This window comes from Ruegeria sp. G5, assembly GCF_056533365.1.
Genome location: NZ_JBQFOK010000008.1, coordinates 113,258 through 167,507, shown reverse-complemented (window position 1 = coordinate 167,507; position 54,250 = coordinate 113,258). Strand labels below are relative to the sequence as shown.

General features: G+C 57.1%; 65 protein-coding genes (1 of these 65 only partly in view). 36 read left to right on the top strand and 29 right to left on the bottom strand.

Going from position 1 to position 54,250, the window contains the following annotated elements; all coding sequences use genetic code 11:
• On the top strand, window positions 1–621 hold the 3' portion of the coding sequence (locus ACR0BD_RS14860; RefSeq protein ID WP_480831593.1) for a glutathione S-transferase family protein. It extends 369 nt beyond the left edge of the window; the window shows 621 of its 990 coding nt (coding positions 370–990); its start codon lies off the left edge, out of view; the stop codon is at window positions 619–621.
• Here the strand turns inward: ACR0BD_RS14860 and ACR0BD_RS14855 are convergent.
• Window positions 603–965, bottom strand: a complete 363-nt coding sequence (locus tag ACR0BD_RS14855) for a response regulator transcription factor (protein ID WP_480698608.1) — start codon at window positions 963–965, stop codon at window positions 603–605. The genes ACR0BD_RS14860 and ACR0BD_RS14855 overlap by 19 nt on opposite strands.
• Window positions 966–1,147: 182 nt before the next feature.
• On the opposite strand from ACR0BD_RS14855, the gene ACR0BD_RS14850 reads away from it, so the two are divergent.
• The 3 genes from ACR0BD_RS14850 to ACR0BD_RS14840 are packed head-to-tail and all read left to right on the top strand — an operon-like array spanning window position 1,148 to window position 4,205.
• Entirely contained in the window at window positions 1,148–2,113 is a 966-nt protein-coding gene (locus tag ACR0BD_RS14850; protein WP_480831591.1) for a threonine-phosphate decarboxylase, read from the top strand.
• Window positions 2,110–3,030, top strand: a complete 921-nt coding sequence (gene cbiB, locus ACR0BD_RS14845; protein ID WP_480831588.1) for an adenosylcobinamide-phosphate synthase CbiB — start codon at window positions 2,110–2,112, stop codon at window positions 3,028–3,030. The genes ACR0BD_RS14850 and cbiB overlap by 4 nt, the downstream gene beginning before the upstream one ends.
• 11 nt (window positions 3,031–3,041) lie before the next feature.
• Window positions 3,042–4,205, top strand: a complete 1,164-nt coding sequence (locus ACR0BD_RS14840; RefSeq protein ID WP_480831586.1) for a lytic murein transglycosylase — start codon at window positions 3,042–3,044, stop codon at window positions 4,203–4,205.
• Window positions 4,206–4,208: 3 nt separating this feature from the next.
• On the opposite strand, the gene ACR0BD_RS14835 is transcribed toward ACR0BD_RS14840, so the two are convergent.
• The 5 genes from ACR0BD_RS14835 to ACR0BD_RS14815 form a co-directional block, all read right to left on the bottom strand.
• On the bottom strand, window positions 4,209–5,327 hold the full coding sequence (locus ACR0BD_RS14835; protein WP_480831584.1) for an aminotransferase: 1,119 nt from the start codon (window positions 5,325–5,327) through the stop codon (window positions 4,209–4,211).
• 84 nt (window positions 5,328–5,411) lie between these two features.
• Window positions 5,412–5,762 (bottom strand): hypothetical protein, encoded by a 351-nt coding sequence (locus ACR0BD_RS14830; RefSeq protein ID WP_480831582.1) that lies wholly within the window; start codon window positions 5,760–5,762, stop codon window positions 5,412–5,414.
• Between the two features lie 54 nt (window positions 5,763–5,816).
• Window positions 5,817–9,272 carry a chromosome segregation SMC family protein gene (locus ACR0BD_RS14825; RefSeq protein WP_480698620.1) on the bottom strand — a complete coding sequence of 1,152 codons (3,456 nt, stop codon included), beginning with the start codon at window positions 9,270–9,272 and terminating at the stop codon, window positions 5,817–5,819.
• A 139-nt stretch (window positions 9,273–9,411) separates the two neighbouring features.
• Entirely contained in the window at window positions 9,412–9,819 is a 408-nt protein-coding gene (locus tag ACR0BD_RS14820) for a hypothetical protein (RefSeq protein WP_480831580.1), read from the bottom strand.
• A gap of 24 nt (window positions 9,820–9,843) precedes the next feature.
• Window positions 9,844–11,064 carry an aminotransferase-like domain-containing protein gene (locus tag ACR0BD_RS14815; RefSeq protein WP_480831578.1) on the bottom strand — a complete coding sequence of 407 codons (1,221 nt, stop codon included), beginning with the start codon at window positions 11,062–11,064 and terminating at the stop codon, window positions 9,844–9,846.
• 147 nt (window positions 11,065–11,211) lie between these two features.
• Between ACR0BD_RS14815 and ACR0BD_RS14810 the strand changes: the two genes are divergently transcribed.
• From ACR0BD_RS14810 to ACR0BD_RS14800, 3 genes are read left to right on the top strand one after another with little or no spacing between them, the layout of a single operon-like run.
• Window positions 11,212–11,976 carry an FCD domain-containing protein gene (locus ACR0BD_RS14810; protein WP_480698626.1) on the top strand — a complete coding sequence of 255 codons (765 nt, stop codon included), beginning with the start codon at window positions 11,212–11,214 and terminating at the stop codon, window positions 11,974–11,976.
• Window positions 11,977–11,981: 5 nt separating this feature from the next.
• On the top strand, window positions 11,982–12,464 hold the full coding sequence (locus tag ACR0BD_RS14805) for a metal-dependent hydrolase (protein ID WP_480831576.1): 483 nt from the start codon (window positions 11,982–11,984) through the stop codon (window positions 12,462–12,464).
• Between the two features lie 52 nt (window positions 12,465–12,516).
• Window positions 12,517–13,245, top strand: coding sequence for a hypothetical protein (locus ACR0BD_RS14800; RefSeq protein ID WP_480831575.1), 729 nt, complete (start codon window positions 12,517–12,519; stop codon window positions 13,243–13,245).
• A 62-nt stretch (window positions 13,246–13,307) separates the two neighbouring features.
• Here the strand turns inward: ACR0BD_RS14800 and ACR0BD_RS14795 are convergent, their stop codons facing one another.
• From ACR0BD_RS14795 to ACR0BD_RS14775, 5 genes are all read right to left on the bottom strand, one after another.
• A complete protein-coding gene (locus tag ACR0BD_RS14795; RefSeq protein WP_480831573.1) occupies window positions 13,308–13,868 on the bottom strand; it encodes a F0F1 ATP synthase subunit B in 561 nt (186 codons plus the stop codon).
• A gap of 5 nt (window positions 13,869–13,873) precedes the next feature.
• Window positions 13,874–14,425 (bottom strand): F0F1 ATP synthase subunit B', encoded by a 552-nt coding sequence (locus tag ACR0BD_RS14790; RefSeq protein WP_171364534.1) that lies wholly within the window; start codon window positions 14,423–14,425, stop codon window positions 13,874–13,876.
• Between the two features lie 86 nt (window positions 14,426–14,511).
• Window positions 14,512–14,736 carry a F0F1 ATP synthase subunit C gene (locus ACR0BD_RS14785; protein WP_005981269.1) on the bottom strand — a complete coding sequence of 75 codons (225 nt, stop codon included), beginning with the start codon at window positions 14,734–14,736 and terminating at the stop codon, window positions 14,512–14,514.
• Window positions 14,737–14,805: 69 nt separating this feature from the next.
• On the bottom strand, window positions 14,806–15,564 hold the full coding sequence (locus ACR0BD_RS14780) for a F0F1 ATP synthase subunit A (RefSeq protein ID WP_480698633.1): 759 nt from the start codon (window positions 15,562–15,564) through the stop codon (window positions 14,806–14,808).
• Between the two features lie 2 nt (window positions 15,565–15,566).
• The gene (locus ACR0BD_RS14775) at window positions 15,567–15,899 is read right to left on the bottom strand and encodes an AtpZ/AtpI family protein (protein ID WP_480698635.1); all 333 of its coding nucleotides are present in this window, start codon (window positions 15,897–15,899) and stop codon (window positions 15,567–15,569) included.
• A gap of 231 nt (window positions 15,900–16,130) precedes the next feature.
• Here ACR0BD_RS14775 and ACR0BD_RS14770 point away from each other — a divergent pair, with 231 nt between their 5' ends.
• Window positions 16,131–16,463, top strand: a complete 333-nt coding sequence (locus ACR0BD_RS14770; RefSeq protein WP_480698902.1) for an ArsR/SmtB family transcription factor — start codon at window positions 16,131–16,133, stop codon at window positions 16,461–16,463.
• Between the two features lie 4 nt (window positions 16,464–16,467).
• Here the strand turns inward: ACR0BD_RS14770 and ACR0BD_RS14765 are convergent, their stop codons facing one another.
• From ACR0BD_RS14765 to ACR0BD_RS14755, 3 genes are all read right to left on the bottom strand, one after another.
• Window positions 16,468–16,881, bottom strand: a complete 414-nt coding sequence (locus tag ACR0BD_RS14765; protein WP_480831570.1) for a universal stress protein — start codon at window positions 16,879–16,881, stop codon at window positions 16,468–16,470.
• Between the two features lie 77 nt (window positions 16,882–16,958).
• Entirely contained in the window at window positions 16,959–17,855 is an 897-nt protein-coding gene (locus ACR0BD_RS14760) for a DMT family transporter (protein ID WP_480831568.1), read from the bottom strand.
• Window positions 17,852–18,730: a LysR family transcriptional regulator gene (locus tag ACR0BD_RS14755; RefSeq protein WP_480698641.1), complete on the bottom strand. Its 879-nt coding sequence runs from the start codon at window positions 18,728–18,730 to the stop codon at window positions 17,852–17,854. The genes ACR0BD_RS14760 and ACR0BD_RS14755 overlap by 4 nt, the downstream gene beginning before the upstream one ends.
• Window positions 18,731–18,850: 120 nt before the next feature.
• On the opposite strand from ACR0BD_RS14755, the gene ACR0BD_RS14750 reads away from it, so the two are divergent.
• Together ACR0BD_RS14750 and ACR0BD_RS14745 are read left to right on the top strand one after the other, a co-directional pair.
• The gene (locus ACR0BD_RS14750; RefSeq protein WP_480831565.1) at window positions 18,851–19,432 is read left to right on the top strand and encodes an FMN-dependent NADH-azoreductase; all 582 of its coding nucleotides are present in this window, start codon (window positions 18,851–18,853) and stop codon (window positions 19,430–19,432) included.
• Between the two features lie 66 nt (window positions 19,433–19,498).
• Window positions 19,499–20,239 carry an aspartate/glutamate racemase family protein gene (locus ACR0BD_RS14745; protein WP_480831563.1) on the top strand — a complete coding sequence of 247 codons (741 nt, stop codon included), beginning with the start codon at window positions 19,499–19,501 and terminating at the stop codon, window positions 20,237–20,239.
• Here ACR0BD_RS14745 and ACR0BD_RS14740 read toward each other — a convergent pair whose 3' ends face one another.
• Complete coding sequence (locus ACR0BD_RS14740) at window positions 20,240–20,770, bottom strand: prolyl-tRNA synthetase associated domain-containing protein (protein WP_480831561.1); 531 nt, start codon at window positions 20,768–20,770, stop codon at window positions 20,240–20,242.
• An 88-nt stretch (window positions 20,771–20,858) separates the two neighbouring features.
• Here ACR0BD_RS14740 and ACR0BD_RS14735 point away from each other — a divergent pair, with 88 nt between their 5' ends.
• The 10 genes from ACR0BD_RS14735 (at window position 20,859) to trmD (ending at window position 27,253) form a co-directional block, all read left to right on the top strand.
• Window positions 20,859–21,377 carry a hypothetical protein gene (locus tag ACR0BD_RS14735; protein ID WP_480831559.1) on the top strand — a complete coding sequence of 173 codons (519 nt, stop codon included), beginning with the start codon at window positions 20,859–20,861 and terminating at the stop codon, window positions 21,375–21,377.
• A 161-nt stretch (window positions 21,378–21,538) separates the two neighbouring features.
• Window positions 21,539–23,044 carry a signal recognition particle protein gene (ffh, locus tag ACR0BD_RS14730; protein ID WP_480831557.1) on the top strand — a complete coding sequence of 502 codons (1,506 nt, stop codon included), beginning with the start codon at window positions 21,539–21,541 and terminating at the stop codon, window positions 23,042–23,044.
• Window positions 23,041–23,595, top strand: coding sequence for a GNAT family N-acetyltransferase (locus ACR0BD_RS14725; RefSeq protein ID WP_480831555.1), 555 nt, complete (start codon window positions 23,041–23,043; stop codon window positions 23,593–23,595). Before ffh ends, ACR0BD_RS14725 begins: the two co-directional genes overlap by 4 nt.
• Entirely contained in the window at window positions 23,592–23,888 is a 297-nt protein-coding gene (locus tag ACR0BD_RS14720; RefSeq protein ID WP_480831554.1) for a chorismate mutase, read from the top strand. The genes ACR0BD_RS14725 and ACR0BD_RS14720 overlap by 4 nt, the downstream gene beginning before the upstream one ends.
• A 70-nt stretch (window positions 23,889–23,958) precedes the next feature.
• Window positions 23,959–24,348, top strand: a complete 390-nt coding sequence (rpsP, locus tag ACR0BD_RS14715; RefSeq protein WP_480698654.1) for a 30S ribosomal protein S16 — start codon at window positions 23,959–23,961, stop codon at window positions 24,346–24,348.
• 12 nt (window positions 24,349–24,360) lie between these two features.
• On the top strand, window positions 24,361–24,996 hold the full coding sequence (gene bluB, locus ACR0BD_RS14710) for a 5,6-dimethylbenzimidazole synthase (protein WP_480831552.1): 636 nt from the start codon (window positions 24,361–24,363) through the stop codon (window positions 24,994–24,996).
• A 2-nt stretch (window positions 24,997–24,998) separates the two neighbouring features.
• Complete coding sequence (locus ACR0BD_RS14705) at window positions 24,999–25,148, top strand: hypothetical protein (RefSeq protein ID WP_480698658.1); 150 nt, start codon at window positions 24,999–25,001, stop codon at window positions 25,146–25,148.
• The gene (rimM, locus tag ACR0BD_RS14700; RefSeq protein WP_480698660.1) at window positions 25,141–25,644 is read left to right on the top strand and encodes a ribosome maturation factor RimM; all 504 of its coding nucleotides are present in this window, start codon (window positions 25,141–25,143) and stop codon (window positions 25,642–25,644) included. The genes ACR0BD_RS14705 and rimM overlap by 8 nt, the downstream gene beginning before the upstream one ends.
• Window positions 25,644–26,459: a hypothetical protein gene (locus ACR0BD_RS14695; RefSeq protein WP_480831549.1), complete on the top strand. Its 816-nt coding sequence runs from the start codon at window positions 25,644–25,646 to the stop codon at window positions 26,457–26,459. The genes rimM and ACR0BD_RS14695 overlap by 1 nt, the downstream gene beginning before the upstream one ends.
• Window positions 26,456–27,253: a tRNA (guanosine(37)-N1)-methyltransferase TrmD gene (gene trmD, locus ACR0BD_RS14690; RefSeq protein WP_480831546.1), complete on the top strand. Its 798-nt coding sequence runs from the start codon at window positions 26,456–26,458 to the stop codon at window positions 27,251–27,253. Before ACR0BD_RS14695 ends, trmD begins: the two co-directional genes overlap by 4 nt.
• On the opposite strand, the gene ACR0BD_RS14685 is transcribed toward trmD, so the two are convergent.
• Window positions 27,250–28,047, bottom strand: coding sequence for a glycoside hydrolase family 25 protein (locus ACR0BD_RS14685; RefSeq protein ID WP_480831544.1), 798 nt, complete (start codon window positions 28,045–28,047; stop codon window positions 27,250–27,252). The genes trmD and ACR0BD_RS14685 overlap by 4 nt on opposite strands.
• A 380-nt stretch (window positions 28,048–28,427) precedes the next feature.
• On the opposite strand from ACR0BD_RS14685, the gene rplS reads away from it, so the two are divergent.
• The 3 genes from rplS to ACR0BD_RS14670 all read left to right on the top strand — a co-directional run bounded on the left by rplS (window position 28,428) and on the right by ACR0BD_RS14670 (window position 29,410).
• Window positions 28,428–28,811: a 50S ribosomal protein L19 gene (gene rplS, locus ACR0BD_RS14680; protein ID WP_170328369.1), complete on the top strand. Its 384-nt coding sequence runs from the start codon at window positions 28,428–28,430 to the stop codon at window positions 28,809–28,811.
• 11 nt (window positions 28,812–28,822) lie between these two features.
• Entirely contained in the window at window positions 28,823–29,044 is a 222-nt protein-coding gene (rpmE, locus tag ACR0BD_RS14675; protein ID WP_170428949.1) for a 50S ribosomal protein L31, read from the top strand.
• A 138-nt stretch (window positions 29,045–29,182) separates the two neighbouring features.
• Window positions 29,183–29,410, top strand: coding sequence for a hypothetical protein (locus ACR0BD_RS14670; RefSeq protein WP_480831541.1), 228 nt, complete (start codon window positions 29,183–29,185; stop codon window positions 29,408–29,410).
• Here the strand turns inward: ACR0BD_RS14670 and ACR0BD_RS14665 are convergent.
• Entirely contained in the window at window positions 29,407–30,999 is a 1,593-nt protein-coding gene (locus ACR0BD_RS14665) for an MFS transporter (protein WP_480831539.1), read from the bottom strand. The genes ACR0BD_RS14670 and ACR0BD_RS14665 overlap by 4 nt on opposite strands.
• 77 nt (window positions 31,000–31,076) lie before the next feature.
• On the bottom strand, window positions 31,077–31,964 hold the full coding sequence (locus tag ACR0BD_RS14660) for an AEC family transporter (protein WP_480831535.1): 888 nt from the start codon (window positions 31,962–31,964) through the stop codon (window positions 31,077–31,079).
• A gap of 205 nt (window positions 31,965–32,169) precedes the next feature.
• On the opposite strand from ACR0BD_RS14660, the gene ACR0BD_RS14655 reads away from it, so the two are divergent.
• Complete coding sequence (locus ACR0BD_RS14655; RefSeq protein ID WP_480698673.1) at window positions 32,170–32,979, top strand: division plane positioning ATPase MipZ; 810 nt, start codon at window positions 32,170–32,172, stop codon at window positions 32,977–32,979.
• On the opposite strand, the gene ACR0BD_RS14650 is transcribed toward ACR0BD_RS14655, so the two are convergent.
• Together ACR0BD_RS14650 and ACR0BD_RS14645 are read right to left on the bottom strand one after the other, a co-directional pair.
• Window positions 32,976–34,205, bottom strand: coding sequence for an adenylate/guanylate cyclase domain-containing protein (locus ACR0BD_RS14650; protein WP_480831532.1), 1,230 nt, complete (start codon window positions 34,203–34,205; stop codon window positions 32,976–32,978). The two genes, ACR0BD_RS14655 and ACR0BD_RS14650, sit on opposite strands and share 4 nt — an antisense overlap.
• A gap of 61 nt (window positions 34,206–34,266) precedes the next feature.
• A complete protein-coding gene (locus ACR0BD_RS14645) occupies window positions 34,267–34,719 on the bottom strand; it encodes a MarR family winged helix-turn-helix transcriptional regulator (protein ID WP_480698677.1) in 453 nt (150 codons plus the stop codon).
• A gap of 58 nt (window positions 34,720–34,777) precedes the next feature.
• On the opposite strand from ACR0BD_RS14645, the gene hmgA reads away from it, so the two are divergent.
• The 7 genes from hmgA to ACR0BD_RS14610 all read left to right on the top strand — a co-directional run bounded on the left by hmgA (window position 34,778) and on the right by ACR0BD_RS14610 (window position 41,442).
• A complete protein-coding gene (hmgA, locus tag ACR0BD_RS14640) occupies window positions 34,778–36,133 on the top strand; it encodes a homogentisate 1,2-dioxygenase (protein ID WP_480831530.1) in 1,356 nt (451 codons plus the stop codon).
• Between the two features lie 66 nt (window positions 36,134–36,199).
• Window positions 36,200–37,456: a fumarylacetoacetase gene (gene fahA / locus ACR0BD_RS14635; protein WP_480831527.1), complete on the top strand. Its 1,257-nt coding sequence runs from the start codon at window positions 36,200–36,202 to the stop codon at window positions 37,454–37,456.
• A gap of 10 nt (window positions 37,457–37,466) precedes the next feature.
• Window positions 37,467–38,417 carry an MBL fold metallo-hydrolase gene (locus tag ACR0BD_RS14630; protein ID WP_480831525.1) on the top strand — a complete coding sequence of 317 codons (951 nt, stop codon included), beginning with the start codon at window positions 37,467–37,469 and terminating at the stop codon, window positions 38,415–38,417.
• 126 nt (window positions 38,418–38,543) lie between these two features.
• Window positions 38,544–40,154 carry an FAD-dependent oxidoreductase gene (locus ACR0BD_RS14625; protein ID WP_480831522.1) on the top strand — a complete coding sequence of 537 codons (1,611 nt, stop codon included), beginning with the start codon at window positions 38,544–38,546 and terminating at the stop codon, window positions 40,152–40,154.
• A gap of 5 nt (window positions 40,155–40,159) precedes the next feature.
• Window positions 40,160–40,357: a DUF2783 domain-containing protein gene (locus ACR0BD_RS14620; protein ID WP_480831520.1), complete on the top strand. Its 198-nt coding sequence runs from the start codon at window positions 40,160–40,162 to the stop codon at window positions 40,355–40,357.
• 17 nt (window positions 40,358–40,374) lie between these two features.
• The gene (gene maiA, locus ACR0BD_RS14615; RefSeq protein WP_480831518.1) at window positions 40,375–41,013 is read left to right on the top strand and encodes a maleylacetoacetate isomerase; all 639 of its coding nucleotides are present in this window, start codon (window positions 40,375–40,377) and stop codon (window positions 41,011–41,013) included.
• A gap of 87 nt (window positions 41,014–41,100) precedes the next feature.
• Window positions 41,101–41,442 carry a DOPA 4,5-dioxygenase family protein gene (locus tag ACR0BD_RS14610; protein WP_480831516.1) on the top strand — a complete coding sequence of 114 codons (342 nt, stop codon included), beginning with the start codon at window positions 41,101–41,103 and terminating at the stop codon, window positions 41,440–41,442.
• On the opposite strand, the gene ACR0BD_RS14605 is transcribed toward ACR0BD_RS14610, so the two are convergent.
• Window positions 41,439–43,067: an acyl-CoA synthetase gene (locus ACR0BD_RS14605; protein WP_480831514.1), complete on the bottom strand. Its 1,629-nt coding sequence runs from the start codon at window positions 43,065–43,067 to the stop codon at window positions 41,439–41,441. The genes ACR0BD_RS14610 and ACR0BD_RS14605 overlap by 4 nt on opposite strands.
• Window positions 43,068–43,278: 211 nt before the next feature.
• On the opposite strand from ACR0BD_RS14605, the gene ACR0BD_RS14600 reads away from it, so the two are divergent.
• Together ACR0BD_RS14600 and ACR0BD_RS14595 are read left to right on the top strand one after the other, a co-directional pair.
• Complete coding sequence (locus ACR0BD_RS14600) at window positions 43,279–44,670, top strand: aminotransferase family protein (protein ID WP_480831512.1); 1,392 nt, start codon at window positions 43,279–43,281, stop codon at window positions 44,668–44,670.
• A 49-nt stretch (window positions 44,671–44,719) separates the two neighbouring features.
• Window positions 44,720–45,232, top strand: coding sequence for a hypothetical protein (locus ACR0BD_RS14595; protein ID WP_480831511.1), 513 nt, complete (start codon window positions 44,720–44,722; stop codon window positions 45,230–45,232).
• Window positions 45,233–45,270: 38 nt separating this feature from the next.
• Here the strand turns inward: ACR0BD_RS14595 and ACR0BD_RS14590 are convergent, their stop codons facing one another.
• From ACR0BD_RS14590 to pyk, 6 genes are all read right to left on the bottom strand, one after another.
• Window positions 45,271–46,254, bottom strand: coding sequence for a hypothetical protein (locus tag ACR0BD_RS14590; RefSeq protein WP_480831508.1), 984 nt, complete (start codon window positions 46,252–46,254; stop codon window positions 45,271–45,273).
• A 119-nt stretch (window positions 46,255–46,373) separates the two neighbouring features.
• Window positions 46,374–46,739 carry a 50S ribosomal protein L20 gene (gene rplT, locus ACR0BD_RS14585; RefSeq protein ID WP_152457001.1) on the bottom strand — a complete coding sequence of 122 codons (366 nt, stop codon included), beginning with the start codon at window positions 46,737–46,739 and terminating at the stop codon, window positions 46,374–46,376.
• A 14-nt stretch (window positions 46,740–46,753) separates the two neighbouring features.
• On the bottom strand, window positions 46,754–46,954 hold the full coding sequence (gene rpmI / locus ACR0BD_RS14580) for a 50S ribosomal protein L35 (protein ID WP_010443552.1): 201 nt from the start codon (window positions 46,952–46,954) through the stop codon (window positions 46,754–46,756).
• 184 nt (window positions 46,955–47,138) lie between these two features.
• On the bottom strand, window positions 47,139–48,689 hold the full coding sequence (locus ACR0BD_RS14575; RefSeq protein ID WP_480831506.1) for an alanine/glycine:cation symporter family protein: 1,551 nt from the start codon (window positions 48,687–48,689) through the stop codon (window positions 47,139–47,141).
• 14 nt (window positions 48,690–48,703) lie between these two features.
• Entirely contained in the window at window positions 48,704–49,141 is a 438-nt protein-coding gene (locus tag ACR0BD_RS14570; protein WP_480698699.1) for a universal stress protein, read from the bottom strand.
• 223 nt (window positions 49,142–49,364) lie between these two features.
• A complete protein-coding gene (gene pyk, locus ACR0BD_RS14565; RefSeq protein ID WP_480831504.1) occupies window positions 49,365–50,810 on the bottom strand; it encodes a pyruvate kinase in 1,446 nt (481 codons plus the stop codon).
• Window positions 50,811–50,927: 117 nt separating this feature from the next.
• Between pyk and ACR0BD_RS14560 the strand changes: the two genes are divergently transcribed.
• From ACR0BD_RS14560 to ACR0BD_RS14550, 3 genes are all read left to right on the top strand, one after another.
• The gene (locus ACR0BD_RS14560; RefSeq protein ID WP_480831502.1) at window positions 50,928–51,665 is read left to right on the top strand and encodes an N-formylglutamate amidohydrolase; all 738 of its coding nucleotides are present in this window, start codon (window positions 50,928–50,930) and stop codon (window positions 51,663–51,665) included.
• A gap of 59 nt (window positions 51,666–51,724) precedes the next feature.
• Complete coding sequence (locus ACR0BD_RS14555; RefSeq protein ID WP_480831501.1) at window positions 51,725–51,964, top strand: DUF6868 family protein; 240 nt, start codon at window positions 51,725–51,727, stop codon at window positions 51,962–51,964.
• Between the two features lie 73 nt (window positions 51,965–52,037).
• Window positions 52,038–52,352, top strand: a complete 315-nt coding sequence (locus ACR0BD_RS14550; RefSeq protein WP_480698707.1) for a DUF1244 domain-containing protein — start codon at window positions 52,038–52,040, stop codon at window positions 52,350–52,352.
• Between the two features lie 42 nt (window positions 52,353–52,394).
• Here the strand turns inward: ACR0BD_RS14550 and ACR0BD_RS14545 are convergent, their stop codons facing one another.
• Window positions 52,395–53,255, bottom strand: coding sequence for a D-amino-acid transaminase (locus ACR0BD_RS14545; protein ID WP_480831498.1), 861 nt, complete (start codon window positions 53,253–53,255; stop codon window positions 52,395–52,397).
• Between the two features lie 10 nt (window positions 53,256–53,265).
• Entirely contained in the window at window positions 53,266–54,231 is a 966-nt protein-coding gene (gene dgcA, locus ACR0BD_RS14540; protein WP_480831497.1) for an N-acetyl-D-Glu racemase DgcA, read from the bottom strand.
• Window positions 54,232–54,250 lie beyond the last annotated feature (19 nt).

The following is a 54,250-nucleotide window of genomic DNA, read 5'->3' as shown; positions in this document are numbered from 1 at the left end:
GATCCGGCCTATTCCGGTCGTGTGACTGTGCCTATCCTTTGGGACAAGCAGCAAGAAACGATCGTGTCGAATGAGAGTTCGGAAATCATTCGGATGTTCAATTCGGCTTTCGACGGGATCACCGGAAACACGGACGAGTATTGGCCCGAGGCGATGCGAGAGCAGATCGAAGAGGTCAACGCTCGTATCTATTCCGACGTGAATAATGGTGTTTACAAGTCCGGTTTCGCAACAAGCCAGGCTGCCTATGACGCGGCAGTTAACCCGTTATTCGATACGCTCGACTGGCTTGAAGAGCGCCTGTCGCAAAACCGCTATCTTATGGGTGATCGCGTCACCGAAGCCGACTGGCGGTTGTTTACCACGCTGATCCGGTTCGATCCGGTGTACCACCTGCATTTCAAATGCAACCGGCACCGCCTGATCGACTATCCCAACCTTTGGGCCTACACGCGTGAGCTGTACCAATGGCCGGGCGTTGCATCGACGGTCAACTTGGACCATATCGTCCGCCACTACCATTACAGCCACGAGAGCATTAATCCCCATCGGATCATCCCGACTAACCCCCTGCTGGACTACACAGAGCCGCACGGCCGCGGTCAGCGTCCCGCAGCATAATGCTCAACCAACGCCGCCAGATCTTCGGGCGGCGTTGCGCTTTGAACATAGGCACAGGCGTTTGCACTATGAGCAAAGATTGAACCATCCGAAAAAAATGTGGTGTTGGTGACAAAGATCACCCGCGCCTCGGGGCGGCGATAGCTGGCAAAATCAGCAACAGCCAGGGCGCTGCCGGTTTCCAACACAAGATCCAGAACGATTATGTCGAACTCGGCCCCATAAAGCGCCAGTATCGCGGCTTCTTGCCCGCTGACCAAAGTGACTTCAGCCCCCTGCCGTTCAAGGTGCCGCGTCCAGACCCGACCTAAGTCGGGGTTACTCTCAACAATCAAAACATTCATAAGTGACAACCTCGGCACGTTTTGTGGTGAGCGGTGCCGATCCCTAAGGTTTGTGATCACGCGATTTCGTTAACAAAGTGTTAACGCGATTTGCCGGTTCGGTGAGCCATGCGGATTCGCTTGTCAAAATGGCAGAAATCCGCTTGAAACAAGCTCAAACACGCGATTCCGGCAGATACCCGATGACAAGCTCTGACAAAAACTTGAACCCGCGCGCCGCTCGGGACCACGGCGGCGGGCTGGACGGGGCTGTTTCCACCTATGGGGGAACACGGGCCGACTGGATCGATTTGTCGACAGGAATCAACCCCGATCCCTACGCGGTCAGCGGTCTGACATCCGAAGACTGGACCGCCCTACCCGACCACGGGGCGTTCGAGCGCCTGACAGATGCTGCGCGCAGTTTCTGGTCGGTGCCAGACAGCGCCATGATCCTGCCTGCACCGGGGGCTTCGGCGGTCATCGCGCGCATCCCTGCATTGGCACCCGCAGGTCGCGTGCAGATCACAATGCCCACCTATAACGAACACGCTGCCGCCTTTAGCGCGCAAGGTTGGAGTGTTCAGGCCGAAGGTCCGACCGAAGCACGGGTGATCGTAAACCCAAACAATCCGGATGGTCGTTATTGGTCGGAAGCAGACGCCAATGCGCCGCTGACCATTATCGACGAGAGTTTTTGCGACGTTGATCCCACGGCCTCTCTGATACATCTGAGCGAACGCTCAGGCGTTGTCGTGTTAAAGAGCTTCGGGAAATTCTGGGGCCTCGCCGGGCTTCGGCTGGGGTTTGCAATTGGTGATCCAAAGCTGATCTCTCGCCTAAACGATCTGACTGGGCCATGGGCTGTGTCCGGCCCCGCCTTGCGTGTCGGCGAACAGGCCTTGCGCGATGTGGCATGGGCAAAGGCAACGCGTCAAAAACTGGAGGCAGATGCCAAAAGGCTGGATCACCTGATAACACCCAAAGGCGCTAAGCTAATCGGTGGCACCCCTTTATTCCGCCTTTACAGTGTTGACGACGCGGCGGCGTGGCAAGCACGGCTGGCCCGAGCCCATATCTGGAGCCGCATCTTTCCCTACTCGAAAACCTTCCTTCGCCTTGGGCTGCCGCCAGCAGACGCTTGGGACAAGTTGGAGGCTGCACTTTGAGCACCTCCTTTCTTTTGGTCTGCGCCATGTGCCTGGACGCTGTTCTGGGCGAGCCCAAGTGGCTTTGGTCCCGGTTGCCCCACCCGGCCGTGTTGATCGGAACCGGGATTGGTTGGCTGGATAAGCGCCTGAACAACGGTACAAACAAACGTCTCAAAGGTGTTGCGGTCGTTGCCATTCTGGTCTTGGGCGCATTGATACTGGGGTTAGTGCTGGCACAGTTCGGCCCGTTGGTAGAGATTGTCGTATGTGCCATCTTGCTGGCGCAGAAGTCGCTCGTGACACATGTCCGCGATGTTGGCATTGGCCTGCGCAGCTCTTTGGCCGAAGGCAGGGCCAAAGTGGCAATGATCGTTTCCCGCGACACGCGTGACATGACCGAAGCACAAGTTGCGCGATCCGCCATCGAAAGCGCTGCAGAAAACCTCAGCGACGGGGTCATTGCGCCCGCCTTCTGGTTCTTGGTGGGCGGGCTGCCCGGCCTGTTGATCTACAAGGCGGTGAACACTGCGGACAGCATGATCGGGTACCGGACGCTGCAATATCGCGAATTTGGGTGGGCATCCGCCAGGTTTGACGACCTGTTGAACCTCATCCCTGCCCGCCTGACATGCGTGATGATCGTTGCGCTGACGGGGCAGCGGGATCAGTGGTCTGATATTGTGGAAGATGCGTCCCGCCATATCTCGCCCAACGCCGGCTGGCCCGAAGCTGCGATGGCACGCGCGCTGAATGTCGCCCTGGCCGGGCCACGCAGCTATGATGGTCAGTTGCGCGATCTGGCTTGGGTCAATGGCAGGTCTCCGCGCGATATCGGTGCACCGGAGGTTTTCCGCGCATGCAACATGCTCTGGCGGGTTTGGGGGCTTGCGCTTGGCCTCGTGTCGGTGTGGTTTAGTCTGGGTTTCATTCTCTGACGGATCATCTGATGCGCATTCTCTATTGCCTTGCTGCCGCAACTCTGTTCGCCACGTCTGCCTTCGCCCAGTGTGGCGGCAACTTTGGTAGCTTCGTGAATGGCCTGAAAACCGAGGCTGTCCAGAAAGGGTACAGCAAAGCCACCGTCGACGCCTTTTTCAATGGCGTTCAGCAAGACGGCGCGGTTCTGAAAGCCGATCGCGCGCAGGGCGTTTTTCAAAGACCGTTCATCGATTTTTCCCGCCGCTTGATTTCAGCCAACCGGATCGAACGCGGACAAGCTATGTCACGCAAATACGACGCCGTTTTCAACCGGATCGAGCGGGAATACGGCGTTTCGCGCGGTGTCTTACTGGCGTTTTGGGCGTTCGAGACGGACTACGGCGCCGTGCAGGGGGATTTCAACACCCGCAACGCCTTGGTGACGCTCGCCCATGATTGCCGCCGACCCGGCCTGTTCCGCCCTCAGATTTTCGCAGCAATTGAACTGTATCAAAGGGGGAACTTTGATCCCTCCCGCACTACCGGAGCATGGGCGGGTGAGATCGGGATGGTGCAGATGCTGCCGCAAGATATTCTTGAAAACGGTGTGGACGGCGACGGCGACGGTACAGTTTCCCTAAAAACATCGGCCCCAGACGCGCTGGTATCCGGTGCCAAGATGCTGTCGCATCTGGGTTGGCAACCGGGCCAGCCGTGGCTGCAAGAGGTCACGGTTCCGCCCCAGATGGATTGGTCCCTGTCCGGCCCGGGAAAGCCGCGCCCGATCGCAGAGTGGCAGTCAATGGGTATTCGTGCCCGCAGCGGCGCGCTGACCGATCTGCCCGCCTCATTGATCCTGCCGCAGGGGCACAAGGGGCCCGCATTTCTGGCATACCCCAACTTTGACGTTTATTTCGAATGGAACCAAAGTTTTGTCTACGTCCTGACGGCCGCCTATTTCGGCACTCGTCTGGAAGGCGCGCAGATTTATGACGCAGGCAGCACACCACAAGGCCTGTCGGGCGCTCAGATGAAACAGTTGCAAACCAAATTGCAGGCACGCGGGCACGACGTCGGCAAGATCGACGGTATTTTGGGGGCCGGAACCCGTGCAGCAGTTCAGGCCGAGCAATTGCGCCTGGGCCTACCTGCCGACGCGTGGCCGACAACCGATCTGCTGAATCGCTTGTAAAAGCTATCTCCGCGCCAGGAATTCTGAAACGCGCGCAAGACCTTCGCGCAAAATCTGCGGGTTGTTAGCATACCCAATCCGCAAATAACCTTCCATGTTCAATGCGGAGCCCGGCGTGAACATCACGCCGGTTTCTTCCAACAAAGCCACACAAAGCTCGCGTGATGGCATCCGAAGATCATACTTGAGCAAAGCGGTCGTACCGGACTTTGGCCGCACCCAGGTAATCTTGGGCTCTTGCGCCACCCATTCGGCCAGAATGTCCAGATTTCCGCGTGTTATATCTTGGCTACGCGCAAGAACTGCGTCTTTGTTTTCCAACGCAAGTGCCGCGAAATGATCGTCGATCATGCCGACCGAGATCGTGTCATAGTCGCGGTGAATGGCAATCTCTTCGATCAAAGTTTCAGGCGCGACCACCCAACCCAACCGCAAACCGGCCAAAGAAAAGGCCTTGGACATCCCTGCCGTACTGATCCCCTTTTCATAGATTTCGACGATCGAGGCGGTTATCCCGTTACCCTCCTGATCCGTGCCGCGATAGACCTCGTCACATAGAACCCAGACATCGTTCTGACGCGCGATCTCGGCAATTTGTTCCAACATCTCGCGCGGGATCAGCGCGCCCGTTGGGTTATTGGGGTTGTTTAGCGCGATCAGACGCGTGTCGGGCGTCACCATGGCGCGAAGCGCGCCCAGATCCGGTAGCCAACCATCCTCTTCACGCAGCATCAATTGCTCTACGCGAGCTCCAATGCTGGTCGGGATCGAATAATGCTGCTGATAGGTGGGGACGACAGCGACAACATGGTCACCACGGCTCACAAGGGTTTTGTGCACCAGCATATTTGCACCGATGGTGCCATGCGTCACGATGATGTTGGTTGGGTTTTGTCCCGGATATAGCGTTGCAATAGCGTGACGCAGACGGTCCGATCCTTCAATCGCACCATAGGTCAGCTTCATCGGCAGCAACTCGGACAGATCGGTGTCGTTCCTACCGGCCAGCCGCAGAAGCTGTTCGATCGTCAGGCTTTCAACGCATGTCTCAGCAAGGTTCCAGTCGCACCGGGTTTCCCACTCGTTCATCCAAAGCTCGACGCCGAAGGGTTCAATCTGCATGGCTGGCTACCTGTCTGTCAAAATCCAGACGGTGATAGCTTGGAACCCCACATGTATCCAGCGCGTAAATTGAGATGCGGCCCGTCACTCCGCCCGAACTGGATAACGGTCCCCTTTTTCGTCAATCAGGATCAAACGCTCGCCACTTCGAACGTACAGATCACAACGGCTGAACCCATTGCGATAGGCAATGCAGATGCTGCCATCCTCGGCGATGGAATAGGTACCAAACGCAGATTCACCGCTGGCGTAGGTGTACGAGTATGCCCCACCTGCGGAAAACTTGGATTGGCCGTCATCAAAAAAGGTGAGCGTTCGACCCGCCAGAGCTTCCAGCTCGGCGTGAGTCAGGGGAACATCACCGGGTTTAACAGGCCAGTCAGCCGCCGCAACAGGGCCAGCAGCCAAAAGGCCAAGGATCAAAAAGCGCGTCATTTAGGCAGTCTAGCCGGAACTTACCTGCAGCGGGCATAACGTTGCAGTGATGGATCACGCGACCATCTGCTCGGCCTTCTTCAGATCAACCGAGACCAACTGACTGACACCCTGTTCCTGCATCGTTACGCCAAACAGGCGGTCCATACGCGCCATCGTCACCGCGTGGTGCGTGATAATCAGGAAACGCGTGTCGGTCTGGCGACACATCTCATCCAGCAGATCACAGAAACGCGTCACGTTTGCGTCGTCCAGCGGAGCGTCGACCTCGTCCAGCACGCAGATCGGGGCCGGATTGGCGAGGAAGACGCCAAAGATCAGAGCGGTCGCGGTCAGGGTCTGTTCGCCGCCCGACAACAGGCTTAGGGTCGAGAGCTTTTTGCCCGGCGGCTGACACATGATTTCAAGCCCGGCATCCAGAGGGTCATCGCTTTCGACCATGACCAGATTGGCCTCACCCCCGCCGAACAGGTGTTTGAACAGCATCGCAAAGTTCGAGTTCACCTGCTCGAACGCGGTCAACAAACGTTCACGCCCTTCGCGGTTGAGGCTGGCGATACCACTTCGCAGGGCCTTGATCGCCTCTTCCAGATCGGCCTTTTCGCCGTTCAGCGTGTCGAATTCATCCTGAACTTCCTTGGCATCCTCTTCGGCCCGCAGGTTCACAGCACCCATGGCGTCGCGCTGACGCTTGTGTCGGTTGACCTCTGCTTCCAAAGCATCCGCTGCAGGCATCTGGTCGGGATTAACGTCCAGTTGATTGAGCAGTTGGTTCGGTGTCAGTTGCTGATCTTCAGCAATCCGTTCGGCTGCCGCGGCAACGCTTTCCTTTGCGGCGTCGCAACGCGCCTCAGCCGCTGCGCGTGTCTCGCGCGCCTCTGAGGCCAAACGTTCCGCATCCCGTTCGGCAATGACAGTCTCGCGCTGATGAGTTTCCGCAGCAGCCAGTTTATCCGCAGCATCTGCGCGGCGCGCCTCAGCGGTTTCGATCAGCTCGTTCAGTTCTTCACGCGCTTCGGCAATTTCGCTGGGGGCGGCCATTGCCTCGGTCAGCTCTTCTTCCGAACTTTCCTTACGCTCAGCCAGTTCCGAGATGCGTTTTTCGGCTGTTTCAAGCCGGTGTTTCCAGCCGCTCAGATCTTTCGTCACCTCTTGAGACCGCCGAGTACGGGCTTCGCCCTCGCGACGCAATTCGTCATGCGTCGAGCGGTGCGTCAGCATGGTAATCCGGGCGGCTTCTACCGTTTGCTTGATATCCTCGACCTGGGCCCTGGCATTGTCCAGATCACCAAGACCCGCCAAGGCACCCTCGGCCTCGCGCAACTGCGCACGGGCGGACATCGCGTCCTCTTTGTGGCGGTCTACTGCCAGAGTCAAAGTCTCCAGCTTGCCTTGCGCCAGGTTGCGATCTGCCTCTGCCCGGCTCAGGTGGCGCGCCGTTTCGGCCATTCGCTGATCGGCAGCGCGTCGCGCTTCGCGGGCGCGGCGATCCGCTTCGGTCACATCGGCCAGTTGCTGCGAAAGCGCCTCATGCGCTGCGCGAGCTCCGTCTGCTTGTGCTTCGGTCCGCGTCAGTTCCTGCTTCAGCGCTTCAAGCTTATTTAGCTGCTCCAACCGCAAGGCCGCAGCACTTGGCGCATCCTCGGCCCAGGCACGAAAACCGTCCCAACGCCAGAGGTCACCCGCAAGCGACACCAACCGCTGACCCGGCTTGAGAGACGCTTGCAGACGCGCACCTTGCTCGGCATCAACCAAACCGATCTGCGCTATCCTGCGGCTCAGGCGATCTGGCCCAGAAACATGCAGGGCCAGCGGCTCTGCCCCCTCGGGCAGTGGCTGATCCGCATCATATCCAGCAACTTGCACCCAGCCCGACGGCCCGTCCCCGTCAACCAGCGGTGCGCGCAGATCGTCTGCCAATGCGGCACCCAACGCTTTTTCATATCCAGAGGCCACGCGCAGCATATCCAGCACCTGACCGCCTTCGGCTGTGTCCCGTTCGACCAGCTTTGCCAATGCCGATGTTTCTGCTCTTATCGCACCCAGTTCACCTTCGGCCTCTGACCGTTGTGCACGCGCCTCGGCTTCGCGGGCCTGCGTTTCTGTGCGCAGTTCGTCAGCCGTAGCCAGTGCTTCTTCGGCGGCTTCTGCAGCTTCGCGTGCCTCGACTTCGCCTTCTTGCGCGGCTTCAAAGGCCTCTGCAGCGTCGTTTACCGCACCCCGCGCCTCGTCTACCGCAACGCGCGCCTTTTCCTCCTCGGCTTCTGACCGCGCCAGGGTTTTTCGGCTGTCTTCCACAAGCCGCTGTGCCGACTGGTGCCGCGCGACAAGGCGGGCCATATCTTCGGTCTCTTGTGACAGACGATCTTCGCGATCCTGCAGGACCGAGGCCGCCTCACGCGCGATCTCGGCGGCCTCGGCCACCTTGTCGTCGTGACCCTCGGCTGCTTTTGCCAGTTCACGCGCTTCCCACTCCAAACGTTCGATCATTTGGCCCGCATCACGATTGAGGCCGGTCTCACGTTCGATATCGTGGCCAAGTTGTTGAATGCGGTTGGTCAGGGTTTCAATCGTCTGGCGGGCGCGGGCCTCCTGATCGGCAAGCTGGTCACGCTGCACATGATGCCGCTGTAGAACGGCTGCGGCGATCGCCTCTTCCTCGCGCAATGGCGGCAACATTTCTTCGACTTCCGCGCGTTTGGCGGCGGCGGCACGCGCTTCGGCCTCAGCCCGGGATGCCTCGGTAATCCGTTCGCGCAGCTTGTCTTCCGCCTGTTGCCGGGCGATGTCTGCTTCTTTCCAGCGACGGTACAGCAACATGCCCTCGGCCTGCCGCAACTGCTCGCCGATTTCACGGTAACGCGCGGCCTGACGGGCCTGACGTGCAAGCTGCGCCAACTGAGTTCCAAGCTGCTCAAGAACGTCGTCCACGCGGGTCAGGTTGGATTCGGTTCCTTTCAGCTTTAACTCGGCTTCGTGTCTTCGCTGATAAAGGCCCGAGATGCCCGCTGCTTCTTCCAGAATACGCCGGCGGGCGCGCGGTTTGGCGTTGATCAATTCTGCAATGCGGTTCTGTCCGACCAACGCCGGGGAATGCGCGCCTGTCGAGGCGTCTGCAAACAACATTTGAACGTCGCGCGCACGCACATCCTTACCATTGGTCTTATACGCGCTCCCGACATCCCGCGTGATACGGCGGATGATCTCTAACTGATCATTGTCATTGAAACCCGACGGGGCCAGACGTTCCGAATTGTCCATCGTTAGGACAACCTCGGCAAAATTGCGCGCCGGACGTGTGGCCGCACCCGCAAAAATCACGTCCTCCATCGCGCCGCCGCGCATGGATTTCGGGCGGTTCTCGCCCATGACCCAACGAAGCGCTTCCAGAAGGTTTGACTTGCCGCAACCGTTGGGACCCACAACTCCGGTCAGTCCGTCCGCGATAATCAGATCGGTCGGATCGACAAAGCTTTTGAAGCCGGTAAGTTTGAGTTTGCTAAAGCGCAAAGGCAATAAGTCCAGTGATTCCTACATCACGAAGTCTGCGCAACGGATTGGTCCCGAGTCAACGGAGTTGCGCAGGATATGGGATATTGGGCAAACTTATCCACAACATCTTGCCAAAATACGCGGAAAAACGCGTAGGTCAGTAGGGCGTACACTCAAAGACCTGATAGCCATAATCATCGCCGCTACGGTCGAAAAGGCCCGTATCTATACATTCATAGTTCGGTCGGGCGATGGCTGTCAGTAACAGACGTTCGCCAGCCTTGCCGTCACAGCCCAACACGCCAACTGTCACGGCTGCATCCCCCAGAACATCTAAGATCGGGCAACCTGAAACTTGCGCCATCGCCAAAGCCGCCCGGTCACGGATTGGCCCAAGACGTGGAGCGTATTGGGTGTTGATACGCACGGCCTCTGCCAGATAACCGCGTATCCGCACGTCGAAAACACTGCCATTCACCGCCACGCGGGTCGCAGGTACCTCGCGAAAATGAGGCGTACCGGCCGAGCAGGCAGCCAACAACAGCAAAGACAAATACCGGATCATGGCCACAGTATGGGCTAAGAATGGTTAACGGTTTCTTTCTGCTGGTTGGTTGCGAAGAACGTCGCCCAGGCGACGAATACCCTCGCGGATCGTGTCTTCATCCGAGTTCGAAAAGCTCAACCGGATCGTATTGGCACCCGAACCATCCGGAAAAAACGCCCGCCCCGGTACAAAAGCCAGCTTGACCGTTGCCAGAGCCCGGGCCAACAAGTCGGCCCCGTCAACACCCTGCGGCAGAGTCAACCAGATGAACATACCGCCTTCAGGTCTGGTCCACTCGACTCCATCAGGCATATGTTCCAGCAGCGCGACCAGCATCGCATCCCGGCGCGCACCATAGGTTTTGCGGATCATCGGAATATGCGTGTCAAAACAGCTGCGCGCGACGTCGTTGATCGCCATTTGATTGATTGTCGCCGAATGCAGGTCTGCGGCCTGTTTGACCAGAACAAGCCGCGAGATGATCGGCGCGGCTGCCACAACCCATCCGACCCGAAGGCCCGGCGAAAGTGTCTTGGAAAAACTGCCGCAATAAATCGTTCGACACTCCTCAATCCCACCTTTTCGCGCCTGTTCCAGCGCAAGGACCGGGGGAATAGCATCGCCGTCATAGCGCAGGGCTTGATACGCCCCATCCTCGATCACCGCGATGTTCAGCTCATCCGCCAAATCCAGCAAGGTCTCGCGCCCGCGCAAATCCACGGTCTCACCGGTCGGGTTGGCAAAATCCGGTGAGAGGTAGGCGAACTTGACCTGCCCCTTCTTCGCGGCCTCAGCGTATTCGCGAGCGCCCCGATTTCCATTCAAAATCAGCCGATCAAAACGCGGCTCATACGCGTCAAAGGCGTTGATCGCACCCAGATATGTGGGCCACCCAACCAACGCGGTGTCGCCAGGCGAGAGAAACAGCTTACCCAGATAGTCCAGCGCTTGCTGTGACCCTGACGTGATCAAAATGTTGTCGACAGTGCAGGCAACGCCAATGTCCCGCATGTGATCAACCAGCCATTCACGAAGATGACCAAACCCTTCGCTGACCGAGTACTGCAACGCTTGTGCTTGCCGACCGGCGTCTAATGAAGACTGGAATGCCTGTGCAAATGGCTCGGCCGGGAACAACGCAGGATCGGGGATGCCACCTGCAAACGAAACAATGTCCGGCTGGTCCAACAGCTTTAATAATTCGCGGATTTCAGACGCTTTCATCCGGGATGCACGTGTTGCGAACAGGGCTTGCATTGACATTGGGCTCCTCCAATTCGTCCGCAGCCTAGTGGCTCGAAAATTAATGTCAATGTTATTGACCTTTTTTCGCGACTGTATGGCCGCGCATCCTTGAACCGACCCGCAATCCGTGGTCATATGATTTGACCAATTCTGCAAAGTGTCCGTATGCCCTTTCAAAAAATCCAAACCGAAAAACTATCTATTGCGGTGGTGCGACAGATTGAGCTGCTGATTTTGCGTGGCATTCTGCGCCCCGGGGAACGATTGCCCGCCGAACGCGAATTGGCCGAACGGCTGGGTGTTTCGCGCCCCTCATTACGGGAAGCTATATCGGAGTTGCAGGAACAGGGTCTGCTGAGCGCCAAAGCAGGCTCAGGTATCTACGTGGCCGAGGTTTTGGGGTCCGCTTTTTCCCCGGCTTTGATCCGGCTTTTCGGCAGCCACGAAGAAGCAGTATCAGACTACCTCTCTTTCCGCCGCGACATGGAAGGGTTGGCCGCCGAGCGCGCGGCGCGCCTTGGATCGAACAGCGACCTAAAGGTTGTGCAGGCCATTTTCGACAAGATGGAAGCCGCCCATGCCCGCAATGCCACCGACGCCGAAGCCAACCTGGACGCCCAGTTTCACATGGCGATCATCGAGGCCAGCCACAACGTCGTCATGCTTCATATGATGCGGTCGATGTTCGACCTGCTGCGACAAGGGGTTTTCTACAACCGCCAGGTTATGTTCAGCCAACGCACCACCCGATCCGCGATCCTGGATCAGCATCGGGCCATCAACACAGCGCTACAGGCGAGAGACCCCGAAGGCGCCCGCGACGCAGTGCATAAACACCTCAGTTTCGTGGGCCAGTGCATGGAAGATCACCAGAAAGCGATCCGAAACGAAGCCATCGCACAGCAGCGGCTGGACCACGAGACCAACTAGATCAAATGTTCATCGGGCACCTTCCGGGCGCATATCTCTTTTTTCGCGCAACCGCACCAAACATTGGTCGCGCCGCTTTTGCAGCTGCAATGATCGGAGCCGTTATTCCAGATGTGGACATGCTTTGGTTTTATTTCGTGGATCAAGGCGCTCATCATCACCATTCATACCTCACACATCGGCCGGCCATTTGGGTTGGCATAGTCCTGTTGGGCCTGCTGTTAAGGGCTTTTCAAACACATGCGGGGACCGTTTTGGCTTTCTTTGGTGCAGGAGGTCTGGTGCATTTGGCACTGGACAGTGTTGTCGGCAACGTCGCATGGGCTTGGCCGTTTTCGAACTATGCTCGGCCTTTGGTAGAGGTACAGGCCACCCATTCCCATTGGATTTTGTCCTTTTTAAACCATTGGACATTTGCGATCGAAATTTGCCTTGTCCTAGTCGCATCGCTTTTGTGGCCGAGGCGTTCGGCCGCTAATAAGCCATGACAGATACCTGACGGGAACTGGACATTGGGTGGAGTTGGCAGTTACTCGTCCCATGGCGAGCGACAACGCGCTGGTCACTAAAGTTGCACTAAAAAACGGTATCGCAATGCGCAATCTCTTCCCCAGCTTCAGAACACAGACTGGTCCATGCATAGTCGTCGCCAGCAATGGGCGATCCGGTAGCACACTCGTGTTCGATGCGTTGCGAACCGCCAATAAAAAGCGCTACTGGCCCCGCAAATCCAAATCAGCATTTGAGAAACGCCTTGCCGTCGCTGAACTGGCACCGGGAACAATTGTAAAAACGCACGACTTCCCGACGGCACTCAAAGACAAATCAAATGTGAAAACCTTGTTTTGTTTTGGGTCTTCGAAAGACTCGGCGCTATCGGTCTATTCTGCGTTGGACAGGTTCGGGCGGGATTGGGTGAATGAGCATTTTGAGCACCTGAGTGCCACTGGCCCCATCGAAGATCTGTTTCAGCGCGATGTTCTCAACCAAGCCGAACAGGTTCGGCAATGGGCGACATTCGAGGATGCACCAGTCTTATGCCTGAATTACGAAGCCATTTGGAGCGCGCAGCCCATCGTCGAGGACTTCTTGGGCCTCAAATTCACCCTACCTGCACGCGTTGAACGTGCGCGCAAATCTATACCCGAAGACATCCTTGCAAAGGCGTCCCAAGTCTACGACCCAATTGACGCCGTGCTTGATAAACTACCCGGCGTCTTCGAAGCCTCAAGCGACTACTCGGACATCTTTTCTGAACGGCTGCGTTAAAGGGATGTAAAAACAAAAAACCCGGCTCGGCGGCCGGGTTTCTCGTAAGAATTTTTCGCAACTCAGTGCAGTTTCTCACCCACATCCGCGATGGATGCGTCGATGAGTTTGTTGGCCTGAGTGGCCGTCATCTGCTTGGCCAGGACCGCATTGGCAGCCGACACAGCAACCGAGATCGCCTGGTCGCGCACTTCTTTGACAGCCGATGCTTCAGCCGACGCGATCTGATCCTGTGCAGCGGCCAAACGGCGTGCAATGGATTTCTCCAGATCGACTTTGGCTTGTTCTGCTGCCATTGCCGCGTCTTCTTTGGCAGCCGCCACGATGGCGTCCGCCTGCCCTTGCACTTCGCGCTGTTTGCGCTCGTACGAGGCCAGCAGGCCGCGCGCTTCTTCGTGCAGAGCGCGGGCTTCGTCCAGTTCCGACTGGATGCCTGCTGCGCGGTTGTCCAATGCGCCACCGATCATGCCGGGGACCTTGAAGTAGAACAGGACCGCGATGAAGACGATAAAGCCCAAAAGGACCACAAAGTCTGTGTTGCCAAGAGAGAAGAACGGGCCGCTTGCGGCCAGCGCGGGGCTGGCAACGCCGAGGGTCAGGATAAGGGCAATAGTATTCCGCATGTCACTTATCCTTTCATCTGCGCGTCAATTGCACTGTCGATGGCTTTGGCATCCGCCTCGCCGCCCAGCGCGGTGACCAGTTCAGCCGCCGTATCCTTGGCAACCACTTGAATGCTTTCCAGCGCACCGGCACGGATGTCGGCAATTGCCTTCTCCGATTCAGCCGCCTTTGCAGCGATTTCTGCGTCCGCCTTGGCAATCGCGTCATCCAGACCAGACTGGATTTCAGCACGTGCTTCGGCAGCGATACGCTGCGCTTCGGCACGGGCATCGGCCAGCGCCTTGTTATAGGCCTCTTCGGCCTCGACCGCCTTGGCCTTCAGATCTTCGGCCGCAGCCAGGTCATTTGTAATGGTCCCCTGACGTTCAGCCAGGATTGCCGCGATGCGGGGCAGAGCCACGCGAGACAGGACCAGAAAGATGACGACCAGCGTAATGACCAGCCAGAAAATCTGGTTGGGGAACCAATCGAAGCAGAGCTGAGGCATCCCGATGGCAGAGCCATGCGAGTCGACACAGGTACCTGCTACTTCTTTGGCTAGGGGTTCAGTCGCCATGATGTCCTCCGTCGGAACGTTGTCTTTACAACAGGTGGGCCGCTATGGCTTGGGCCCACCTGCGCGTAAGGATCAGGTTCCGCAGATTAGACGGCGAACATCAGCAGCAGCGAGACCAGGAATGCGAAGATGCCCAGCGCTTCTGCGAATGCGATACCGATGAAGAGGGTTGCGGTCTGCGAAGCAGCCGCCGAAGGGTTGCGCAGGGCGCCGGCCAGGAAGTTGCCTGCAACGTTGCCCACCCCGATTGCGGCTGCGCCGGAACCGATTGCTGCCAGGCCTGCGCCGATGTGTGCGAGATCGCCTTCCATGATGTATCTCCTTACGAATTGGAAGTTTCGATGTTGGGTTATCGTTCCTGTGTCGGGTGCAAGACCCAATCAGTGATGCGGATGCAGAGCGTCCTTGAGGTAAACACAGGTCAGAATGGTGAATACGTAGGCCTGGATAAAGGCCACCAGGACCTCAAGACCATACATTGCGGTGATCGCCAGAACCGACACGGGCGAGATCACGGCAACTGCGGCAAAACCCGCGAAAACCTTGATCACAGCGTGTCCGGCCATGACGTTACCGGCGAGACGAATAGAGTGGCTGACCGGGCGCACGAAGTACGAGATCAGCTCGATAATCGCCAGAATAGGCCGCAGTGCCAGCGGGGCGCTAGACACCCAGAACAGGCTCAGGAAACCCGCGCCGTTTTTGACGAAGCCCAGCACAGTCACGGTCAGGAACACTGCCAGAGCCAACGGAATGGTCACGGCGAAATGCGATGTGGTGGTGAACGACGTCGGGATCAGCCCCAGGAAGTTCGCGGTAACGATGAACATGAACAGCGTCATGACGTAAGGGAAGTACTTAACGCCTTCCTTACCACAGATGTCTTCGAGCATCTTGTAGATGAACCCGTATGCCAGTTCTGCAACGGATTGCATCCGGCTTGGAACGATTGCGCGCTTGGAAGTCGGCAGAACCAGCAGCGCTGCAACGGCCAGTACCGCAAAGAACAGCCACAGTGTCACGTTTGTGATGGTGAACATGCCCACTGCACCGTCGCCGAACAAAGGTTTGACGATGAACTGGTCCATCGGGTGGAATACCAGGCTGCTGCCTTCTGCTGCGGTGGTCTCAGTTGCCACGTTCAGTCCCTCTCGTCCTTCTCGGCAGCCGTCGCTGCCGCTTGTTTCTCTTGAACCTCTTTCGCGCTGCGGAGCATAACCTTCACGCCCGCGACAAGGCCCAGCAATGTGAACAGCACCAGAAAGATCGGGATCGTCCCGAGCAGGCTGTCCAGCCCGTATCCGATGCCAAATCCGATCCCCAGACCGGATACCATTTCGATGACCATCCTCCAGGCAAGCTCGCCGCCGGATATGTCAGCATCTGCGCGGGCTTGGGGCTCTTTGGCCTTTTTCGCCGCTTCGATCTTGGCCTCAAGCTGCGCCATACGCTGCTTTTGGTCGTCATCGGTCACGGGCGTTTTCCTCGCACAGTCTTGGGGTAGGTGCTAAGCGTCAGGCCTGACAGAGTCAACGGTCTAGGACGCCCGAATTGCCGCATGTCAAATCATTGTTTTTAATGAGAAATATCATGAAATCGAAAAGAGCTACCTACAGGGTGGGCGCGCCAATTACCTGAACTGCACTGAATCCCGATATTCAACCAAATGGTTGACCAAACTGAACCGCTGTGGTTCAGCGGTGACATGTCCAACGATCTCGACACTGTCTTCGCGGCACTCGCCGATCCCACGCGCCGCGCCATCCTGGCGATGCTGCTCGAGGATGATATGGCTGTAACAGACGTAGCCGATCCGTTCGAGATGTCGCTGGCGGCGATCTCGAAACATCTGGTGATCCTTACCAGGGCCGGATTGATTTCTCAGGAAAAACGCGGGCGTGTGAAATGGTGCAAGCTGGAACCAGACGCCCTGCGTGCCGCGTCGGTATGGATGCAGGGCTTTGGGCAGTTCGAACCCGTCAACCTGGACGCGTTCGAACGGTTTTTGGAAACCGAGCTGCCCGAAAACCCTGACTAAGCGGTCAGCGGACTACGAACACCGACATACTTGCATGTCTTGCCAGATACCCGGCGTGGCTTGAAAAGATGTAATCCATGATCCTTGGGGCATGAGTGCCGACCACAACTAGGTCTGCGCCGATCTCTTCCGCAGCGCGGGTCAGGTCACCATCAACTTCTGCCCCTACATCGACCGAATGGATGTTGCGGAACGCGACCTCGCTACCGCTGGTCTCGGCCAACTCGTCGGCGAAGGCCTTTAGTTCTGCACTGAATTCTTCATGTGTCTGAACCGGATCGGTGCCTTGAATCCCGGTCACGCTGACGACCGTAATTTTAGCCCCTTGCCACTTGGCGATCTCGGCGGCCACATCTGCGGCTTTGCGCACTTCGGGCGGCAAGTGCAGATCGACGGGAAACATGATGTGTTTATACATGGTGAGTTCCTCCTCACCTTCAGGCATATCGAAACTCGAATATGTCTACATTGATCTGCCTCAAGACTGTTAGAACCCTAGCCTTTCTGGCCCTGCCCTTCGGGTCGTAACAGCATCAGCAGGGCGACGCAGGTCAGCAAAACGCCCACCAGAACCAAAGCAACCGGTGCCCCGTTTCCAAGCGCGATTTCCCACAGGATAACCCAGCTGGGCACAAGGTAAGTGTAAGCCATCACCTTGGCAGATGGCAGGCGCAGCGCCGAATATTGCACCAGAACAAAGCTGGCAGCGGTCGCAAAAATGGAAAGGTAAAACAGCCCGATCCAAACAATCATAGGCAAGTTGGCCCAATCCGTGTCCCAAATGTCGGACCACGCATAAAGCGTCAAAAGCAAACACCCGGCAACCATGGTGCCAAAGCTGAAAACGACGGCAGGCTCTCCTCGGTTCAGCTTGCGCACCATTGGCGTGTACACGGCATGTGCAACGCAGCCCCAGAAATAGATGATTTCACCGGTGTCGATCTGGAAAGCTGTGAATGCCTGCCAATCAGCCCGGAAAATAACCCACAAAGCCCCAACTGCCCCTATCGCCAAAGCCGCCGCCATGCGCGAAGTCGTGACTTGCCGCAACAAAACCCACCCGGCGATTGCCGACAGAACCGGGGTTAGGGTAAACACGGCCGCCGCGCTAACAGGAGGGGCGGTTTTCAGACCGTGAAACATCAAAACAAAATAGGCCCCGAACAGGCCACCCAGAACAAGGTAGCGCCACGGTGCTTGCGCTGCGCTGCGCGGCACGCCCGTCGTCATCATTGCCGCAACGCCGATGACGATCGCGGCGATTGCGAACCGTGCGGCCGTCACCGCCTCGGGGGAAATTTCGTTGGCAATCAGGGACCCTAAGGAAAAGCTGCCTGCGACGAGGGCCGAAAAAGCCAGCATCGCCGCGTGGCCGCGAGCTTCGGGGCTCATGGAAGCCAACCTTTGGCCTGTTCTTTCAGATATGTCAGAAACGCTTGCACCTTTGTGGTTCGATGAAGGTCCACATGGGTGACCAGCCAAAGGTTGCCGAACCATTCGGGCATCGGGTCAATCACCTCGACAAGGTTATCATCCCGAGCAGCTTCCCAGCGCGCCATAAACCCGATACCCGCGCCCGAAAGAACGGCCTCGCTGATGCAGAAGTTATTGGTGCAGCGGAAGGTGATCCTGTCTGCCGGAACGGTCTGGCGCAACCAGCGTGAAAACGGCGCACGGCTGTTTTCGTCATCGGTGCTCACGAAGAAATGGTTTGGAAAATCCTCAATTCCGGAGGGCTTACCGTGCCGTTCAATATACCCGGCACTGGCATATAGCCCCACCTCTTGCGTGATGAATGGCTGCACCACGTTGTCCGGCTGATCCGGAGCGGAACCCGCGCGGATCGCCACATGCGCCTCGCCATATTCAAGCCGGAACAGGCGATCACCCGTCAAGTAGCGCACGATCAACTCAGGGTGCAGGCGTTGAAACTCGCTCAGGACTGGAACGACCAGCGGGGCCAGCGACGACAAGGACGTTACGACCAGCTCGCCCGAGACATCGTCGCCACGTCCCTTCATACGCCCGACAAGCTGGTTAAACTGATCCTCGGTGGCCTGTGCCACGCGCAAAAGATCCTCACCCGCTTCGGTGGGGGTGTACCCTCTGGCATGCCGCTGGAACAGCTTAACCCCCAAGCGCGCCTCGATCGCGTCAATGTGGCGAATAACAGTTGCATGGTGGACGCCCAACACATCCGCCGCACCACTTACAGTGCCCATTCGCGCAACCTGATAGGCTGTTCTGACTTCGTCCCAATTATCCATTGCATCATTTCCATTGTGCAAATTTTAACACTAGCTGTTGGCTTATCAGAGTTTTGTTCGTCAGCGCAACTTTCATATTGAGGCGAGACGCAAATTCAAACCTTCAAAGGACGCAAACAGATGACCAACACCATTCTGCATATCGACGCCTCGGCGCGCCGCGAAGGCTCCGCCACCCGTGACCTGTCAGACCGCATTGTCAAACACCTGGGCGCCGAACGTATCATCCGCCGCGATCTGGCCTCTCCTTTACCTCTGCTGACCGAAGACTGGATCAACGCCAATTTCACGCCCGCAGACCAACGGGACGATGTGCAGCGTGGCCATCTGTCTTTGTCGGACACGCTTGTGGACGAGCTGCAGCAAGCCGACACCATCGTAATTGGCCTGCCCATCTACAATTTTTCTGTCCCGGCGGCATTCAAGGCCTGGATTGATCTTGTGGCCCGTGCCGGGCTGACTTTCTCGTATACAGAAGACGGTCCAAAAGGCCTGCTAGAAGGTAAGCGGGCCGTTCTGGCCATCGCATCAGGCGGTACAGCAGTTGGTTCTGAAATTGATTTCGCAACCAACTATGCCAAACACGTTCTGGGTTTTATCGGCATCCACAAAGTTGAAGTCATCGCAGCCGACCAAATGGCCCTTGATGCGCCTGGAACGTTGGCCAAAGCGCAAAATGCCGTCTCAGAACTTGCTGCCTGATTGACCTGCGCCCTCTGAAACGTTCAGTCTGCATCTTAGATGACTTAAGCAGGCTGGACGTTTCCAATGAAAAAGATCGGCATTCTGGGCGGTGTAGGCTGGGCCTCGACCGTAGATTACTATCGGGCGATTGCCGAGGGTTCAGGTCGCCATTTTGCACAGCTTGGACACAGCTCGCCCTTACCGGTCCCACCGATAACGATCGAATCTGTGACACAGGCCAAAACCCGTGCCTTGCGCGGCGCCGCTGGCGACGAGGGCAGCTGGGCCGCGTTCGACGAAGTGTTCCGTCAGGCTTTATTAACTTTAGAGCGCGCGGACTGCGATTTCGGCATCATCGCATCGAACACCCCGCACGCGCGGCTGCATGCGATCCGCATTGGTGTCACAATGCCCATTCTTAGTATTTTCGACGCCACCGCGGCGGTGACTGCATCGACCGGGGCTTCAACCGCTCTGGTTTTGGGCACGACCGTTACGATGGAGGCCAATCACTACGCCAACACACTGGCCGACTTGGGTGTTAAAGCAAACGCACGCCTTCCAGACCCGGACATTGCCGAGATGCAGGCGATGATCGATACAGATTTCTACGGCGGCGCGTCCATCTCGGCCCATGCACGGTTGCTGGATTTTTGCAATCGGCACGCAGAGCCAGGCACGGCCATTCTTTTGGCCTGCACCGAATTACCATTGGCGTTTCCCAAGCATCTGGACGACCCCGTATTCGAGGCCGACGGCCATCTGTTCGTCAACCCTTCTGCCGCGCACGTGGCCGCAGCGTTGAAAGAGGCGCTTGAGGAATGATCAGGTAAGCCAGTTTACTGCAGCACCGATCCGTTCAAAATATGCCATAAAATCGTCGCGAGACATCGCCACCGTCCGGTCATTCACCAGTGGATGCATATAGATGACATCAGCGCGCTGCGCCTGCGCATCCATAAAGAACTGAACCCCGTTATCGACCCCGTTGATCATCGCAAGCGGACTGACCGCACCGGGTCGGATGCCCAGATTCTGCAATAGACGATCAGCAGACCCAAAAGACAGGTTGCCAGCGCCCAACTCAGCGGCAAGAACCTTGAGGTCGATTTCACGGCTCTGCTCCAGCGTCACCAGATAATTTCGCTTTTTCTTGTCTCGCAAATAGAGGTTCTTGAGCCGCAGCGCGTTTTCACCCGGCACCATGAACTGGTCTTCAACCCCTTTGGCATCTTCAACTGTGCGTAGCGGGATATGGGTATGCAGACGGTAGGCCAACCCCCAGTCTTCCAGCTGAGCCAACAATGCATCCGAGCTGAGCGGCAAACTATCCTGAAAAGCCGATGATGCGTCCATAAGGTCCTCCTGTTTGTCGCGCTCATCGCGTAACCGACAAGTAAATTCAAGTCACGACAGGTTTTGTATTCGGTGTTAGCGTGCCAGCATGAAAGTTACGCGCAATACGCCAAATCAACTGATCCTGTCCAATACACCCTGGCTTATCGGTTTTATGCTGATTGTCTTCATTCTTGCATTTGTGGCGGCTGGTCTTTTTCTGGCCGGCGAAGGCGGCGAAGGGATTCTGTTCGGTCTCGTCTTTGCCTTGTTCGGTGGCGGCATGGGTTTTGCTGCATTTTGCGTCTTTGTACGGCGCGTTCAGGTCATATTGGACCGGCGCGACAATAGCATTCTGATCCGCCGCCAATCAGTCTTTGGCTATGACACTGTCGAACATGTACTCTCGAACCTGTCGCACGCCGAGGTCGAAACGACGACGTCGCGCAACGATAACGGCTCGACCGACATGCACAGGCCCGTTTTGGTGATGGACAAAGGCATGAGCGCCGGTCGCCACCCGATTGTGAGCGCCTATGTCAGCGGGCACGGTGCACAACGATTGGTCGATGCGGTCAATAACTGGCTTCCAGCCCGCATGGTTGACTCTGACAATCAATCAGCCTAAAGCCCACGCAAACATCCGGAAGCGTATGACCTTCCGGTCCCTTGAGTCGTTCAGGGATCGCCCCCCACCAGCGAGTTTCGCCCGTGGGGGCGTTTGTGCATTTAACCGACGCATCCTATCTAGGAGGCGCCACCAGATAACCGGCTAAGGAGGCCGAAGGCATGTTTGAAAATCTATCCGAACGCCTTTCCGGCGTCTTTGACCGGCTGACAAAACAAGGCGCGCTGTCCGAAGAAGACGTCAAAACCGCCCTGCGCGAGGTTCGCGTTGCCCTGCTTGAGGCTGACGTCTCGCTGCCGGTGGCCCGCGAATTCGTCAAGAAGGTTCAGGAACAGGCGACCGGTCAGGCGGTCACCAAGTCGATTACCCCCGGCCAGCAGGTCGTCAAGATCGTGCATGACGCGCTGGTCGATACCCTGCGCGGTGAGGAAGACCCCGGCAAGCTGAAGATCGACAACCCGCCTGCCCCGATCCTGATGGTCGGTCTGCAGGGCTCGGGTAAGACGACGACCACCGGTAAGCTGGCCAAGCGTCTGAAGGAGAAAGAGGGCAAAAAGGTTCTGATGGCCTCGCTCGACGTCTATCGCCCTGCGGCGATGGATCAGCTGGCGGTTCTTGGCACTCAGGTCGGCGTTGACACCCTGCCGATCGTTCCCGGCCAGAAACCCGTCGACATCGCCAAACGCGCGAAGCAGCAGGCGACGCTGGGTGGCTATGACGTCTACATGCTCGATACCGCGGGCCGTCTTCATATCGACGAAGTCCTGATGGACGAGGTCGAGCAGGTCCGCAACGTGGTCGACCCGCGTGAAACCCTGCTGGTGGTCGACGGCCTGACCGGTCAGGTCGCCGTTGAGGTGGCCGAGGAATTCGACGCCAAGGTCGGCATCTCAGGCGTGGTCTTGACCCGGATGGATGGTGACGGGCGCGGTGGTGCGGCCCTGTCGATGCGCGCGGTTACTGGCAAGCCCATTCGCTTTGTCGGTCTGGGCGAGAAGATGGACGCGCTGGAAACCTTCGAGCCGGACCGGATCGCCGGTCGTATTCTGGGCATGGGCGACATCGTTGCTCTGGTCGAAAAAGCCCAGGAAACGATGGAGATGGAACAGACCGAGCGCATGATGAAGCGCATGGTCAAAGGTCAGTTCAACATGAACGACCTGAAAATGCAGCTGGAGCAGATGATCCAGATGGGCGGCATGCAGGGCATGATGGGTATGATGCCGGGCATGAACAAAATGGCCAAGCAGATGGATCAGGCCGGTCTGGACGACAAGATCCTGCGCCAGCAGATCGCCATGATCCAATCCATGACCAAACGCGAACGCGCCAACCCGCAGCTGTTGCAAGCCAGCCGTAAGAAACGCATTGCAGTGGGTTCGGGGATGGAGGTCAGCGACCTCAACAAGCTGCTCAAGATGCACCGGCAGATGTCGGACATGATGAAAAAAATGGGCAAGATGGGCAAAGGCAAGATGCTGAAACAGGCCATGAAGGGCATGTTCGGCAAAGACGGCCCCTCGCCTGAGGACATGGCCGCAGGCATGGACCCCAAGGCGCTGGAACAGGCGGCTAAGGCCATGGGCAAGATGCCCGGTGGCATGCCCGGAATGGGCGGCGGCATGGCTCTGCCTCCGGGTCTTAGCGGGTTCGGGAAGAAAAAGTGAGCTTGCTCGACCAACATATCACCCGGCTTGAGACCGAGCGCCTGGTCCTGCGCGCGCCGTCCGAGGCTGATCTTGACGCGGATGCCGCGTTCTTTGCCAGCGACGCGTCCCGCTTTGTCGGCGGCCCGTTGCGGCGGGATGAGACATGGCGGTCGATCGCCATGCTGTTGGGACATTGGGCCATTCGCGGCTTTGGCTTCTGGGGCGTCGAGGAAAAAGACACCGGCACATATGTAGGGCGTGTTGGACTTTGGTTTCCCGAAGCCTGGCCCGAGCGTGAAGTTGGTTGGACCTTGATGAACGATGCCACTGGCAAGGGTTATGCAACCGAGGCTGCCAAGGCCGCCCGCGCACATGCTTATGACGTTCTGGGCTGGGATACCGCGATTTCGCTGATCGACCCGCAAAACAACGCCAGCAAGGCCGTAGCCAAACGTTTAGGTGCGGCGTTCGACTACATTTATGACCACCCGAAATTCGGCATCACCGAAATCTGGCGTCACCCTGCGCCGGGCGATCTGGTGAATGGCGGCATGGAGGCCTACGCATGAACGACCCCGTGACACAGGCAGCCGCGGTGCTGAAAGAGCATCGCGAAAGCATCGACCGGCTGGACGCGATCCTTGTCTATACGCTGGGCGAGCGGTTCAAGCACACGCAGGCCGTTGGCAAGCTCAAGGCCGAACACGACCTTCCCCCGTCCGATCCCACGCGCGAAGCCGCGCAGATCGCGCGGTTAGAAGACCTGGCGCAACAGGCCGATCTGGACCCTGATTTCGCCAAGGCTTTCCTGAACTTCATCATTCAGGAAGTCATCCGACATCACCGGAAACATCAAGAGTGACCCTCCGGTTCCACGAATACCAAGAATAACTGGGCATGTCCCAGTCACGCCATCCAAAGGAGATACCACAATGGCAATGAAAATTCGTCTCGCCCGCGGCGGCTCGAAAAAACGTCCCTTCTATCGCATCGTTGCGGCTGACAGCCGTATGCCCCGCGACGGCCGTTTCATCGAGAAACTGGGCACCTACAACCCGCTGCTGCCCAAAGACAGCGAAGAGCGCGTGAAAATGAACATGGAACGTGTTCAGTACTGGCTGGATCAGGGCGCTCAGCCTACCGACCGTATCGCACGTATGCTGGAAGCTGCCGGCACTCGCGACAAGGCCGAGCGTAACAACCCCAACAAGGGTACCCCTGGCAAGAAAGCTCAGGAGCGCGCGGAAGAGAAAGCGGCCAAGGCTGCTGAGGCGGCAGAAGCTGCTGCTGCACCGGCTGAAGAAGTGGCTGCTGAAGAATAAGTAGGCAAGCGCGTGCGGGATCAGACTTTCACCGACGATTTTCGCACGCAGTTTGACCTGTTGCTGCGGCTCCGGCGCGATGTGCGTCGGTTCCGCACCGACGCGATTGACGAGGCAGTGCTGACGCGCTGCCTCGATGCGTTTCGTCTTGCCCCATCTGTCGGGCTAAGCGAACCCTGGCGCGTGATCCGTGTCCAAAGCGAAGCCGCGCGTAACGCGGCGCTGAGGAATTTTCAAACGACCAATGCGCAAGCCCTCGAAGGCTATTCCGGCGAAAAGGCGCAGCTTTACAGCCGCCTCAAACTCTCAGGCATGCAAGAAGCACCTGTGCAGCTTGCCGTGTTCTGCGATGATGCGACCGACAAGGGGCAAGGGCTTGGTGCTGGCACGATGCCTGAGATGCGGCGCTATTCCGTGGTTTCTGCCGTAACCCTGTTCTGGCTGGCACTTCGGGCCGAAGGGCTGGGGCTGGGCTGGGTGTCCATTCTGGACCCGGACCAGATGGCTCGTGATCTGGCGGTGCGCGAAAACTGGCGGCTGATCGGCTATTTCTGCATCGGCATTCCCGAAACACTGTCGGATACACCGGAACTTGAGCAAGTCGGCTGGGAATGTCGCGACGATGCCTTACCGGTTGAGGTACGATAGACATGTTCGGGCTGATACGGCTTCCCATCCTGCTGATGATCGCCTTTATTGTGGGCGTGTTCTTCGAGCGCTCGAACCAACGCGAAGCGTGCGAGTTGCGCGGACAATGGCAGGACGGGCTGTGTGTGACAGTGGATGAACCAAATGAGTGATCTGATCTGCGTGGGTAGTATTGCAGGATCTTACGGCGTACGCGGTGAAGTGCGCCTTAAAAGCTATTGCGCCATCCCCGAAGATATCGAAGCCTATTCGCCCCTGACCGATGAGGCGGGTGCCGAACGTTACCCTCTGGTCCTGACCCGCACGATCAAAAACGGATTTGCCGCGCGGTTGGGCGGCGTCGAAACCAAAGAAGAAGCAGACGCCCTGAAAGGCCTGCGCCTTTTTGCACGCCGCGACCAGTTACCTTCCTTACCCGATGACGAATTCTACCACACGGACCTGATCGGGCTTGAGGTCTATGATACGGGCGGAACCCTTTTGGGACAGGTTAAGTCTGTCCAAAACCACGGCGCGGCGGATTTGCTGGAACTGCACGGCCCCGGTCTGAAATCTACCGTCCTTTTGCCCTTTACACTCGACGTGGTGCCGACCGTCGACTTGGACAAAGGGCGTATTATCGCCGACCCTCCCGAAGGGCTGATCTAATGCGGCGTGTTCTGCTGCATCTGGGTTTACACAAAACAGGCACGACGGCAGCGCAGTCTTTTCTTTTCGAAAACCGCGCGTTGATCTGGCCTCATTTCGCGCTGGTCTTACCTTACCGCACCCGCAACTCGGGCCTGTCGCGCGCCGCCACGAACCATTCGGTTTACGGCACGGTTGGCTCTCTGTCCGAGTTTGGCAGCCAAATGCGCGATTTTCTGGACACGCTGGATTTCGGCGAAAAACGTGGATTGCTTGTTAGCGAGGAAAACTTTGCCGGACTGAGGCCCAGCCAAAACCTTGAACAAGGATATGCTGCGGCCCCGGATCTTGCAGCGTGCTTGGTCGACACGATCCGGCAGCATTTTTCAGGGCAAGACATCGAGATCACACTTTATCTGTCTTTACGTCAGCGAGGTGGCTGGTTGCGCAGTTTATGGGCGCATGACTTGCAGCGGATGCGGCAAGTTCAGGATTTCGACACCTTTCGCGAAAGTACAGAACACCTGCCCTCCATGCAGGCCACAGTCGAACTGATCCGAGAAAAACTGCCCACAGTTACAGTTATGACGGAATGGCTGGAGGACCTGCAGCTTCGACGTTTCGGTCCGGGCGCTCCGTTTGCCGATTACCTTGCCTTGCCGCGCAACAAGGCCAAGCTGCTGGTTCCCCCCACCAAAGCCAACCCACGACTGCCCGAGGATGTTTTGGCCGAATTGTTGGACCTGAACCGTTCTCGTCTGGACGAAGCTGCGCTAATCGAACAAAAGGCTGCCGTAGTGGAACGCGCCGAGCGGGCGCTGATTGGGACGCCATGACCGACAAGCCCTCGAAATCTCACGGACGCAAGGCAATCCGTCCAACATTGAAACCGCGCGAATTGCTGACGCCTACGCCGGATTTGCATGGGGTCTGGAAAGCCAAGATCATCACGCTTTTTCCAACCGCTTTTCCGGGGGTGTTGGGCGAAAGCCTGACCGGTAAAGCCCTGCAGGAAGGGCTGTGGCAGTTGGAAACTGTTGATTTGCGCCAGTTTGGCGTTGGCAAGCACCGTAATGTGGATGACACCCCGGCGGGCGGTGGCGCGGGCATGGTTCTGCGCGCGGACGTTTTGGGCGAAGCGATTGAACAGACGATGGCTGGCGTTCAAGGAAATTGGCCGCTCATCTATCTTAGCCCGCGTGGTCGCCGGATGGACCAGCAGATGATGCAAAACCTGGCGCGATGCGATGGAATGACCTTGCTGTGCGGTAGGTTCGAGGGCGTGGACGAGCGTGTGTTAGAGCATTACGGCGTTCAGGAAGTCTCGTTGGGTGATTTCGTCATGACCGGGGGTGAGATCGCTGCACAGGCGCTGATCGATGCCACCGTGCGACTAATCCCCGGTGTCTTGGGCAATCAGGCCTCAGCCGAAGAAGAAAGCTTTTCCTCGGGGCTTTTGGAACACCCCCAATACACACGACCAGCGGAATGGAAAGGGCGCCCCATCCCCGACGTCTTGATGTCGGGCCACCACGGCCGCATCGCAAAGTGGCGACACGAGACCTCGGAAGAGATCACCCGTGAGCGTAGGCCGGACCTTTGGGACAGGTATCAAAAGTCGCGCGACTAACCCTCTTTCCATCTGGCCCAGATTTCGGGCGGACCGTTGAAGGTGTTGATGTCCACCGGCCCCTGCACACCGGGTACCAAGCCCGTTCCAGTATATTGCCAGAACCGCCAGATCGCTTTGGGATAGACATTGCGCGGATGCCCCGCGACCGATCTTAACCAAAACTCGGTTTTGGGGAGGCGTCTAATATCGGTGTCGCCATAGAAGTCCACGGTGGTGTAAACAATCGGACGGCGGCCGTAATGGCGTTCCAAAATATCCAGAAAACGCTGCGCCTCGGCCCGCACGGTCGCGCCGTCCGGGCGCAGGGTGCAGGTCTTGGAATGGGGTGTCCACTCCATATCCAAAACATGCGGAAGGTCAGATCCCTTGGGGACGTTCTGAATAAACCACCGCGCCTGCTCGCGCGCGGGGCGGCAGAAATAGTAATAGTGATATGCCCCCCAGGGCACGCCTGCGGCCTTGGCCCCGCTACTATGGTTCGCGAACATGGGGTCGGCAACGTCCCCGCCTTCGGTCGCTTTGATAAATACAAAGCTGATGCCCGATGCCTTGGCTTTTTGCCAATCTATCGGCCCCTGCCAACGAGATACATCCAGCCCGTGCACTGGGTAATGGCCAGGATGGCGACCGTCCCAGTCATGGGGGTCAGCATCGCCAAACTTCGGGAAAATTACCGACGGCGATGTGGTTTCCAGAAAAGCCTTGGCTTCAACCTGCTGCGGCGGAGGGCTGCCGCGACCACAAGAAACGGCTACACAGGCCGCAAGGGTCAGCATCAACGCGGTGCGCATGACATGTTCCTGCTCAAATGACTGCTCTTGTAATTGCCATCAGAATGCCCGATCACCCAAACAAGGCAACTGCGCAGTTGGCGAACGGCGGAAACCCACCGTTTTCTGCCGAAACCAAGGCAATTAAGGCTTGATCCCTGCCTTCAAATTCCCTAAACGACCGCAATCCGGTGCCGCGTCCTGCGCGACTCCGGTGTTTTTGGTTGAACCATGTTGTGACGCCCCGCTTTCTTCGGCCAAGGCGCAGCACGGTGAACCGAGCAAAAGGAACATTCGATCTGAACTCTGGCGGGCTGCATGCAGGACCCGGTGAAGACCAAGAGCTCTCAGCCCGTGCCCAAACTTCGTGGACCAACCACGAGCATATAGGAGTAAATGCGATGGACCTGATCGCACAGCTTGAGGCGGAACAGATTGCCGCCCTGGGGAAAGACATCCCCGATTTCAAAGCCGGTGACACCATCCGTGTCGGCTTTAAAGTGACCGAAGGGTCGCGTACCCGTGTGCAGAACTACGAAGGCGTCTGCATCGCGCGCAAAGGTGGCAGCGGCATCGCCGGTTCGTTCACCGTCCGTAAGATTTCGTTTGGCGAGGGCGTGGAGCGTGTATTCCCGCTGCACTCGACCAACATCGACAGCATCACCGTTGTCCGTCGTGGCCGCGTTCGTCGCGCCAAACTGTACTACCTGCGCTCGCGCCGTGGTAAATCCGCGCGTATCGCAGAAGTCACCAACTACAAGCCCAAGGCTGGCGCCGAGGCGTAAGGAGCGGAAAGATGAAAAAAGACATCCATCCCGATTATCACGTCATCAACGTCAAAATGACCGATGGCACCGTGGTTCAGATGAAATCCACCTGGGGCGCCGAAGGCGACCAGCTGGCATTGGAAATCGACCCCTCCTCGCACCCTGCGTGGACCGGTGGTTCGTCGCGTCTGATGGACGCCGGCGGCCGCGTGTCGAAGTTCAAGAAGAAATACGAAGGTCTGGGCTTTTAAGCCTGACCCCATTGAAATGCGAAAGGCCGCTCCGACCCGGGGCGGCCTTTTTTGTTGCTGCACGCCAAAACGTACCCCATCAGGGCTAGAAGTGTTAAGCTGTTTGAGACACTGCCTGGACCGGACGGAGAAATTGAGATGCCCCAATTCAATGAAATGTTCGAACTTTCCATCGAAGATATGGATCTGATCGAAACCGCACTGCGCGGTATGGCGGCATCGCTATCACAGATCGACCTGGACGAAACCGCCGAAGCGCAAAAGGCGCGCGAAGACAACCTGCGCGGCGTTCACGACCTGTTGGGCAAGTTGCATGATCAGAAGATTTTCTATCGCCCCAGGGATGGCGTGTATCTGGGCGGCTAACCGGACGGTTCCGACGATCGCGTCAACTCGGCGGCACTGTGAAGGGGCGGCACTGGTCCGCGTAACAAAAACAGCGCCAATGCCACGCCCAAAAGGGCGGCAAACGCGGCAACCATCATAGCATTGTCGAAGGCGTTATCCTGCAAATCCCGCAATGCATTGGCGAGCGTGGTGCTTGTTGCAGGGTCCAGCCCAGCAAGCAATTGCTGAATATCGCTGGGAGAACCATGAGCCAGCGCGTGCGCAAGATCGTCGCGCTGAGTAGACCCGCTGGGCAAGGCATCAATCACTTCTGATAGCCCGCGTCGGGTTGTAATAGCCTCTGCCAGACCACAGACCACGGCACCCAGTGTTGCCCCAAAATAAAGACAGGCATTGATCACCCCTGATCCCTGCCCAACATGGTCATCAGGCAAAAGGCGTAATCCCAGCCGCGGAAGCAGCGAAAAGCAAATCCCCAAACCAATCCCAAGGACCATCAGTTTCCACCAAATCTCGGCATATTGCGTGGTGTTTGACGTGGTCATGAGCAACAGGAACCCGACAGATATCAGACCAAGCCCAATCGTCACTGGCCACTGAAAACTGTAGGGCGCAAGGAAACGAGGCGCGGTTACCGAGATCACGAACATACTCAAGCTCAACGGCATCAATGCCAGACCCGCTCCGATCGAGCTGTATCCAAATGCATCCGGAGATTGCACGAAAGTGTTGAAATAGACAAAGAACCCGAACAACGTGAAGCCGGTCACGAACATCCCGGCTGCTGCCATTAGGTACCTGGGGTGGCGGAGATAGCGAAGCTCGATCAGGGGGTCATCGCTCCGGCGTGCCGATAGGATAAGGCCGATCATTGCCAGTAGCGAAACACACAACGCCGTTAGCGTGATGGGAGAGCGCCACCCCGCACTTTCACCGTTGCTGAGCGCAAAGGACAATGGCCCAAGGAACAGCACCACTGCAACTGCACCGAGATAGTCAAACTTGGCGTCCACCAAGCGCGTATCCGGTACGTATTTGCGTTTTCTGACCAGCAGACCAATTCCAAAAGCCACCGCGAGCAGTATCAAGTCCGTCGCGAAAACCGCCCGCCAATTGATGTAATGCGCAAACGCGCCTCCGACGATTGGGCCAGACCCAATCGCTAGTCCAACAATTGCTCCCCACGCACCGACAACCTTGGCGCGTTCCTCTTCGGGCGTTGCGGCCGTCAGCAAGGATAGCGAAGTGCCAAACAATGCCGCGCCCCCTGCCCCCTGCGCGGCCCGACCAAACAGCAGCATGATTGAATCCTGCGCCAACAGCACAGATGCGGACCCGACCGCAAAAATGATCATGCCAAAAAAGAAAACACCCATTTTGCCCGCTATGTCGCTAAGGCGGCTGAGAATTGTCACAAGGGTTGCACTGGCGACGGTGTAAATCGCCATCACCCATTGCAAACCGGACGGCGTCAGATCGAATTCAGATTTCAGGTTTGGCAGGATGGTGGCAACGGCGGTTGTGTTGAAACCAACAACCATCATGCAAATTGCTGTCATCGCCAAAACAATGCGAGCGCCGGAATCCCCAGAATTCTCTTTCGACATCACCAATTCCTAAATTCGTCCACGATCCCAGATCAGGACTTTTCAATACCTTAGCAGAAGCCACGCAATAGCGCAGCCTATATCCAATAAGACAACGCAACAGGCAGTGCGATGATCGTGGTTAATGTCGACACCAGGATAAACCCCGCAACATCCGGGCCGTATTCAGGCATGTGCTGATCAATGAACAGATAAGTGGCCACCGAGGATGGCATGAGACAGCACAAAATCACCGCTCCGCGTTCTGCCCCGGTAAAGCCGAATGTCCAGACCAGTACGCTTGCGATCGCTACAGCCATCAGCAGGTGCAGCAAGGTCAGCACCACCGCCCGGCCCAACCTGTTGATCCGTAGCCCCGCAAGTGTATGGCCCAGTGTCAGTAGCATCAGGGGGATCGACAGCCCGCCAAGAATGTCAAAGGATTTGGCCAAGGGTTGAGGTAAGCTGACACCGGTGGCCATCAGGACAAGTGAAATGGCGACCGCATACAGTATTGGCGAAGTCGCGAGTTTTTTGGGTGAAAATTCTCCCGCCGGAATCCACATCCCTACGGTGAAGATGCTGATCAAAACGACCACGACAAATGCCATTGTGTAGGCCATCCCCGCGTCGCCCAGCGCCAGCAGAGTGATTGGCAACCCGATATTGCCAACATTTCCATGCATCAATGGGGTCAGAAACGCACGAACAGGTAAACCCATGGTCTTTAGCGCGGCAAAGCCCAAAACACCAAAGCCCGCAATGGCCAACGCCGCAGCGGCCATGACATTAAGAAAGGTGCCGATAGCAATACTGGTGGCCGACAGATGCGAAATGATCAACGTGGGATACCCGACCCGCGATACGATCCCGCCAATGACTTTGTTGTCAAACGGAGCCTTTGTAATTGCCAGAATATAGCCGATTGCGGCGCAAATCAGCACCGGTAGCACTACGTTCAGAACATTCAGAAACAGATGCTCCAACGCAGTCTCCTTAGCAAACACCTTGCATTCACAGTGAAACACTGCCTGCTGTTTGACAAGCGCGGCATGTTCCTCCGGAATTTTCGCAACAGGGTTGGATAATGCGTAATGTTGGCGCTTGGGGTCCTTCCCTTCGACGCCTCCACAACATATAGTGGTGCCTAACAACGTGTGGTCAAACACGGCGGGACTTGGGAATACAGGCATGGCACATATCATCGTAGTGGGGAACGAGAAAGGCGGCGCAGGCAAATCGACCGTCTCGATGCACGTCGCGACCGCGCTCGCCCGGTTGGGTCACAAGGTCAGCACCCTGGATCTGGACCTGCGACAGCGCAGCCTGGGGCGTTACTTTGAAAACCGCGCAAACTTTCTGAAGAACTCGGACCTGACATTGCCGAGCCCTCGGCACCATGACTTACCCGAAATAGACGCGACCAAGCTAAAACCGGGCGAAAACATCTATGACCATCGTCTGTCCGCCGCCGTGGCCGAACTGGAAAGCGACAGCGATTTCATTCTGATCGACTGCCCCGGCTCACATACACGCCTAAGCCAAGTGGCGCATTCGCTGGCCGATACGCTGGTGACCCCGCTCAACGACAGCTTTATTGACTTTGACCTGCTGGCGCGGATCGACTCCAAGGGTGAAAAAATCCTGGGTCCGTCAGTGTATTCAGAAATGGTCTGGAACGCGCGCCAGTTGCGCGCCCAAGCAGGATTGAAACCTATTGATTGGGTGGTCGTCCGCAACCGCGTCGGCACACAGCGCATGGTCAACAAGGAAAAGATGCAGCGCGCGATCGAGATGTTGTCGCAAAGGATCGGGTTCCGGGTGGCATCAGGCTTTTCCGAACGGGTTATCTTTCGCGAGTTGTTCCCGCGCGGCCTGACCTTGCTGGATCTAAAGGACATCGGCGTCAAGCAACTGAACATCTCGAACATTGCAGCACGGCAAGAGCTGCGGGATATGATGAAAGAGCTGAACCTGCCGGGCGTAGAGATCGACTTTTAAGGGTTGTAGACCGTAAACAACTCTTTCGGTTCGGGCACGCCACGCAGCATGTACCGGCCGACCGATATGAGTTCCTGACTAACCGGATGCCCCGCCCGCGCGACGTCGTCTGAGATCAGAATGCGCTGACCCAAAGATCGGTGCATTCCGGCAATTCGAGCTGTTTGATTAACGGCTGGACCGATTACCGTGAAGTCCAAGCGCGTATCCGAACCGATATTGCCATACAGAATTTCGCCCGAGTGCAGCGCCAGGGTAAAATTGGCAACGCGCAGACCCGCTGCGGCGCGCTGTTCGTTCAGCGTTGCAATACGGCTTTGCAACATCGGAACTGCCTTCAAAGCAGCCCGCGCGTCTTCGTCAATCTCGCCAAGGTCAAACATCGCCATCAGGCCATCGCCCATGAACTTGAGAATGTTGCCACCATTTTCATGAACGACACCGACCGCAACAGCGAGGTAATCGTTCAGCATCTCAATGATATCGGCACCGGGAAGTTCTTCGGACAGGCTTGTGAAGCCTTCCAGATCGAAATTCCAGATGACCGCGTCGATCTCTTGCAAAGACCCGCGCCGGATTTCACCCGCCAACACGCGACGCCCGGCGTCACGGCCTAGGTAAACGCGCATCAGATCCCGTGACACCCGGGCGCTGGATGCTGATTTCAACGCCAACCCAAGATGCGGTAGGGCGGAATTGATCAACTCCAGATCATCTTCCTGAAACCCGTCCGGCGCGTTCGACGTCCAAGACAGTAAAACTCCGTCCACGGGTCGTTTCGCGTCTGGCCCGGCGTTGTGGGTCGGCGCGTCGAAAGTTACGCCAGTTGCGTAGTAATCAGTCGCCCCAATTTCGCGCAGATCATTGATCAACGGGTATCGGCTGGGCTCATTCTGATCAACGATACGTTCATGGATAAAGTCCAGATCGTCGTTCAGAATTGCAAACAAGGGGCTGCTTTGCCAATCGTTGCTGGGTTCTTCGGAATATTCGAATTTCTGGTAGTCGCCGCCGCGATCCTGATACCAGCTGTACCCCGTACCACCATAAATCGGGTGCAATACCGATTGGGCCGCATGAAAGCGCATCAGGGGAACGCCTAGTTCAACCAACTGATTGCAATACCCGTCTAAAAGCTCTTCTTTACCCGCACCCTCTAGGCCGCGCGAGACAAGCCAATTGATAAGGTCTGTAGATTTCGCCGCGATAGTATCCGTGGCCGTCATTTAATATTCCTGTGTCAGATTAAGATGTCATCTGGGGGCGCTTACGCGATTTTACCAGTGTTCATCCCATATCAGCTAGTTTCCTGAGCATTGCACGCAAAAGGGATGCTTCTTCTTGGCTGAACATGCCCGCCAGTTTTGCATCATATTGCCGGGCGGTTGTACGAAGTTCGCGATAGACCGCACGGCCCGCTGGTGTCAGCGATAAATTCTCGACCCTTCTATCTGCCTCACTTTGTGATCGGATCAAGTATCTGCGGTGTTCCAGTTTGCTAACCGCGCGACTGATTTTCGTTTTGTGTATACGCGCGCGCTCCCCAATCTCTTTTGCAGTCATTTCGCCGTAATTCCCCAGATGGAACAGAACTCGCCACTCGGTGCGCAACATCCCGAACCGATCCTTGTAAACGCGCTGAAACTCCAGGCTGCTTTCCTCGGCGGCACGGTTCAGCAGGTAGGGCAGGAAATCCTGCAGATTAAACTCATCATTTTTGGGGGATTCAGGCTTTGGCATGCTTGTTAGTTACAAAATCAACTATTATTTCACAACCAGCAAATGAAAGGAGCACAGGATGAACCGTCCGACTGATCCGCACAAATTGACCCAAGCCAGCAGCCCCGTGGGCACACACGCAGGCTATATGCCGGGCTTTGGAAATGACTTTGAAACCGAAGCCCTGCCCGGCGCGCTGCCGCAAGGAATGAATAGCCCCCAACGCTGCAACTATGGCCTTTACGGAGAGCAGCTCAGCGGTACTGCCTTTACCGCCAATCCGCCTGAGCGGACGTGGTGTTACCGGATCAGACCATCGGTCAAACATTCTCATCGGTATGAAAAGATCGACTTGCCGTACTGGAAATCCGCGCCGTGTGTTGATCCCGACGTGATAAGTCTGGGGCAGTATCGCTGGGACGCGGTCGCTCACTCCGACGAAGGCCTCACGTGGCTGACCGGTATGCGGACTATGACAACAGCGGGTGATGTGAACACTCAGGTCGGAATGGCCAGTCATGTCTATCTGGTGACCGAGTCGATGGTCGACGACTATTTCTTCTCAGCCGATTCCGAACTGCTGGTGGTCCCGCAGGAAGGCCGCCTACGCTTCGCGACCGAGTTGGGGATCATTGACCTTGAGCCCAAAGAGATTGCGATCATCCCACGCGGGCTGGTGTACCGCGTCGAAGTGCTTGAAGGCCCCGCGCGCGGGTTCGTGTGTGAAAACTACGGTCAGAAATTCGAACTGCCGGGCCGCGGTCCAATCGGGGCCAACTGCATGGCCAACCCCCGCGACTTCAAGGCGCCGGTTGCGGCGTTTCAGGATCGCGAGGTGCCCTCGACCGTCACCGTCAAATGGTGCGGGCAGTTTCACACGACGAAAATCGGCCAAAGCCCGCTGGATGTGGTCGCATGGCACGGTAACTATGCGCCCTACAAATACGATCTGCGCACCTATTGTCCGGTCGGCGCGATCCTGTTTGATCATCCCGACCCATCGATCTTTACCGTACTGACCGCCCCATCCGGGCAGCCCGGCACGGCCAATATCGACTTTGTTCTGTTCCGGGAACGCTGGATGGTGGCCGAGGATACGTTCCGCCCGCCCTGGTACCACAAGAACATCATGTCCGAGCTGATGGGCAACATCTACGGCCAGTATGATGCCAAACCGCAGGGCTTTGTTCCCGGTGGCATGAGCCTGCACAACATGATGCTGTCCCATGGCCCGGATCGCGAGGCGTTCGATAAGGCGTCAAATGCAAACCTAGGTCCGGACAAGCTGGACAACACCATGTCCTTCATGTTCGAAACCCGCTTTCCCCAGCACCTGACCCCCTTTGCCGCCAACGAGGCCCCGTTGCAGGACGACTACATTGACTGCTGGACCTCGCTCGAGAAAAAGTTCGACGGCACCCCGGGCAAGAAATAAATACCGTCCGAGGTCCAAGATTTTTCGACGAAAAATCTTAGCCTCTGGCAAATGTTTGGAGACACTATGTCACTGAAGAAATCCTGGGTCGCTTCGGCCAATGATGCCAACCACCCGTTTCCGCTGAACAACCTGCCTTATGGTGTCTTTTCAACCGGTGGTGATGAGCCGCGCTGCGGCGTGGCTATAGGCGACATGATCCTTGACGTCACAACGGCCGAGGCCGAAGGGCTGATCACCCTGACCGATGAGCCGCTGTTCGACCTGCCTTTCTGGAACCCGCTGATGGAGCAAGGCCCTGCCGTGTGGGCCGCGTTCCGCGAGCGGCTGACAAAACTGCTGGCCGAAGGGTCAGACGAACAAGACAAAGTCAGCGCCCTGCTGGTCGCTCAAAGCGATGCCGAGATGCACCTGCCCTTCGCCGTCAGCGAATACACCGACTTTTACGCAGGTCGTCATCACGCGCAGAATGTCGGCACCATGTTCCGGGGACCGGAAAACGCTTTGCCGCCCAACTGGCTGCATATTCCCATCGGGTATAATGGCCGCGCATCCTCGGTCGTGGTTTCGGGTACCGACATCCGTCGTCCGTGGGGGCAATTGAAATCCCCTGATCACGATCGCCCCGCCTTGCTGCCCAGCCGCCGGTTCGACATCGAGCTTGAAATGGGCGCGATTGTGGGCACCCCGTCCGAAGGTCCAATCTCGGTTCAGGAGGCGGATGACAATATCTTTGGCTATGTCCTGCTGAATGACTGGTCCGCGCGCGATATTCAGGCGTGGGAATACCAGCCCCTTGGCCCGTTTCAGGCCAAGGCCACCGCAACCTCGATCAGCCCCTGGATTGTGACCAAAGCCGCGCTGGAGCCGTTCCGCTGCGATACACCGGCCCGGGAATACGAGCTGTTGGACCACCTCAAGGATTGCGGGCCGATGCTCTATGACATCGACCTGTCCGTGACGATGGCCCCCGCTGGCAAACCATCCACCACCATCGCCCGCACGAATTACCGCGAGATGTACTATTCCGCCGCGCAACAATTGGCGCACCACACCGCCTCGGGCTGCCCCATGAATACGGGCGATCTGCTGGGGTCCGGCACCATATCAGGGCCGTCAAAACCCGAGCGCGGTTCATTGCTGGAACTCAGCTGGGGCGGAAAGGAACCACTGACCCTCGACACGGGTGAGACGCGCAGTTTTATCGAAGACGGTGACACGCTCACCCTGACGGGCGCGGCCAGGGGTGACGGATATACCATCGGTTTCGGCGATTGCGTCGGCACAGTTCTTCCCGCGCTAGAAAACCCCTTCGCACGATAAGGAGCTCTCCATGGCAAAGGCATTTGCGTCCCAAGGGGACATGTCTGAAAAGAACATCTCGTTCACCGAAGTCGGCGAAGGTCTGTATGCCTTCACTGCCGAGGGGGACCCGAATTCTGGTGTGATCATTGGCGATGACAGCGTGATGATCATCGAGGCGCAGGCCACCCCGCGTTTGGCACAGAAGGTTATCGACTGTGTGCGCTCGGTCACGGATAAGCCAATCACGCATGTGGCCCTGACCCACTATCACGCGGTACGCGTTCTGGGTGCCAGCGCCTTTGGCGCTCAGCAGATCCTGATGTCCGACATGGCCCGTGCGATGGTCGTGGAACGCGGGCAAGAGGACTGGGATAGCGAATTCCAGCGCTTTCCCCGCCTTTTTGAAGGGCATGAAAGCATTCCGGGCCTGACGTGGCCCACCACCACCTTCAGCGATACGATGACCGTCTATCTAGGCAATCGTCGCGTTGACCTGATGCATCTCGGTCGTGCGCATACGGCGGGCGACATCGTCATTCACGTGCCCGATCAGAACGTCATGTTCACAGGCGATATCGTCGAATACCACTCGGCCTGCTACTGCGGTGACGGGCATTTCAACGACTGGGGTGACACTCTGGACGAAATCAAGCTGTTCGACGTTGATGCCATCGCACCAGGACGCGGGGACGCCCTGATTGGCAAAGACATGGTCAACAAGGCAATCGAAAACACGCGCGATTTCGTTGAATGCACCTATCGTCCAGCAGCGAAAGTAGCCGCCCGGGGCGGGTCACTGAAAGAAGCATGGGATGCCGTTCGCGCCGAATGCGATCCAAAATTCTCGGATTACGCGATTTATGAACACTGCCTGCCTTTCAACGTGGCCCGCGCTTACGATGAGGCACGTGGTATAGACACGCCTCGCATCTGGACTGCCCAGCGCGATCTGGAAATGTGGGAAGCCCTTCAAAGCTAGGGACATACGGTCGCATTTGATCCAGATCGTTTTGCCACGGGAAAAACGCTGAGACCATCGGTTGAGACCTCTGGTCAAGTAAAGCCGGAGGGCAGCAGTTTGCGCCAAAGCATCGGGGGAGAGCCCATGAACAAGATCTTTGAGACACCGCTTTATGCTTATGACCGCAGCCCGGATCAAGATGCTACGTCGCCGGTACGTCATAAGGTGATCGTTGTTGGTGCCGGGCCGATTGGCTTAGCAGCCGCTATTGACCTGGCCCAATACGGTGTCGAGGTTGTGGTGCTGGACGAAAATGACAAGGTCAGCTTTGGCAGCCGGGCAATATGTTTTTCACAGCGCACCCTGGATATCGCAGACCGGCTGGGCGGTGGCGCACCGATGGTTAACACCGGCGTTCAATGGGATGCTGGCAAAGTGTTTTTCGACGACCGCAAGGTTTACGAGTTTAACCTGCAGCCGGAAAAGGGGTACGCGAACCCGGCCTTTATCAACCTGCAGCAATACCATCTGGAAAACATACTGGTCGAAAGGGTTCGGTCACTGCAGGCCGAGGGTGCCCCGATCGAAATTCGGGGGCGCAACAAGGTCGAGGCGATCGGCACCCATGATGACCACGTCAAGCTTGAGGTGGAAACGCCCGAGGGCCCCTACAACATCGAGGCCGACTGGCTTATCGCCTGTGATGGTGCGCATTCTCCCACGCGTCGTATGCTGGGGCTGGATTTTGAAGGGCGCGTCTTTGAAGACAACTTTTTGATCGCCGATGTGGTGATGGATGCAGACTTTCCCACTGAGCGGTGGTTCTGGTTCGATCCGCCCTTCAATCGCGGCCAATCTGCCCTACTGCACAAACAGCCCGACCACGTGTGGCGGATCGACCTGCAATTGGGATGGGACATCGACAAAGAGCGCGAAAAACGTCCCGAAAACGTGATTCCCCGGCTAAAGGCAATGCTGGGCGATGATGTTGATTTCGATCTGGAATGGGTGTCGATCTACACGTTCCAATGCCGACGAATGGATCGGTTCCGCTATCGCCGCGTGCTGTTTGCTGGCGACAGCGCACATCAGGTCAGCCCATTCGGGGCGCGTGGGGCCAATTCGGGGATACAGGACACCGACAATCTGTGCTGGAAACTGAAGCTGGTACTGGACGGTAAAGCCCCTGAGTTACTGTTGGACAGCTACAGCCGCGAGCGGGTGCAAGCTGCCGATGAAAACATCCAAGCTTCGACCCGGTCCACTGATTTCATCACACCCAAATCCGAGATGTCGCGGCTTTTGCGGGACGCGGTGCTTGACCTCAGTGAGCATTATGAGTTTGCCCGCCCGCTGGTGAACTCGGGTCGCCTGAGCACGGCCTGCACGTATGACGGATCGTCTTTGAACTCTGCTGACGCGTTGAACGGTCCCGAAATTACGCGTCCCGGGTCAGCTTGCCCGGATGCGCCGCTGGGCGATAAGTTCCTGCTGCCGCTATTGGCGGGGAAATTTACCCTGCTGACGATCGATGCGGATGCACCCGAGCTTCTTGAAGAGGGTGGTGTTGAGGTCACGCGGCTGGCGCTGTCGGCCAAAGACGATCTGACGCTCGAGCTCAAGCGCCGATATCTGGGTGACGCCAGCAGTGCGGTCTATCTGATCCGCCCGGACCAACATGTCGCCGCACGCCGCGATACGTTCGAAGAAAACGCGTTCCGGCAAGCGATCCGTCGCGCGACAGGGAAGGAGTAAGCACCATGACCGATTTGATCCTGACGCCCAATTTGGAAAGCGCTGATGACTTCTATGCCGGCTTGCTGGCTGCGCATGAAGGTCTGGACAAAACGGACAGCGACGCATTGAATGCACGGCTGGTGCTGGTTCTGGCGAACCATATCGGCGACGCTGGCGTGTTGTCACAAGCCCTGAAAGCGGCCAAGCTGCAGGACAGCTGACACCTAAGGAGTCCCGCATGAGCGGCACGGTTCTCTACGACTACTGGCGATCTTCTGCCAGCTACCGTGTGCGCATCGTTCTTAATCTGGCGGGCATCGCGTATCGTTCAGTCTCGGTCGATTTGGTGGCAGGAGAGCATAAGTCCGAAGACCATCTTGCAAGAAATCCTCAAGGGCTGGTGCCCGTGCTTGAAATCGACGGTCTGCGCCTGACGCAGTCACTGGCGATCATCGACTACCTGGACCAGACCCGCGGATTGGGGCTGTTGCCGTCGGAACCAGCGATGCGCACGCAAGCGCTGGCACTGGCGCAGTCGATTGCAGTAGACTTGCATCCTGTCTGCAATCTGTCGGTTGCACGCCATGCCACTGCGCTGAACCAAGAGGCCGAAGATATGCCGGGCGACTGGATGCGCCACTTTATCCGGCCCGGTTTGCTTGCCTTTGAAGCAATGCTTTCAGCGCATGACCAGAACCCGTTCTGCACTGGGTCTCAACCGGGACTGGCAGATGTATGCCTGATCCCGCAAATGTACAACGCCCGCCGATGGGAGGTCGATCTGACCGACCTGCCCCGTGTCCTTGCTATCGAAAAAGCCTGTGCAAGCCACCCCGCCTTTGCTGCGGCGCATCCTGACAAGGTGGCGCCTGTATGATCTGCTGCACAGGGTCTGTTTGTCAGGTGAAATAGGATTCACCGCCGATATGCGCTATGCTTGGCGAAACGGATGAAGGAGGTTTTGATGCCCGAAATCACCGGCTATCACGCCCATGTCTATTTCGATGCTGACACACAGGACACCGCCCGGCAGGTCTGCGAGGAAGCCGCGCGCCTTTTCCCGGTCGAAATGGGAAGAATGCACGCCAAGAACGTCGGACCACACCCGCGTTGGAGCTGCCAGTTGGCCTTTGGCGCTGATGCTTTGGATCAGGTACTTCCCTGGTTGATGTTGAACAGACAAGGTTTGACCATCTTCACCCACCCCGAAACGGGCCAGCATTTGGAAGACCACCGCGACCGCGCCGTCTGGATGGGTGAGATGTTAGACCTCGACTTGTCGATCTTTGACCAGATGGGCGCTTAGTCCAGCGCCCTGGCCTGATCCCGCAACTTGAACTTTTGCACCTTTCCGGTTGAGGTTTTGGGCAAGGGGCCAAAAACCACGGTCTTTGGTGCTTTGAAATGCGCCATGTTATCCCGGCAGAATGCAATTATCTCTTTCGCGCTGGCCTCTGCGCCTGCTCTGAGTTCGACAAAGGCGCAGGGCGTCTCTCCCCATTTTTCGTCGGGGCGGGCGACGACCGCAGCCTCCATCACGGCGGGGTGCTTATAAAGGATATCTTCGACCTCGACCGACGAGATATTCTCGCCCCCCGAAATGATAATATCCTTTGAACGGTCTTTCAGCGCGATGTAGCCATCGGGATGCATCACCCCAAGGTCCCCTGACGCAAACCATCCCCCGTTGAACGCCTTATCCGTGGCTTCGGGGTTCTTCAGATACCCTTTCATCACCACATTGCCCTGCATAAATATCTCACCCATGGTTTCACCATCTGCCGGAACGGGTTCGAGGGTTTCTGGATCCGCGACCATCAGCCCTGACAAAGCTGTATAGCGCACGCCCTGCCGAACCTTTAGCGCAGCGCGTTCATCCGCGCCCTTGCTGTTCCACTCGTCCTTCCACGCACAAACGACCGAAGGGCCGTAGGTTTCGGTCAAGCCGTAAACGTGCGTGACCTCGATACCCATCCCCTCCATGTTCTCGATCACGGCTGCGGGCGGCGGGGCACCTGCGGTCATAACCTTGATCTCATGGTCAAAGTCCTTGAGGTGATCGGGTGCATTGGCAAGCATGTTCAGGACAATGGGCGCACCGCAGAAATGGGTCACCTTCTCATCCCGGAAAGCGGCATAGATCGGTTCATCCCGAACGGCGCGCAGACAGACCGAAACCCCGGCGTTTGCAGCCATAGCCCAAGGGAAACACCAACCGTTGCAATGGAACATCGGCAACGTCCATAGGTAGACCGAGTGTTTCGGCATGTTCCAATCCAGCATGTCCGACTGCGCATTCAGCGCCGCGCCGCGATGGTGATATACGACGCCTTTTGGGTTGCCCGTGGTGCCAGACGTATAATTCAGCGTGATCGCGTCCCACTCGTCATCTGGCAGGGACCATGCGAACTCCGGATCACCCTCGGCCAGCAGCGCGTCATATGTCAATGAACCCAAGGCTTCACCGCCCTCAAAGCTGGGGTCAACGATATCAACGATCAGCACATCATGATCGACCTGAGTCAGGGCCTCTTTCACAACGCCCGAGAATTCGAGATCAACCATCAGAACTTTGGACTCTGCATGGTTCAGAATGAAAGCAACGATTGGCGCATCCAATCGCGTGTTGATCGCATTCAGAACCGCGCCCGTCATAGGCACACCGAAATGCGCCTCGTACATCTCGGGAATGTTGGCCGCTATGATCGAGACCGTATCACCCTTGCCCACGCCGCGCGCAGACAGCGCACCCGCCATTCGCCGGCACCGCGCATAGGTTTCCGCCCAGGTATATCGGCGTTCACCGTACACAACAGATGGGTAGTCCGGATAAATCTGTGCAGTTCGTTCTATGAAGCTCAGCGGTGACAGCGGGGTATAGTTCGCCCGGCTCTTGTCCAAATGACGTTCATAAATGCTGGTCTTTGTCATTGGCTGACCCTCCCTCTTTTTTGCATGCGCGACTTGATCATAAAGAAACGTTTCTGACAAACCCGTAGAAATACGGCGCAGGCATAGACTGGCAATACGGGATGGTGCAATCTGGCCCTATCTACCGATGGTCATTCGCGGTGATCTGAGCCATCGAAAACACAGGGGCCTCAGGCACCTTGCGCGCCCACTTTTGCTGAAAGGACATGTCATGGACGGCACGTTCAACGAAAACGATCTTTCCCGCGTGGTCGAGGCCGACCGCGCCCATATCTGGCACCACCTGATCCAGCATAAGCCCTTTGAAACCAACGATCCGCGCATCATTGTCGAAGGCAAAGGCATGCGCGTCTGGGATCAGAACGGCAAGGAACATCTGGATGCCGTGTCCGGTGGCGTCTGGACTGTGAACGTGGGCTATGGCCGCGAATCGATCTGCAAGGCGGTCTATGACCAGCTGATGAAACTGTGCTATTTCGCCAACTCGGCCGGGTCTATCCCGGGCTCGATCTTTGCCGAAAAGCTGATCAGCAAGATGCCGGGGATGAGCCGCGTCTACTACATGAACTCAGGCTCTGAAGCGAATGAGAAAGCCTTCAAGATGGTCCGCCAGATCGCCCATAAGAAATACGGCGGCAAGAAGACCAAGATTCTGTATCGCGACCGGGATTATCACGGCTCGACCCTTGCGGCGATGTCGGCGGGTGGTCAGGATGAACGCAACGCACAATACGGCCCCTTTGCCCCCGATTTCGTGCGCGTGCCCCATTGCATGGAATACCGTAAGCACGAGCTGAACGGCGCGCCCGAGGAAAACTTTGGCGAATGGGCCGCCGATCAGATCGAAGAGGTCATCCTGCGTGAAGGCCCCGACACTGTAGGTGCCCTGTGCCTTGAGCCTGTGACTGCCGGTGGTGGCGTCATCGAGGCCCCCGAGGGTTATTGGCAGCGCGTGCAGGAGATTTGCGATAAATACGACATCTTGCTGCATATCGACGAGGTCGTCTGTGGCATCGGTCGCACAGGCACGTGGTTTGGCTATCAGCAATACGGCGTGAAGCCTGACTTTGTGACCATGGCCAAGGGTGTGGCGTCTGGCTATGCGGCGATTGCCTGCATGGTTACGACCGAAGAAATCTTTGACATGTTCAAGGACAATGCCGACGACCCGATGAACTATTTCCGTGACATCTCGACCTTTGGCGGTTGCACTGCCGGCCCGGCAGCGGCGATCGAGAATATGCGGATCATCGAGGATGAGAACCTGCTACAGAACTGCACCGACATGGGCGCGCGCATGATGGGCAACCTGCAGGGACTGATGGAAAAGCACAAGGTCATCGGCGACGTGCGCGGCAAGGGCCTGTTCCTAGGGGCCGAGCTGGTCTCAGACCGCTCCACCCGCGAGCCGGTGAACGAAAAGATGGCACAAGCAGTTGTGGCCGACTGCATGGCGCAGGGCGTAATCATCGGTGTGACCAATCGCTCGGTCCCGGGCAAGAACAACACTCTGTGCTTCTCGCCTGCGCTGATTGCCACTCCGGACGATATCGACCAGATCACCGACGCGGTTGATGGCGCCCTGGGCCGCGTATTCGGCTGATCTGCCTTTAATCTATGAAAACCGGCGCATAACGCGCCGGTTTTTTTTTGTGGCCGAACAAAACCTTGCCAAAACTCGGAACTCGGATAGCCTGTCTTTGTTCCAGACAGGAGGCCCTCCGATGCTACATGCCTTCTTCGCCGCTTTCCTTCTTGCCTTTTTAGCGCCCGCTTTTGCCGAAACCGGCAGCGGCTTCCCCCAGATCATGGGCGCGTGGCATGGCACATATCTCGTGGGCTACGCGAAATCGAACCCGAACCATGCCAAGGGCCTGCAGAAAACCGAGATGGAGCTGGAGATCACCAAGCTGGACGGCAACCTGATCACCGCCACCAACCGCTGGCTTCGGATCGGCGACACAGATTGGATCGTCGAAGAGGCGATGGGCACCTTCAGCCTGGACGACCCCACCCGCTTTGTTCTGGCCGAGGCGGGGATAGCAGGCGATGACGTATCATCGGGGATATTCAACGGGGTCTATCTGGATGACGTGATCATGGTGACCTATGCAGGTCCGGGAACGGGCGTGGCCTTTGCGGCGCAGTTGGTGAAGAAGGAGTAACAAAATGCCAATATAAGACATCTAGAGCTTACTTGAAGCTATTTGTGACTCGTCATCTCCGCCCATAGGCTTTGAGCATAGGACACCGCTTCTAAAACGACGGCTTCTTCATTCCCCGTTTCGATATCTTGTACTGTAACGATAGCACGCACGTCCGGCGCGACTTCAAAATGCGCGCGGCACCAAGGTTTAGTCAATCCTTCGCGGCACCGAATACGGAGGGCCCCAACCGGATTAGACCGTTTTAGCAGTGGCACATCGAAGTCCTCTTCGTTTTTGTACTTGCGGTCGTTTCTCACCTCCACTTTTACCTTGCGGTCAGACCAGCACCAGATGTTGCCTGCCATATCTGGTCGCCGTGCGCACCAGTTCTTGAACTGTTCGCACTTGCTCTTGATCCGGCATTCCTGGCCTGGATTCCAAACGATGAGCGCGGAAAAATTCAAATCGGTTAAACCAAAACCATAGAAGTATTCAAACGTATTTGCCTGATCAAAACTCGCGCTACACTTTAAACCGCTGTTTCCCCGCTCAACATCACAGCGTGTGCCTATCGAAACAAGCGGCGAAACCGGAATACTCACTCGGCTTTCACCAAACGTTCCAGACACATTCGTCAGCTCCATCTCAGCCCTGTAATCTTCCTTTTCTTGTTTGCTGTGTTCGGCAGAAAGGTGAGACGAAGTACCAGAGGCAATTCCAGTAAGAAGTGCTGCGAATAAGATAGAGCCTTGGATTATTGGCCTACCGTTGTATTGGCCTATCATGCTGACGACAGCCATACACACGCCAATAGTTGCAGCTGGCACAAGTACGAAATACGCGAATGCGTTTTGGTAGATGCCATCAGGAAAGGTTGCGGTAACAGTTCTAGTTATTCCAAACGCGAAAAGAGCGCAAACTGCCGCTAGAACTATTCCCCAAGCAATCAACCCATCGGACTGAGTTCTACTGGGGATAAACAGTCGAAGGACAAAAAATAAACCAAAGTATACTGCAAAACCAATAATGTAATAAAGCACGCTGGAATTCCCAAATAGCTGGCCTCATCCTAGCGGCACTACTTTTGCAAGAAAACATCGAAAAAAAAGCCGCCCCAAACGGGGCGGCCTTTCATTCACTGTCTCTCTGTACCAGAAGATCAGGCAGTCAGAGCGGCCTGAGCTTTGGCGACGATCGCACCGAACGCTTCCGGTTCGTGTACGGCCAGGTCGGCCAGAACTTTGCGGTCCACTTCGATACCGGCCAGGTTCAGACCGTTGATGAAGCGGGAATAGGTCAGAGCCTCGTCATGCGAACGGACAGCAGCGTTGATGCGCTGGATCCACAACGCGCGGAAGTTGCGCTTGCGGTTCTTGCGGTCGCGGGTTGCATACTGGTTGGCCTTGTCGACGGCCTGACGGGCAACCTTGAAGGTGCTCTTGCGGCGGCCATAGTAACCTTTGGCGGCCTTGATGACCTTCTTGTGACGGGCGTGAGTTACGGTTCCACCTTTAACGCGGGACATCTCTTAATCTCCTCTTAGCGGTCGTAGGGCATGTAGCCCTTGACGATCTTGGCGTCGGGGGCGGACAGGGTGGTGTTGCCACGGGCGTCGCGGATGAACTTTTTGGTCCGCTTGATCATGCCGTGCCGTTTGCCGGCCTGGCCAGCAAGGACCTTACCGGTCGCAGTCACCTTAAAGCGCTTCTTGGCGCTCGACTTTGTCTTCATCTTAGGCATTTCCGTCTCCTATTCTCGGGTTCGGTTTCAAACGCGACTCGGCATGCCATCTCGGCCGGTCACGCAACAGATGCGCCGTTTACGCAAGTTCGATCATGCTGGCAAGGGGGTTTGGACCAGAATCTGCGCTTTTCGCAAGGTCCGTAAGGCACCGGGGCGACGCGCGCCGCCCCGGTGGTTTGGTTTAGTGGCCGAACTTGCGGATCTCACCGCTTTTCAGCCGCTCGGCGTAGGATGCCAGCTCCTGCCGCACCACTTTCATCAGGAAGTAGAGCGCGAAGACGTTCACAACCGCCATGGCAAAGATCGCCGCGTCCGAAAAGTCAATGACCGGGCCAAGGTTGGCCGCCGCACCAATCACAACGAAAACACAGAAGATGATCTTGAACACCAGCTCCTTGGTGTGACCTTCGCCAAACAGGTAGGTCCACGCCTTGAGGCCATAATAAGACCAGCTGATCATGGTCGAGAAGGCGAACAGGACCACCGCAATCGCCAGAACGTAGGGGAACCAGCCAAAGGCGCTTGCAAAGGCCGCCGAGGTCAGGCTGACGCCAGAGTTGCCGTCCACGGTTGCAATCGCATTGCCCGCTTCGTTCAGCATGTACTTGCCGGTTTCGGGATCAATGATCAGCTGCTGGGTGATGATGATCACCAGCGCGGTCATGGTACAGATCACGACCGTATCAATGAACGGCTCAAGCAGTGAGACAAAGCCCTCGGTGATCGGTTCCTTGGTCCGCACGGCTGAGTGAGCGATGGCCGCAGAACCCACGCCCGCTTCGTTCGAGAACGCCGCACGGCGGAAGCCCTGGATCAGCGCTCCGACCATGCCGCCAGCAACGCCGAGGCCCGTGAAGGCACCTGCGAAGATCTGACCAAAGGCCCAGCCGATCTGATCGGCATGCATGATGATGATGACCAAAGCAGCCAGCACATACATGACACCCATGAAGGGCACGACCTTCTCAGTCACACTTGCTATAGACTTCAGACCACCGACGATCACCGCAAAGACGATACCTGCGAAGACAAGGCCTGTGATCCAGCCGGGGTAATCGCCGACGATGCCCGCGATCTGCTGGTGTGCCTGATTGGCCTGGAACATGTTGCCCCCGCCCAGCGCACCAAGGATACAGAAGATCGAGAACAGAACGGCCAGTATCTTACCGCCCGGCAGGCCCAACTCGTTGAATCCTTTGGACATGTAATACATCGGACCACCGGAAACGGTGCCGTCTTCGTATTCGTTGCGGTATTTTACGCCCAGCGTACATTCGGTGAATTTCGATGCCATGCCCAAAAGGCCCGCGACAATCATCCAGAACGTAGCACCCGGCCCGCCAATGCCGACGGCCACCGCAACACCCGCGATGTTCCCAAGGCCAACCGTGCCCGACAACGCCGTAGCAAGCGCCTGGAAATGGCTAACCTCACCGGCGTCGTTGGGGTCGGAATAGTCGCCTTTTACAAGGCTGATCGCATGGCTAAAGAACCGAAGCTGCACAAAGGCAAAATACACCGTAAACACGGTCGCCGCGACGACCAGCCAACCAACGATCCAAGGGAACCCGGTTCCTGGGAAAGGCGCGAAAATAAAGCTGACGAACGGCCCGGTGAAATCGGCAAAGGCCTGGTTGATTTTCTGGTCCAAACCAACGGCTTCTTGTGCTGCGGCAGGTCCCGCAACCAAGGCAGTCAATGTGGCAAGACCCAATTTGTTTTGAATGTTCATTCTTGTCCCTCCCCTCAGTTCACGACCGTGACCGGAACATCGGCATGCATCACAAGGTTCTGCGTCGAGCTGCCAAACAACCGTTTCTTGAACCCGTCAGCCGAAGCGCGGCCGACGATGATCTGCGTGCCACCATTTTCAAGCGTGATCGCATTGAGCGTTTCGGCCACATCGCCGTGGCGTACGATGCCATGAGCTTTGAAACCGGCGCTTGTCAACGCGTCGACTGTTGGCGTCACGATCCGCGACGTGGCCAGCGTGACTTCTTCTTCGCGTCGCTTGTGGCGCAAAGCGTTTTCCTCAGGTGTCTGGAAAGTGAAAGGGGACCATTCAATGACGTAAACCACCAGCAATTCACAAGAGTCGATACGCCCGGCCAAATCCTTGGCAAAGGCAATCGCACGTTCTCCGGTTTCTGTCCCGTCCAGCCCAATGACAATCTTTGTTGTCATGACGTTCCTCCAATATTGTTGATTATGCCGGGGCCCGTGCCCCCGGGTCGGGCAGCCGGAGTCTGGAACTGATTTAAAGGGCCGCCCACGTGCATCAGTATCCAAGAAAAACACCGAAAAATAGAGGGGAAACTGAAACATTCAGCCCCCAACCACCTTAGCATTTGTTTTTATTGTTTATTTTTTGCCTAATTTTAAGGCAAAACCGTGCGCAGACCGCAAATCAACCTGGATCGGTGTTATAGATCAGCCGTTCATCACATGGAGCAATCCGCAGAATATTAGTGGTTCCCGGCACGTTAAAAGGAACGCCTGCGGTAACCACGATCTGATCAGTTTCGGCGGCAAAACCGCCTGCGCGCGCAGCGCGGGCGGCGTTCACCACCGCGCCTTTGAAACGTTCAAGCTCGGGCGTCATGACGCAATGGCAGCCCCATGTCAGGCACAGGCGGCGCGCAGTACCTGTGGCAGGTGTCATTGCAATGATCGGAACACCGGGACGTTCACGCGCTGTCAAAAGGGCTGTTGTTCCACTTTGGGTGAAACAGCAAATCGCCTTGATATCTGTTTTCTCGGCGATCTCGCGTGCAGCAGCAACGATACCGTCGGCGATCGTGGTGCCCTTTGCAGTCCTCGAGGACGCGATAATCTGAGTGTAGGTCGGGTCTGCTTCGACTTCGATTGCGACCTTGTTCATCGTTTGAACGGCTTCGATCGGGTACGAACCGGCAGCAGACTCCGCGCTGAGCATAATCGCATCAGTGCCTTCATAGATTGCCGTTGCCACGTCAGACACTTCGGCCCGTGTCGGCATCGGGCTTTCGATCATGCTTTCCAACATCTGGGTCGCCACGATCACAGGTTTGGCGGCACCCCGGCACTTGCGCACCAAACGTTTTTGGATCGGCGGCACAGCAGACACTGGCAGTTCCACACCCAAATCGCCGCGCGCAACCATGATCCCATCGGATGCGTCGAGGATGTCATCAAACGCCTCAACCGCGGCGGGCTTTTCAATCTTGGACAGGATCGAGGCACGGCCATCAGCCAGCGCACGCGCCTCAAAGACATCTTTAGCGCGCTGCACAAAGCTGAGCGCCAGCCAGTCGACACCCAACTGACACACAAATTCCAGATCGTCACGGTCCTTGGCGGACAACGCCGCCAGCGGTAAGACGACATCCGGTACGTTCACACCCTTGCGGTTCGAGATCGTGCCGCCAACCTCAACCGTGCAATTTGCGTAATCCTGCCCGCAGTCCTGAACGATCAAACGAATTTTCCCGTCGTTGACCAACAGGCGTGCGCCGGGTTCCAGAGCCGCGAAAATCTCGGGGTGCGGCAGGCAAACTCGGTCGCTGTCGCCCTCAGCGGGATCCAGATCCAGCCGGAAGGCGGCACCTTCCACTAACTCTTCTGCTTCGTTTGCAAATACACCCACACGCAGCTTTGGCCCCTGCAGGTCCGCCAGAATTGCAATCGGGCTGTCCAGATCCTTTTCAACCTGACGGATCATACGGTGGCGTTCGCAAATCTCATCATGGCTGCCATGGCTCATATTCAGGCGGAAAACATCTGCACCTGCCTCGTGCAGAGCGCGAATTGTATCATAGTCATTGGACGCCGGCCCCAGCGTTGCCACGATTTTTACACTTCTCAGGCGTCGCATTGGTCTAGCTCTCCTCAAACGCGTCATGTTACCGCAAACAAGTCTTGCGCTGCTTATTGCGCAATTCCCTTTTCGAAGCAACTGCCCTACACCTGCGACAAACTAGATGACAGGCTCATGACGTATTCTCCGTTTTTTATCCATGGCGCGGATCGACCATCGCGCTGGCTGATCACATGTGACCATGCGACCAACACCGTACCGCCCAGCATCAACGGTGGCGATCTTGGTTTGGCGCGAGAAGATATGGAACGCCACATCGCCTATGACGTTGGTGCATACGAAGTGTCCAAGCACTTGGGCGAAATCCTGAATGCCCCGGTTATCGCGGCCAATTTCTCGCGGCTTGTGATAGACCCCAACCGGGGTGAGGACGACCCGACCCTATTGATGAAGCTCTATGACGGCTCGATCATCCCCGGCAATCGTCACGCAGATGCCACCGAACGCGAACGGCGGCTGGACATGTGCTACCGGCCCTACCACAACGCGCTGGCGGAACTGGCCGCCCTGCCCCATGCGGTGATTGTGTCGATGCACTCGTTTACCCGCCAACTGCGTGGGCGCGCGCCGCGGCCCTGGCATATCGGCGTTCTGCATACGCCGGACGACCGGTTTGCACGCCCCCTGGTCAACCGGCTGAAATCGGAAGGCGATCTGTGTGTTGGTGTGAACGAACCCTACACCGGCGTCCTGCCCGGAGATGCGATCGACAAGCATTGCACCACGTTTGGCCGGCCAAATGCGTTAATTGAACTGCGCAACGATCTGATTGCTGATCACACGGGTCAAAGGGCGTGGGCCGAACGGCTGGCGGTTGTATTGCAGGATGCACTCGCTGACAGCGACCTTTGATCACACGCTATTGTGAGGCCGTACCCTGAACCCCATGTTTGCGGAGAAAGGAGGCGACCATGACTCAGGAAACTCTGATGGCCGTCTTTGGTTGGATGGCCGTGATCAACGTTGCCGTTTTGCTGTTCACAACAGCAATGATTGTTTTGGCGCAGGATCGGATTGCAGACATACATGGCAGGATGTTCCAGATGGACGCGTCAGAGGTGAAGGGCGCGTATTTTCGATATCTGGCCAACTACAAGATCCTTACACTTGTGTTTTGCGTCGTGCCTTGGCTGGCGCTGAAGCTGGCCTGACAAGCCGTTTGTTGAAACATCGCCGTCGGACCGCTAGGTCAAAAGCAAAGAGATCGTTATCCGGAGCCAGACCATGGACAATCAAACAGAAATCGAACTTCAAGCCGCGGCATTCCGCCGGTTGCAAAAGCACCTGATGGAAGACCGCACCGATGTTCAGAACATCGACATGATGAATCTGGCCGGGTTCTGCCGCAACTGCCTGTCGCGTTGGTACCAAGAGGCCGCCAATGAAAAAGGCATCGAGATGGGCAAGGACGAAGCCCGCCAGAAGTTCTACGGCATGACCATGGACGAGTGGAAAGCGAACTACCAGACCGACGCAAGCCCTGAAAAGCAGGCAGAGTTCAAGGTCGCTTTCGAAGAGAACGTCACGAAAAAGGGGTAATCCCTTAAACGAACAAAGCCCGCCAAGCGGCGGGCCTTAGGTTCAGACCGCTGCTTTGCGGCTTTCATCCAAATAGATTTCACGTAAACGCGTGGCGATCGGACCGGGCGTGCCGTCGCCCAGCGCAACACCGTCAATTTCCACCACGGGCATGACAAAAGCGCTGGCAGATGTGGTGAACGCCTCGTCTGCTTCTTTTGCTTCATCAATGGTGAACAAACGTTCTTCGACTTCCATCTGCGCCTCGGCCGCCATGCGCAGCACGGCCTTGCGGGTGATCCCATGCAGAATGTCGTTGGACAGCGGGCGGGTCACGATCTTTCCGTTTTTGACGAAATAGGCGTTGTTGCTGGTGCCTTCGGTGACATAGCCGTCCTCGATCATCCAAGCATCGTCGCAACCCGCAGCCTTGGCCATCATCTTGCCCATGGACGGGTAAAGCAGTTGTACCGTCTTGATATCGCGTCGACCCCAGCGGATATCGTCGATCGAGATGATCTTGGCACCCTTTTTGGCAGCAGGGCTGTCTGCCAAGCCCGGCTTGTTCTGCGTAAACAAAACCAGCGTCGGTTTGGTGTCGGCAGAAGGAAAAACAAAGTCACGGTCGCCGTCACTGCCGCGTGAGACCTGCAGATAAACCAGGCCTTCTTCGATCCCATTCAGTTCGACCAATTTGCGGTGGATTTCCAGCAGCTCTTCCTTGGTGCAGGGCTCTGCCATCTGCAGCTCGTCAAGCGATCGTCTCAGTCGCACCGCATGACCTTCAAAGTCGATGAGCTTACCGTCCAGCACGCTTGTGACCTCATAAACGGCATCCGCCATCAGAAAACCCCGGTCAAAGATCGAGATCTTGGCCTCTGTTTCAGGCAGGTACTCTCCGTTCACGTAAACAGTGCGGGTCATGTTGTTCTCCTCAGCCCCAAAGCGCAGCCGCAGGCGGATGCACCCCGGCGTCATCAAAAGTCAGCGGGTTGTCGCGGTCTTCGGCCAACAGAAGCGGGCCGTCAAGGTCTGTTACCATCGCACCCTGCGCCAACAAGGTCGCAGGCGCCATGGCGAGGGAACTGCCAACCATACATCCAACCATGATGTCATAGCCTTCGGCGATGGCCGCTTTGCGCAGTTCAAGCGCTTCGGTCAGGCCACCGGTTTTATCCAGCTTGATGTTGATGACATCATACTTGCCCTTCAACTTTGGCAGGCTCGAACGGTCATGACAGGATTCGTCCGCACATACCGGAACTGGCCGATCCATCCCGATCAACGCCTCGTCATCCCCGGCTGGCAGAGGTTGTTCCACCAGCGCCACGCCCAACCGCACCAGATGCGGGGCAAGGTCGGCGTAAACATCGGCAGACCAGCCCTCATTCGCGTCGACGATGATCTTGGCCTTTGGTGCGCCGGCGCGGACCGCTTCCAGCCTGGGCATATCATCGGGTGTACCCAGCTTGATTTTCAGTAACGGGCGATGCGCGTTCTGCGCGGCCTGTGCCTGCATCGCCTCGGGCGTGTCCAACGAAAGGGTGTAGGCAGTGATTTCGGGGCCCGGCACGGGCAGCCCCGCCAAGTCCCACGGACGTCGGCCTGCACGCTTGGCCTCCAGATCCCACAGCGCGCAGTCCACTGCGTTACGTGCAGCGCCAGCCGGTAACAGATCGATCAACTGCGTGCGGTCGAAGGTATCCGGCAAGCCGTTGATTTCGGCTTCGACCGACTCCAGCGTTTCGTTGTACCGGGCATAGGGGACGCATTCCCCCCAACCTTGATACTGACCGTCAGAGATACGGACAGTCAGCACCTTGGCCTCGGTTCTGGACCCGCGCGAGATCGTAAAGACTTGCGCCAACCGAAATACATCACGAGCGACGTTGATCTGCACGCGTTCACCCCTTGTTTCA

Coding starts and splice junctions, on each gene's coding strand:
- ACR0BD_RS14855 (WP_480698608.1), bottom strand. CDS start 965: ATGAATGTTTTGATTGTTGAGAGTAACCCCGACTTAGGTCGGGTCTGG.
- ACR0BD_RS14850 (WP_480831591.1), top strand. CDS start 1,148: ATGACAAGCTCTGACAAAAACTTGAACCCGCGCGCCGCTCGGGACCAC.
- ACR0BD_RS14840 (WP_480831586.1), top strand. CDS start 3,042: ATGCGCATTCTCTATTGCCTTGCTGCCGCAACTCTGTTCGCCACGTCT.
- ACR0BD_RS14835 (WP_480831584.1), bottom strand. CDS start 5,327: ATGCAGATTGAACCCTTCGGCGTCGAGCTTTGGATGAACGAGTGGGAA.
- ACR0BD_RS14830 (WP_480831582.1), bottom strand. CDS start 5,762: ATGACGCGCTTTTTGATCCTTGGCCTTTTGGCTGCTGGCCCTGTTGCG.
- ACR0BD_RS14820 (WP_480831580.1), bottom strand. CDS start 9,819: ATGATCCGGTATTTGTCTTTGCTGTTGTTGGCTGCCTGCTCGGCCGGT.
- ACR0BD_RS14815 (WP_480831578.1), bottom strand. CDS start 11,064: ATGTCAATGCAAGCCCTGTTCGCAACACGTGCATCCCGGATGAAAGCG.
- ACR0BD_RS14810 (WP_480698626.1), top strand. CDS start 11,212: ATGCCCTTTCAAAAAATCCAAACCGAAAAACTATCTATTGCGGTGGTG.
- ACR0BD_RS14805 (WP_480831576.1), top strand. CDS start 11,982: ATGTTCATCGGGCACCTTCCGGGCGCATATCTCTTTTTTCGCGCAACC.
- ACR0BD_RS14800 (WP_480831575.1), top strand. CDS start 12,517: ATGGCGAGCGACAACGCGCTGGTCACTAAAGTTGCACTAAAAAACGGT.
- ACR0BD_RS14795 (WP_480831573.1), bottom strand. CDS start 13,868: ATGCGGAATACTATTGCCCTTATCCTGACCCTCGGCGTTGCCAGCCCC.
- ACR0BD_RS14790 (WP_171364534.1), bottom strand. CDS start 14,425: ATGGCGACTGAACCCCTAGCCAAAGAAGTAGCAGGTACCTGTGTCGAC.
- ACR0BD_RS14785 (WP_005981269.1), bottom strand. CDS start 14,736: ATGGAAGGCGATCTCGCACACATCGGCGCAGGCCTGGCAGCAATCGGT.
- ACR0BD_RS14770 (WP_480698902.1), top strand. CDS start 16,131: ATGTCCAACGATCTCGACACTGTCTTCGCGGCACTCGCCGATCCCACG.
- ACR0BD_RS14765 (WP_480831570.1), bottom strand. CDS start 16,881: ATGTATAAACACATCATGTTTCCCGTCGATCTGCACTTGCCGCCCGAA.
- ACR0BD_RS14760 (WP_480831568.1), bottom strand. CDS start 17,855: ATGAGCCCCGAAGCTCGCGGCCACGCGGCGATGCTGGCTTTTTCGGCC.
- ACR0BD_RS14755 (WP_480698641.1), bottom strand. CDS start 18,730: ATGGATAATTGGGACGAAGTCAGAACAGCCTATCAGGTTGCGCGAATG.
- ACR0BD_RS14750 (WP_480831565.1), top strand. CDS start 18,851: ATGACCAACACCATTCTGCATATCGACGCCTCGGCGCGCCGCGAAGGC.
- ACR0BD_RS14745 (WP_480831563.1), top strand. CDS start 19,499: ATGAAAAAGATCGGCATTCTGGGCGGTGTAGGCTGGGCCTCGACCGTA.
- ACR0BD_RS14740 (WP_480831561.1), bottom strand. CDS start 20,770: ATGGACGCATCATCGGCTTTTCAGGATAGTTTGCCGCTCAGCTCGGAT.
- ACR0BD_RS14735 (WP_480831559.1), top strand. CDS start 20,859: ATGAAAGTTACGCGCAATACGCCAAATCAACTGATCCTGTCCAATACA.
- ffh (WP_480831557.1), top strand. CDS start 21,539: ATGTTTGAAAATCTATCCGAACGCCTTTCCGGCGTCTTTGACCGGCTG.
- ACR0BD_RS14720 (WP_480831554.1), top strand. CDS start 23,592: ATGAACGACCCCGTGACACAGGCAGCCGCGGTGCTGAAAGAGCATCGC.
- rpsP (WP_480698654.1), top strand. CDS start 23,959: ATGGCAATGAAAATTCGTCTCGCCCGCGGCGGCTCGAAAAAACGTCCC.
- ACR0BD_RS14705 (WP_480698658.1), top strand. CDS start 24,999: ATGTTCGGGCTGATACGGCTTCCCATCCTGCTGATGATCGCCTTTATT.
- rimM (WP_480698660.1), top strand. CDS start 25,141: ATGAGTGATCTGATCTGCGTGGGTAGTATTGCAGGATCTTACGGCGTA.
- ACR0BD_RS14695 (WP_480831549.1), top strand. CDS start 25,644: ATGCGGCGTGTTCTGCTGCATCTGGGTTTACACAAAACAGGCACGACG.
- trmD (WP_480831546.1), top strand. CDS start 26,456: ATGACCGACAAGCCCTCGAAATCTCACGGACGCAAGGCAATCCGTCCA.
- ACR0BD_RS14685 (WP_480831544.1), bottom strand. CDS start 28,047: ATGCGCACCGCGTTGATGCTGACCCTTGCGGCCTGTGTAGCCGTTTCT.
- rplS (WP_170328369.1), top strand. CDS start 28,428: ATGGACCTGATCGCACAGCTTGAGGCGGAACAGATTGCCGCCCTGGGG.
- rpmE (WP_170428949.1), top strand. CDS start 28,823: ATGAAAAAAGACATCCATCCCGATTATCACGTCATCAACGTCAAAATG.
- ACR0BD_RS14670 (WP_480831541.1), top strand. CDS start 29,183: ATGCCCCAATTCAATGAAATGTTCGAACTTTCCATCGAAGATATGGAT.
- ACR0BD_RS14665 (WP_480831539.1), bottom strand. CDS start 30,999: ATGTCGAAAGAGAATTCTGGGGATTCCGGCGCTCGCATTGTTTTGGCG.
- ACR0BD_RS14655 (WP_480698673.1), top strand. CDS start 32,170: ATGGCACATATCATCGTAGTGGGGAACGAGAAAGGCGGCGCAGGCAAA.
- ACR0BD_RS14650 (WP_480831532.1), bottom strand. CDS start 34,205: ATGACGGCCACGGATACTATCGCGGCGAAATCTACAGACCTTATCAAT.
- ACR0BD_RS14645 (WP_480698677.1), bottom strand. CDS start 34,719: ATGCCAAAGCCTGAATCCCCCAAAAATGATGAGTTTAATCTGCAGGAT.
- hmgA (WP_480831530.1), top strand. CDS start 34,778: ATGAACCGTCCGACTGATCCGCACAAATTGACCCAAGCCAGCAGCCCC.
- fahA (WP_480831527.1), top strand. CDS start 36,200: ATGTCACTGAAGAAATCCTGGGTCGCTTCGGCCAATGATGCCAACCAC.
- ACR0BD_RS14630 (WP_480831525.1), top strand. CDS start 37,467: ATGGCAAAGGCATTTGCGTCCCAAGGGGACATGTCTGAAAAGAACATC.
- ACR0BD_RS14625 (WP_480831522.1), top strand. CDS start 38,544: ATGAACAAGATCTTTGAGACACCGCTTTATGCTTATGACCGCAGCCCG.
- ACR0BD_RS14620 (WP_480831520.1), top strand. CDS start 40,160: ATGACCGATTTGATCCTGACGCCCAATTTGGAAAGCGCTGATGACTTC.
- maiA (WP_480831518.1), top strand. CDS start 40,375: ATGAGCGGCACGGTTCTCTACGACTACTGGCGATCTTCTGCCAGCTAC.
- ACR0BD_RS14610 (WP_480831516.1), top strand. CDS start 41,101: ATGCCCGAAATCACCGGCTATCACGCCCATGTCTATTTCGATGCTGAC.
- ACR0BD_RS14605 (WP_480831514.1), bottom strand. CDS start 43,067: ATGACAAAGACCAGCATTTATGAACGTCATTTGGACAAGAGCCGGGCG.
- ACR0BD_RS14600 (WP_480831512.1), top strand. CDS start 43,279: ATGGACGGCACGTTCAACGAAAACGATCTTTCCCGCGTGGTCGAGGCC.
- rplT (WP_152457001.1), bottom strand. CDS start 46,739: ATGTCCCGCGTTAAAGGTGGAACCGTAACTCACGCCCGTCACAAGAAG.
- rpmI (WP_010443552.1), bottom strand. CDS start 46,954: ATGCCTAAGATGAAGACAAAGTCGAGCGCCAAGAAGCGCTTTAAGGTG.
- ACR0BD_RS14575 (WP_480831506.1), bottom strand. CDS start 48,689: ATGAACATTCAAAACAAATTGGGTCTTGCCACATTGACTGCCTTGGTT.
- ACR0BD_RS14570 (WP_480698699.1), bottom strand. CDS start 49,141: ATGACAACAAAGATTGTCATTGGGCTGGACGGGACAGAAACCGGAGAA.
- pyk (WP_480831504.1), bottom strand. CDS start 50,810: ATGCGACGCCTGAGAAGTGTAAAAATCGTGGCAACGCTGGGGCCGGCG.
- ACR0BD_RS14560 (WP_480831502.1), top strand. CDS start 50,928: ATGACGTATTCTCCGTTTTTTATCCATGGCGCGGATCGACCATCGCGC.
- ACR0BD_RS14555 (WP_480831501.1), top strand. CDS start 51,725: ATGACTCAGGAAACTCTGATGGCCGTCTTTGGTTGGATGGCCGTGATC.
- ACR0BD_RS14550 (WP_480698707.1), top strand. CDS start 52,038: ATGGACAATCAAACAGAAATCGAACTTCAAGCCGCGGCATTCCGCCGG.
- ACR0BD_RS14545 (WP_480831498.1), bottom strand. CDS start 53,255: ATGACCCGCACTGTTTACGTGAACGGAGAGTACCTGCCTGAAACAGAG.